This window comes from Drouetiella sp. (assembly GCF_059504425.1).
On record NZ_JCACIN010000047.1, the window covers coordinates 1 to 53,497 of the forward strand.

General features: G+C 49.7%; 45 protein-coding genes and 1 pseudogene. 29 read left to right on the plus strand and 17 right to left on the minus strand.

The genetic code is table 11. From position 1 onward, the window contains the following. Positions 1 to 76 precede the first annotated feature (76 nt). The 4 genes from AC5JMP_RS12150 (at position 77) to crtC (ending at position 3,427) form a co-directional block, all read left to right on the plus strand. On the plus strand, positions 77 to 787 hold the full coding sequence (locus AC5JMP_RS12150; protein WP_495851733.1) for a PTPA-CTERM sorting domain-containing protein: 711 nt from the start codon (positions 77 to 79) through the stop codon (positions 785 to 787). 280 nt (positions 788 to 1,067) lie between these two features. Continuing rightward, the gene (locus AC5JMP_RS12155; protein WP_495851734.1) at positions 1,068 to 1,718 is read left to right on the plus strand and encodes a PTPA-CTERM sorting domain-containing protein; all 651 of its coding nucleotides are present in this window, start codon (positions 1,068 to 1,070) and stop codon (positions 1,716 to 1,718) included. Between the two features lie 110 nt (positions 1,719 to 1,828). Further along, positions 1,829 to 2,428, plus strand: coding sequence for an HpsJ-like protein, cyanoexosortase C-associated (gene hpsJ-C, locus AC5JMP_RS12160; protein ID WP_495851735.1), 600 nt, complete (start codon positions 1,829 to 1,831; stop codon positions 2,426 to 2,428). A gap of 45 nt (positions 2,429 to 2,473) precedes the next feature. Further along, entirely contained in the window at positions 2,474 to 3,427 is a 954-nt protein-coding gene (crtC, locus tag AC5JMP_RS12165; protein ID WP_495851736.1) for a cyanoexosortase C, read from the plus strand. 82 nt (positions 3,428 to 3,509) lie between these two features. Here the strand turns inward: crtC and AC5JMP_RS12170 are convergent, their stop codons facing one another. The 4 genes from AC5JMP_RS12170 to AC5JMP_RS12185 all read right to left on the minus strand — a co-directional run bounded on the left by AC5JMP_RS12170 (position 3,510) and on the right by AC5JMP_RS12185 (position 8,603). Next, the gene (locus AC5JMP_RS12170) at positions 3,510 to 5,270 is read right to left on the minus strand and encodes a protein kinase domain-containing protein (RefSeq protein ID WP_495851737.1); all 1,761 of its coding nucleotides are present in this window, start codon (positions 5,268 to 5,270) and stop codon (positions 3,510 to 3,512) included. Positions 5,271 to 5,479: 209 nt separating this feature from the next. Next, positions 5,480 to 7,573 (minus strand): SPFH domain-containing protein, encoded by a 2,094-nt coding sequence (locus AC5JMP_RS12175; RefSeq protein ID WP_495851738.1) that lies wholly within the window; start codon positions 7,571 to 7,573, stop codon positions 5,480 to 5,482. A gap of 310 nt (positions 7,574 to 7,883) precedes the next feature. Beyond that, a complete protein-coding gene (locus AC5JMP_RS12180) occupies positions 7,884 to 8,417 on the minus strand; it encodes a tetratricopeptide repeat protein (RefSeq protein ID WP_495851739.1) in 534 nt (177 codons plus the stop codon). Positions 8,418 to 8,450: 33 nt separating this feature from the next. Next, positions 8,451 to 8,603: a hypothetical protein gene (locus tag AC5JMP_RS12185; RefSeq protein ID WP_495851740.1), complete on the minus strand. Its 153-nt coding sequence runs from the start codon at positions 8,601 to 8,603 to the stop codon at positions 8,451 to 8,453. A gap of 171 nt (positions 8,604 to 8,774) precedes the next feature. Here AC5JMP_RS12185 and serS point away from each other — a divergent pair, with 171 nt between their 5' ends. Next, positions 8,775 to 10,055 (plus strand): serine--tRNA ligase, encoded by a 1,281-nt coding sequence (serS, locus tag AC5JMP_RS12190; RefSeq protein WP_495851741.1) that lies wholly within the window; start codon positions 8,775 to 8,777, stop codon positions 10,053 to 10,055. A 94-nt stretch (positions 10,056 to 10,149) separates the two neighbouring features. Here the strand turns inward: serS and AC5JMP_RS12195 are convergent, their stop codons facing one another. Together AC5JMP_RS12195 and AC5JMP_RS12200 are read right to left on the minus strand one after the other, a co-directional pair. Continuing rightward, complete coding sequence (locus AC5JMP_RS12195) at positions 10,150 to 10,932, minus strand: PEP-CTERM sorting domain-containing protein (protein ID WP_495851742.1); 783 nt, start codon at positions 10,930 to 10,932, stop codon at positions 10,150 to 10,152. A gap of 338 nt (positions 10,933 to 11,270) precedes the next feature. Continuing rightward, positions 11,271 to 11,963 (minus strand): RNA polymerase sigma factor, encoded by a 693-nt coding sequence (locus AC5JMP_RS12200; protein ID WP_495851743.1) that lies wholly within the window; start codon positions 11,961 to 11,963, stop codon positions 11,271 to 11,273. Between the two features lie 157 nt (positions 11,964 to 12,120). Here AC5JMP_RS12200 and AC5JMP_RS12205 point away from each other — a divergent pair, with 157 nt between their 5' ends. The 8 genes from AC5JMP_RS12205 to AC5JMP_RS12240 all read left to right on the plus strand — a co-directional run bounded on the left by AC5JMP_RS12205 (position 12,121) and on the right by AC5JMP_RS12240 (position 22,726). Continuing rightward, complete coding sequence (locus AC5JMP_RS12205; protein ID WP_495851744.1) at positions 12,121 to 13,026, plus strand: lysozyme family protein; 906 nt, start codon at positions 12,121 to 12,123, stop codon at positions 13,024 to 13,026. A gap of 203 nt (positions 13,027 to 13,229) precedes the next feature. Next, positions 13,230 to 14,348, plus strand: coding sequence for an NADH-quinone oxidoreductase subunit NuoH (gene nuoH / locus AC5JMP_RS12210; RefSeq protein WP_495851745.1), 1,119 nt, complete (start codon positions 13,230 to 13,232; stop codon positions 14,346 to 14,348). A 44-nt stretch (positions 14,349 to 14,392) separates the two neighbouring features. Continuing rightward, positions 14,393 to 14,977 carry an NAD(P)H-quinone oxidoreductase subunit I gene (gene ndhI / locus AC5JMP_RS12215; RefSeq protein WP_495851776.1) on the plus strand — a complete coding sequence of 195 codons (585 nt, stop codon included), beginning with the start codon at positions 14,393 to 14,395 and terminating at the stop codon, positions 14,975 to 14,977. Positions 14,978 to 15,038: 61 nt separating this feature from the next. After that, positions 15,039 to 15,626 carry an NADH-quinone oxidoreductase subunit J gene (locus AC5JMP_RS12220; RefSeq protein ID WP_495851746.1) on the plus strand — a complete coding sequence of 196 codons (588 nt, stop codon included), beginning with the start codon at positions 15,039 to 15,041 and terminating at the stop codon, positions 15,624 to 15,626. 20 nt (positions 15,627 to 15,646) lie between these two features. Next, a complete protein-coding gene (gene nuoK / locus AC5JMP_RS12225; protein WP_495851747.1) occupies positions 15,647 to 15,952 on the plus strand; it encodes an NADH-quinone oxidoreductase subunit NuoK in 306 nt (101 codons plus the stop codon). A 379-nt stretch (positions 15,953 to 16,331) separates the two neighbouring features. Continuing rightward, positions 16,332 to 18,395 (plus strand): GAF domain-containing sensor histidine kinase, encoded by a 2,064-nt coding sequence (locus AC5JMP_RS12230; RefSeq protein ID WP_495851748.1) that lies wholly within the window; start codon positions 16,332 to 16,334, stop codon positions 18,393 to 18,395. Positions 18,396 to 18,414: 19 nt separating this feature from the next. Further along, the gene (locus tag AC5JMP_RS12235) at positions 18,415 to 22,266 is read left to right on the plus strand and encodes a PAS domain S-box protein (protein WP_495851749.1); all 3,852 of its coding nucleotides are present in this window, start codon (positions 18,415 to 18,417) and stop codon (positions 22,264 to 22,266) included. A gap of 82 nt (positions 22,267 to 22,348) precedes the next feature. Beyond that, a complete protein-coding gene (locus AC5JMP_RS12240) occupies positions 22,349 to 22,726 on the plus strand; it encodes a response regulator transcription factor (protein ID WP_495851750.1) in 378 nt (125 codons plus the stop codon). 6 nt (positions 22,727 to 22,732) lie between these two features. On the opposite strand, the gene AC5JMP_RS12245 is transcribed toward AC5JMP_RS12240, so the two are convergent. The 5 genes from AC5JMP_RS12245 to AC5JMP_RS12265 form a co-directional block, all read right to left on the minus strand. Further along, a complete protein-coding gene (locus AC5JMP_RS12245) occupies positions 22,733 to 24,967 on the minus strand; it encodes a glycosyltransferase (RefSeq protein WP_495851751.1) in 2,235 nt (744 codons plus the stop codon). Then, positions 24,964 to 26,325: a 2Fe-2S iron-sulfur cluster-binding protein gene (locus AC5JMP_RS12250; protein ID WP_495851752.1), complete on the minus strand. Its 1,362-nt coding sequence runs from the start codon at positions 26,323 to 26,325 to the stop codon at positions 24,964 to 24,966. Before AC5JMP_RS12250 ends, AC5JMP_RS12245 begins: the two co-directional genes overlap by 4 nt. Before the next feature lie 92 nt (positions 26,326 to 26,417). Further along, the gene (locus AC5JMP_RS12255; protein WP_495851753.1) at positions 26,418 to 27,113 is read right to left on the minus strand and encodes a DUF4079 domain-containing protein; all 696 of its coding nucleotides are present in this window, start codon (positions 27,111 to 27,113) and stop codon (positions 26,418 to 26,420) included. 184 nt (positions 27,114 to 27,297) lie between these two features. Then, on the minus strand, positions 27,298 to 27,657 hold the full coding sequence (locus AC5JMP_RS12260) for a hypothetical protein (RefSeq protein ID WP_495851777.1): 360 nt from the start codon (positions 27,655 to 27,657) through the stop codon (positions 27,298 to 27,300). A 248-nt stretch (positions 27,658 to 27,905) separates the two neighbouring features. Further along, on the minus strand, positions 27,906 to 28,496 hold the full coding sequence (locus AC5JMP_RS12265) for a Crp/Fnr family transcriptional regulator (protein ID WP_495851754.1): 591 nt from the start codon (positions 28,494 to 28,496) through the stop codon (positions 27,906 to 27,908). 181 nt (positions 28,497 to 28,677) lie between these two features. Here AC5JMP_RS12265 and AC5JMP_RS12270 point away from each other — a divergent pair, with 181 nt between their 5' ends. From AC5JMP_RS12270 to AC5JMP_RS12280, 3 genes are all read left to right on the plus strand, one after another. After that, positions 28,678 to 29,160, plus strand: coding sequence for a DUF2721 domain-containing protein (locus tag AC5JMP_RS12270; protein WP_495851755.1), 483 nt, complete (start codon positions 28,678 to 28,680; stop codon positions 29,158 to 29,160). Between the two features lie 149 nt (positions 29,161 to 29,309). After that, on the plus strand, positions 29,310 to 30,716 hold the full coding sequence (locus AC5JMP_RS12275) for an NB-ARC domain-containing protein (protein WP_495851756.1): 1,407 nt from the start codon (positions 29,310 to 29,312) through the stop codon (positions 30,714 to 30,716). Positions 30,717 to 30,938: 222 nt separating this feature from the next. After that, positions 30,939 to 31,328 carry a hypothetical protein gene (locus AC5JMP_RS12280; protein ID WP_495851757.1) on the plus strand — a complete coding sequence of 130 codons (390 nt, stop codon included), beginning with the start codon at positions 30,939 to 30,941 and terminating at the stop codon, positions 31,326 to 31,328. 57 nt (positions 31,329 to 31,385) lie between these two features. On the opposite strand, the gene AC5JMP_RS12285 is transcribed toward AC5JMP_RS12280, so the two are convergent. Both AC5JMP_RS12285 and AC5JMP_RS12290 read right to left on the minus strand, forming a co-directional pair. Further along, the gene (locus AC5JMP_RS12285; protein WP_495851758.1) at positions 31,386 to 31,577 is read right to left on the minus strand and encodes a hypothetical protein; all 192 of its coding nucleotides are present in this window, start codon (positions 31,575 to 31,577) and stop codon (positions 31,386 to 31,388) included. Between the two features lie 48 nt (positions 31,578 to 31,625). Then, positions 31,626 to 32,144, minus strand: a pseudogene (locus AC5JMP_RS12290) (IS256 family transposase); the annotation flags it as partial. A gap of 151 nt (positions 32,145 to 32,295) precedes the next feature. Between AC5JMP_RS12290 and AC5JMP_RS12295 the strand changes: the two are divergent. The 8 genes from AC5JMP_RS12295 (at position 32,296) to AC5JMP_RS12330 (ending at position 38,691) form a co-directional block, all read left to right on the plus strand. Further along, complete coding sequence (locus tag AC5JMP_RS12295; protein ID WP_495851759.1) at positions 32,296 to 32,499, plus strand: hypothetical protein; 204 nt, start codon at positions 32,296 to 32,298, stop codon at positions 32,497 to 32,499. Positions 32,500 to 32,561: 62 nt separating this feature from the next. Beyond that, entirely contained in the window at positions 32,562 to 33,335 is a 774-nt protein-coding gene (locus AC5JMP_RS12300) for an MOSC domain-containing protein (RefSeq protein ID WP_495851760.1), read from the plus strand. Between the two features lie 74 nt (positions 33,336 to 33,409). Beyond that, positions 33,410 to 33,799 (plus strand): RidA family protein, encoded by a 390-nt coding sequence (locus AC5JMP_RS12305; protein ID WP_495851761.1) that lies wholly within the window; start codon positions 33,410 to 33,412, stop codon positions 33,797 to 33,799. 188 nt (positions 33,800 to 33,987) lie between these two features. Beyond that, positions 33,988 to 34,764, plus strand: a complete 777-nt coding sequence (locus tag AC5JMP_RS12310; RefSeq protein WP_495851762.1) for a cysteine hydrolase family protein — start codon at positions 33,988 to 33,990, stop codon at positions 34,762 to 34,764. 19 nt (positions 34,765 to 34,783) lie between these two features. Continuing rightward, positions 34,784 to 35,236, plus strand: coding sequence for a cupin domain-containing protein (locus AC5JMP_RS12315; RefSeq protein ID WP_495851763.1), 453 nt, complete (start codon positions 34,784 to 34,786; stop codon positions 35,234 to 35,236). A 55-nt stretch (positions 35,237 to 35,291) separates the two neighbouring features. Then, the gene (locus AC5JMP_RS12320; protein ID WP_495851764.1) at positions 35,292 to 36,758 is read left to right on the plus strand and encodes an AAA family ATPase; all 1,467 of its coding nucleotides are present in this window, start codon (positions 35,292 to 35,294) and stop codon (positions 36,756 to 36,758) included. Positions 36,759 to 36,771: 13 nt separating this feature from the next. Further along, on the plus strand, positions 36,772 to 37,677 hold the full coding sequence (locus AC5JMP_RS12325) for a hypothetical protein (RefSeq protein WP_495851765.1): 906 nt from the start codon (positions 36,772 to 36,774) through the stop codon (positions 37,675 to 37,677). A 60-nt stretch (positions 37,678 to 37,737) separates the two neighbouring features. Then, on the plus strand, positions 37,738 to 38,691 hold the full coding sequence (locus AC5JMP_RS12330; protein WP_495851766.1) for a M20/M25/M40 family metallo-hydrolase: 954 nt from the start codon (positions 37,738 to 37,740) through the stop codon (positions 38,689 to 38,691). 179 nt (positions 38,692 to 38,870) lie between these two features. On the opposite strand, the gene AC5JMP_RS12335 is transcribed toward AC5JMP_RS12330, so the two are convergent. Continuing rightward, entirely contained in the window at positions 38,871 to 41,522 is a 2,652-nt protein-coding gene (locus AC5JMP_RS12335; protein WP_495851767.1) for a CHAT domain-containing protein, read from the minus strand. Between the two features lie 563 nt (positions 41,523 to 42,085). Here AC5JMP_RS12335 and psb34 point away from each other — a divergent pair. Continuing rightward, positions 42,086 to 42,256, plus strand: a complete 171-nt coding sequence (gene psb34, locus AC5JMP_RS12340) for a photosystem II assembly protein Psb34 (RefSeq protein WP_495851768.1) — start codon at positions 42,086 to 42,088, stop codon at positions 42,254 to 42,256. Positions 42,257 to 42,606: 350 nt separating this feature from the next. After that, positions 42,607 to 44,760, plus strand: coding sequence for a tetratricopeptide repeat protein (locus AC5JMP_RS12345; protein ID WP_495851769.1), 2,154 nt, complete (start codon positions 42,607 to 42,609; stop codon positions 44,758 to 44,760). 98 nt (positions 44,761 to 44,858) lie between these two features. Here the strand turns inward: AC5JMP_RS12345 and AC5JMP_RS12350 are convergent, their stop codons facing one another. After that, the gene (locus AC5JMP_RS12350; RefSeq protein ID WP_495851770.1) at positions 44,859 to 46,079 is read right to left on the minus strand and encodes a family 8 glycosyl hydrolase; all 1,221 of its coding nucleotides are present in this window, start codon (positions 46,077 to 46,079) and stop codon (positions 44,859 to 44,861) included. 464 nt (positions 46,080 to 46,543) lie between these two features. Between AC5JMP_RS12350 and AC5JMP_RS12355 the strand changes: the two genes are divergently transcribed. After that, positions 46,544 to 47,278: an EcsC family protein gene (locus AC5JMP_RS12355; RefSeq protein WP_495851771.1), complete on the plus strand. Its 735-nt coding sequence runs from the start codon at positions 46,544 to 46,546 to the stop codon at positions 47,276 to 47,278. Between the two features lie 55 nt (positions 47,279 to 47,333). Here AC5JMP_RS12355 and AC5JMP_RS12360 read toward each other — a convergent pair whose 3' ends face one another. Then, positions 47,334 to 47,858, minus strand: a complete 525-nt coding sequence (locus AC5JMP_RS12360) for a MarR family winged helix-turn-helix transcriptional regulator (RefSeq protein WP_495851772.1) — start codon at positions 47,856 to 47,858, stop codon at positions 47,334 to 47,336. 125 nt (positions 47,859 to 47,983) lie between these two features. Between AC5JMP_RS12360 and AC5JMP_RS12365 the strand changes: the two genes are divergently transcribed. Continuing rightward, positions 47,984 to 50,257, plus strand: coding sequence for a caspase family protein (locus AC5JMP_RS12365; RefSeq protein WP_495851773.1), 2,274 nt, complete (start codon positions 47,984 to 47,986; stop codon positions 50,255 to 50,257). Here AC5JMP_RS12365 and AC5JMP_RS12370 read toward each other — a convergent pair. Then, complete coding sequence (locus AC5JMP_RS12370) at positions 50,254 to 52,053, minus strand: putative bifunctional diguanylate cyclase/phosphodiesterase (RefSeq protein ID WP_495851774.1); 1,800 nt, start codon at positions 52,051 to 52,053, stop codon at positions 50,254 to 50,256. The two genes, AC5JMP_RS12365 and AC5JMP_RS12370, sit on opposite strands and share 4 nt — an antisense overlap. 512 nt (positions 52,054 to 52,565) lie before the next feature. On the opposite strand from AC5JMP_RS12370, the gene AC5JMP_RS12375 reads away from it, so the two are divergent. Next, on the plus strand, positions 52,566 to 53,252 hold the full coding sequence (locus AC5JMP_RS12375; RefSeq protein WP_495851775.1) for a hypothetical protein: 687 nt from the start codon (positions 52,566 to 52,568) through the stop codon (positions 53,250 to 53,252). Positions 53,253 to 53,497: the final 245 nt, after the last annotated feature.

Below are 53,497 nucleotides of genomic sequence, written 5' to 3' on the forward strand. Positions count from 1 at the left end.
CTAATGGTGAAGAGGCTTGCAGCATCTTCTTAAGATCTCAAATGGGTTCTATACATCAATCAAAATAACCAAACTCATGACAACCTCCACCTTAGTTCAACGGTTTGCGCTCACAACTAGTTTGCTAGGAGCGATCGGCATCGGCAGCCTGACTCTCACTGCACCTGCTCAAGCTGCCAGCATCACAAACTTTAGCGACTGGAACACTTTTGGAGATGTGCTGCCCACTCCTACTACCGCTGACCTCAGCACTGATGGGCTTCAAGATGATGATTTTCCTCTGCCCTCTGGCAGCTTCAACGTTTCAGGCACTCCTGCAGGTCCTGTAGGAACTGTGGGCGGATTAGAAGACTTCATTGGTGTACCGATCGGCTCCCTCGATCCAGACCCCGTTTTCCCCTTGGCATACGAAGGCTCTGCCATCAGGTACACAGTGGATGCAGCAGCAGGCGATAGCTTCAGCTTCAACTCGATCTTCAACACCAATGACACTGTATTTTCTGACTACGCCTTTTTCTCAGCCAATGGAGCCATAACCACTCTCAATACGGCTCCAGGAATAAACAGTCCTTTTCAATATGTCTTCGCCACTCCGGGCACCTACAATCTAGCCCTGGGAATCGTAGATGTAGGCGACTTTAACGGCAGTTCAACCGTATCGCTAAGCAATGCTCAGTACACCAGCACTGCCATTCCGACTCCAGCAGTATTGCCCGGTCTAATTGGCATGGGCATTGCTACATGGCGCAAGCGTAAAGCGGCGCAAGCTGAAAATAGCGCAAGCTAAGAAATCGATGATTTTTTGAGTTAACGATTACTACTTTTGAGTGAGGGATCACAGCTTTACAAGTAAGCAATTATTGTTTTTGAGTTAACAATTGCTGCTTTCGAGCTGCTGACTTAATCCTTCTTTCTCTGAAGGGGTATCTCCACTTCGTCATTTGCCAAAATGTTCCTGCGAAAAGGATTTGCGGCTCTGTGTGAAGTTGATATTCTCAAACCACTGCTAAACATGCATTTATCTCTGTTTACGACGATTCACCTTTAGAGATAGAGATTAGAATTTCATGTCACTGAAAAATCATGCCCTTTTAGGACTATTGACCACGGCAACGCTGACGGCTGCTTTCCCTGCCACAGCCGCTACGGTTGACTTCAGAAATCAGGGTAACTTGACAACGCCACAGTTCAGCCAAAATGGCCTTACTGTAACCGGATCAAACACCCTCAACATTACGAGTGGTGGTTTCTTTAGTGGCTTAGGGGTTGTAGGTAATACCAATCAAGCTATTGATCTAGGAGAATCTGCTCTTTTTCAGTTTTCGCCGGATGGTGCATCTAACGTGTCACTTTTTTCCTCTTTTATTTTTGTAAGTGGAGGTACCAGTAACGCGAGTTTTAATTTTGAGGGCTTTGCGCCTGGAGGGAATTCATTAGGAGTGGTTTCTCTATCACTCTCTGGTTTTTTTCCCGCGATTCAGCCTTCAGGTCTCGATGTTTCTGGGCTATTTAGCAACTCGACTCTTTCTGCATTCCGCTTTACCTCAGATGGAGCGCCTTCTCCAACTACCGGTGCAAACATTTCCCAACTCAGCTTTAACCCTATCGCGCCTCCTACCCCTATTCCTACTCCTGCCTTGCTTCCTGGACTCCTTGGTATGGGTATTGCTGCATGGCACAAGCGGCGTAAACAGAGAACCGAGTTCCTGAGCAATTAACTCTCTTGAGCAATTAACTCTAGAGATCTAAGAGGAGAGCATTTGTCTCTGCTCTTAAGAATAAGCACATCGATCAGGGTGTTTCACCCATTTAACCTAGAAAATTTCCTATGACTACCCTTCAGACCAATCAGCGCATCAGTTCTCCCAACCCCAAACCGCTTTGTCAAATCGTGGGGCTAGCCTGTTTAACAGGATTTGTTTTAGATATCTTAGTCATGACTTTTCCGCTTCAGTTGGGTAACCTGGCTTGGCGAGTAGGATTCCTTCAGCAATTGGGCGATCGCAGCATTATTCTGCTTTTTGGTATCGCGCTGTTGATATACGGCATCATTGACCTGACCGCTTGGCGCAAGCGTCTGGCTTTCTCCTGTCTGGTGTTGGGCGCGGCATTCATCTTGTCAGGCATTTGGGTGATTTGGGATAGTTTGGCATTGCAGAAGCAAACAGTAGCGGCAATCAGCGCTCAGCAACAGCAGATCCAAACCCAAATTAATCAAGCCAAAGTGAATCCTCAGCTAGCGGCTCAAATTACGCCAGAGAAGCTACAGCAAGCCACTCAAAATATCGAAAGTCAAGCTGAATCAGCCAAACAAAATGCCCAAACAGGAACCTTGAAAACCAGCTTTTCTGGTTCCGGCAATCTCTTGGTAGTAGGTCTGGCATTGATTGGTTTAGGACAATATGGGATTCGTCCATCCAGATCTTAAGGATGCGACGATCGCGCTCAAACATCACGTACAGATAATAACGGCATGAGCAAATCTATAGGGCAGGGATATCAGCACTGCCTCAGCCTTTTGCAACTCAGTTTCCGAACAAATCACAATCGCATTATCACCTGCGGGCTGGCGATCGGGCTGGTCTATCTTTCCCGTTGGGCAGGTTCTTTGCTAGCAACGTCCTTAGAAGGCTCTTCCACGCCAACTTTTAATATTGGGTTTCTCTGCGTAGGGCTAACCTTGCTCTGGCGCGATCGCCATGCTCTCAATTCGCTAAAAAGCTATGAGGAAGAACAATTTACAGGAGAGCTGCTGATTTTGGGAGGGGCAGGGGCGTTTGCGGTTTGCCAATCATCTTTTGAGATGCAGACTCTAACCTGGATGCTTATTCTCCTCAGCATGGTTTGGAGCACTTGGGGATTTGCGTTTTTCCATCGGTTCTGGTTGCCAACGGTGTTTGTGATGATTAGCCAATATCCAGACTATGCAATCATTAAAGACCATGTTTTAACGCTGAATCTATTAGGCAGCTCCATGGCTTGGATCAGCAGTTTAGTGTTTCAGGTTTTTGGGCAACCTGCCACCGCTCAAGATGCGCTCCTATCGTTATCGGTTCCTTTAGATCCTGCTAAATCTGTCTTGATCGATTCTGGATGCAATGGATTGAGCATGGCGTTGAAGGTTGCCGCCGCTGGGCTGATCGGGGGATTACTTTTGCAGCTTAGCTACTGGACTACGATTCGGCTGATGGCGATCGGCGTTGTGCTGGCGCTGCTGTTCAATGTTGTGCGGATCGTTCTGCTGGCGATCGCGGTGGTTTATTGGGGCAAGGACTGGTTTAATTTCTGGCATGGACCTTGGGGTGGGCAAATTTTTTCAGGAATTCTGTTTACGGTCTACTACTACAGTGTTCAAGGCTGGATTACTTCGCCTGCACCTCAAAAAAGCGAACCTCAAAAAACTGAACCTCAAAAAACTGAAGGGTAGAGTCTTGCCTCAAAAAGCAGGCTTCTAGCGTGAACGGTTACGCGGTTGGGTGGTGTACAGGTAATGATTTTTTGTGGATTACCTACGGCTGATGCCATCGATAAATCAATTTATCTCTTCCGCCGCTGAAAAGCTCATAGCCTATTGTCGATGTGAATGGGGAAATCGCGATCGCACGGACGGAATCGGTGTGTCCCTCTAACGTTGTCTGCAACGTGCCGCTTGCAGTATCCCAAAGTTTAATTGTTTTATCCCAACTGCCGCTGAGCAGCGTTCTTCCATCAGGGCTAAAGCTGAGCGTGGCGATCGCCCAAGAATGTCCTGTTAGGGTTTGAAGTAAGCGTCCGGTCTGGACTTCCCACAGCTTCACGGTGTTGTCTTCGCTGCCTGTCGCCACAATTTGGCTATCTGGGCTAAAGGCGACGGTCAGCACTGCCCAGGCATGACCGGAAAGAAGGGTGGGCTGGTCAGGCTTAAGCTTAGCCAATGACCATAGCCGCACTGTGCGATCGCAGCTTGCACTCGCAAGCCATTGTCCGTCTGGGCTGAAAGCTGCTGCCGTCACCTGAAGTCCGTGTTTCAAAACCTGCGTCAGTTCACCCGATCGCCAATCCCACAGGCGAATCGTTTTATCCCAGCTAGCGCTGGCGAGCATCTGTCCATTGGGGCTGAGGGCAAGCGATCGCACTGAGCCTGTATGCCCTGTGAATGTGGTGATTACTTCGCCCGATCGCCAGTCCCATAGCCGAATCTTTTTATCGTCTCCAGCGCTGATAAGTCTTGCGCCATCAAGGGTGAAGATCAGCGATCGCGTTCCTTTGTTTACCAGAGTGACTAGACGCTGGCGGGTCGCTATATCCCAAAGACAAAGGGTCTTATCGTCGGCACTGGCGAGAATGGGTTCAGCGTGATGAAGGGCGATCGCATTGACGGCACCCGGAGCCAGTAGGGCAGAGAGCGGGGCTTGAGACTTTGAAGCTTGCTTGAGCTTACGAGCAGTCTTTCTGATTCCCGACTCTTGAATCGCTTGGTCTGCGGTCTGAAACCTCAGATTCAAGGTATTCTGTATCAGTTTATCCAGCACTCTCGCTAAGCGCTCGCTCACGGGTCGGGCTAGGTATGATCGCCAGATCCAGCGATCGTTAAAGCTGTCATAGAGGTCAAAGGGCGAAACCTCCGTGAGTAGATGGATGCAGGTCACGCCTAGGCTATATAAGTCGCTGGCGTACACAGCTTTGCCTTGGGTCTGCTCAGGGGCGGCATATTCGGGACTGCCGATTAGGGTTTCTGCTTGAGCGACTCCAATGGCTAGTCCAAAATCCACTAGGGAAAGATGTTCTGGCGTTTGAATAATATTTTCGGGCTTGATGTCTTGGTGCACCTGACGCTGATGAATGAACTGAAGCAAGGGCAATAGCTCAGTCAAAAGCTGCCAGATTTGGGATTCGCTAAATGAGCCTTGTTGTTGCAAAACAGCCGCCAGATTATGACCTTCGATCCACTCTTGAATCAGATAAAGCTGGTTGGCTTGTTCAAATGCATCGATGAAGCTGGGAATTTGTGGATGTTCGCCTAGGGCTTTTAGCGACTGTACTTCTTGGTGGAAAAGTGCGATCGCTTCTTGAGTGAGGACAGCCTGGAGCAAGAATTGTTTGATGACGCATTTTGTGTTGCGATGCTGAGTGTCGATCGCTGAATAGGTTCGTACTGATGCGCTTTGTCCTAGGAGTTGCAGGGCGGAGTAGCGATCGTTTAACCGTAAGGAAGAACCGCAGGTGTAACAGGTTGGATTTGTTGCTGCGTTCTGGGGTGCTGGGCAGTTAGGGTTTGTGCAGTAGGTCATGGAGAAAAGCCAAACAGCCTTGGGGGTCTTCCCCAAACCCCCGGCAGGGGACGGGTGCGTCCCCCACACCCCCTCCACACGAGATGGGGGATGAGATGCAGAGGGCGCTATTCCTTTCAGGAACGCTACGCGAACGCATGGGTGAGTGTCAGGGGCGTTCTTGAATAGTTTTTTTGAAAGGTTGACACAGTTAATCTTTCAAAGAAAATCTAGTGGCGATCGGGATCTCCTGCACCATTAACGGGTTGAGGCTGGGCATCCACTAGAGGCACCCGCGGTTGTTTAGGATCGAAGGGCTGGTGTCCAGTCTGGTTCCAGAGGATGAGCGACAGTAAGCCGTCTACGAGTCCGCCGCCGCTGCCGTTAGCTCCGCCCACCATGACGTCAGGGATGAGGCGTACTTGGCGATCGCCGATAATCTGCATCACCTGCATGGCGGTGTAGTTGTGTTCACCCAAAGCCTCGACCCCGGCGCGGTAGGTTTCGGCTTTGGCGTTTCCGGTTTCGCGGATTGCCGAGGCTTCGCCGAGCGCCTTGAGGCGGATGGATTCGGCTTCGCCTGTAGCGTGCTTGATTTGGGCATTGGACTTTAGCTCGGCGATGGTGACGCTTTGCTCGGATTTGACTAGCTCTTGCTGAATGTCGGCAAGGGAGGTTTCGCGGACGAGCATCTGCCGCTGGGCTTGCGCCATCTGCTGCACTTCAAAGGTTTTGCGCTGCTCTTCTGCCATCTTGCGATCGATCTGGGTTTGCATCAGCTCGGCGGGGGGCTGAATGTCGCCTATCAGGGTGTCGATCGCCTGTACGTCGTAGCTGCGCAGGGCGGTTTTGATATAGTCTGCCGCTTCGGTCTGGCGTTCGCTGCGGGCGTTGAGGAAATCTAGCACGGTGTAGTCTTGGGCTGAGTTGCGGAAATAGTTGCCCACGCTGGGTTCTAGGACGTTATCCACGAGGTTTTGCATGGAGCCGACGCGAGAAATGACCTTGGGGGCATCGAGTGCGCCAACATGGATAATTTGCGAGACTTCTAGATCAAAGGCAAAGCCGTCATTCGATCGCACTCTCAACGCCTCCAGGTTGGCATCGTACTTGTGGCGCTCGGTGCGGCTCGACCAGTTCAGCACAATGTTGATTGTCGGCACCAGCTCGACTTTCATGACGCGGGTGTTGATCGGGTGTTTGCCGGGATAGAGCGGCTCTACCCACACGCCCTTGTTGCCCACTTTCACCAAGTTGCCGTGGGTAAAGGCGGCTCCGCTGACATCATCTTCAGAATCGCCCACAAAGGAGACGACAACTCCCACATAGCCGATTGGGATCTCGGTCATGGGCACCTGCTCAACGCGGACAAACCAAGGGTTGAGGTTCCAAGAGCCAGAGAGCAGAATTTGCTGCTGTAAGCCACGCTGTCCGCCCTGTTCAATGAATTTCTGCCCGCTCTGGAAATTGTCGTGATTGGCAATTAAATGTCCGGCAATTTCACCTGAGTCGATCGGCGCACCCGCTAGAGTCGTGACTACGCCTACCTTATCGGACTGAAGTGAGTAGACCGCCAGATCTTCTGGTTGCATATCGTGGCTGCTGGCGTTGGCTGCTGTGATCACCTTAAACAGAGCCGTATTGATCCGATAGGTGCCTGCTGTTAAAAACCCAATCTGCCGTCCCTTTTCGCCGCTATTGGTCAAGAATTCGCGGGCGTTCTGAAAGTTGTCACACTCTACGACTTTTCCTAAAATTCGTTCTAGGGGGATGGAGTCGCCGTCATTGGCAACAATTAAAGCAATTTCGCCTTGAGGCACGGCTACGACGGCTTCCTTTCGGACGCTGTACTGCCAGGGCCAATAGCCCCAGTGCCAGCCTGGAGCAAGCGTATCCGCCTGATAGCCCGCCTCACCGTTAAGCGCTACTAGCCTTCCTGGCGGCAGTTGCTTCCCGGCAAACGAGACTTTTTTGACTATGATCCCTACTTCTCGTTCACTAATTACGACTAGCCCAGCACAGGATGCAGCGATCGCCGCTCCCCCCAACACGCCTACTGGAATTAGCAGCCAAGAGAGACTCATCCCGCTCTCAGTAGTCCGGACTTGAAGACTCGGCACTTGAGAAAGAATCGGAGCAGATGGAGCAGATGCCGCTTGAGCAATCAGGCTAGAAGATCTGGGAGTCTCCTGAGCCAGAACAGGAACCGTCACTGTGGAGCCGATCGCCACCACAGCAAACGAAGTTGCTACCGATAAGGCAAACCGGGCAAATCGATCGGGAATTTGAGCAGAAGCGCGATCGCGGACTTGAGGAACTTTCATGGGTTTCGCCAGAATTGGTACGTTAATCCTGACGCTGGTACGCGGCGATTTGAGCTTAGCAGTGAGTTCTCTTGTAGAGGCGCTCGTAGCTTGCGCAGGTATTAGCTTACGCAAGTACAAATAGAAAACTCACCGAATTCAAACTCGCTTTGCCTGTAGCGTTGTGGATATAACCTAACATTTCCCTAGGAGGCGATCGAAATTCTTAATCTCGCCGTAACTGTTGTACCCAAGCTCTACTCAAAGGCAATTTTTATGGAAAAAGCATTACCTCTCACAATCCATTTGAGATTGCTGTAGAGAGACAAAATTATGGAGACAAAACTAGCCGCTTACGCAGCGACTCAACCCGTCGTCGAGCGGTTGCATTTCCGGGTTCAAGCCGAAGTGAGGCTTCGTAGGATTCTAACGCCTGAGCCGTGAGCTGCTTTTTCTCGTAGGCAAAACCAATGTTATTCAGCGCAGTCGGATAGTCAGGAATGCGCTCTAAAGCCTCTTTATATTGCTTAATAGCCAGGTCATACTGCTCTTGCGCTGCGTAGGCAAATCCCAGAGCGTTGTAGATGAAGGCAGCATTTTCACCAGCTTCTAAGTCTTTTGCCTTGAGCGCTTTTTGAAATTGAGCGATCGCCTGACTATACAAGCGCTTGTCTAGCAAAATTCCGCCCAGCTCATAGTATTCCTGAGCCGTACCTTTGCCCTGACTCAGCTTGTTCTGAAGCTTAGCTAGCTTCGTTTCAGTCCGACGGGTTTTGAGAACCTGTCGAAATAGAAACCAGCTTGCGCCTCCCAGCAAAATCACTAGGATACTGAGATAGATAGCGGGTAGTAAGCGATCGTCCATAGCCTTTATACGCAGAGCCAGTATTATGTCAAATCAAGAGCTTTGATTCTTCTTACAGCCTACATCAGAACCGAGCAGACCAACACTCGACAAAATCACCCGAACCGTTTGAGTGGTCAAATGGCTTTTGCCTGGGCGATCGCCTCTCAGCCGCTCTTTCAGACCCATAAAACCTCTATATGACATTACATAATTGAGTTAGGACGAGTTATTTTTTGAGAGCCGCGCTCTGCGCGGCTCTCAAAAAATAACTCATTAGATCTAAGCGCGTAGCGCTAGATTATCCATCGCCGATCGCCCCTATAAAAGTTATGCTGATCTAGCTGATCTACTTGGTAATGAGCCGAAGGAACCACCGTGATTGATCTCAAGCAGCTACGGGAAAACCCAGAGCAATTTCAAGCCCGTCTCAGTTTGCGATCGGGCAGTTACGACATTCAACCCGTTCTGGATCTCGATCGCCAACAGCGAGAGTTAGAGGGAGAGCGATCGCAGCTTCAGGCACGCAGTAATGAAATTGGCAAGCTGGTGGGTCAAAAGATGCAGTCTGGAGCCAAGCCGGACGATGCCGAGGTGAAAACGCTCCGCGACCAAGGCAATCAGATCAAGGCAGAGCTGGCAGAACTAGAGCCGCGTGAGAAAGACTTGAAAGAGCAGATTCAGGCAATCTTGCTGACCCTGCCCAATCTGCCGGGTGAAACGACACCCATCGGCAAAGACGAAGACGAGAATGTGGAGCTACATCGCTGGGGCGATGAGTATATTCCTACAAATCCAGATATTTTGCCTCACTGGGAGATTGGCGAGAAGCTGGGAATCTTGAACTTTGAGCGGGCAACAAAAATTGCTCAGAGTCGCTTTGTGGCTCTGATGGGGGCTGGCGCAGCTTTAGAGAGAGCCTTGATTCAGTTCATGCTGGCGCAGCACACGCAGGCGGGTTTTACTGAAGTGATTCCCCCTTTTCTGGCGAATAGTCAGTCAATGACGGCATCAGGGCAGTTGCCCAAGTTTGCCGAAGAGGCTTTTAAGTGCGATCGCGATGACCTCTGGCTCATTCCCACTTCAGAAGTGGCGATCAACAGCCTCTATCGAGATGAAATTCTCACGGCTGAAGAGCTGCCTCTGCACTACTGCGCCTACACGCCCTGCTTCCGGCGTGAGGCAGGCAGCTATGGCAGAGACACGCGTGGACTCATCCGGCTGCACCAGTTCAACAAAGTGGAAATGTTTAAGTTTGTTCATCCCGACACCTCTGAGCAAGAACATGAAAGTCTGCTAAAGCAAGCCGAGAGCATTCTGCAAGCCCTGAAGCTTCCCTATCGCGTGATTTCGCTTTGTACAGGCGATCTGGGATTTGCCGCAGTCAAAACCTACGATATCGAAGTTTGGCTGCCCTCGGCAGGTAAATACCGAGAAATTTCAAGCTGCTCTAACTGCATGGACTTCCAGGCGCGTCGTAGCAATATCCGCTTCAAAGAGACTGGCAAAAAAGGTACTCAGTTTGTTCACACCCTAAATGGCTCCGGGCTGGCGATCGGTCGCACCATGGCGGCAATTCTGGAAAACTATCAACAGCCCAACGGCACTATACAAGTTCCTGAAGTTTTGCAGCCTTATCTGGGTCGAGAGGTGCTTTAAAAAAAGAGGTGCTTTAAAAAACCAGAGAGAGCGGATATTATCCGCTCTCTCTGGTTTATGTCATAGGGACAGCGATCGTCTATCCAGCCTTCTTCTAGCCAACAGCTTCCTTTTGGCGACGACGTAGGCGAGTCAGACCTGCTGCCGCTATGCCCAGCAATCCTACCGTAATGGAGGGTTCAGGTACGGAGGTCAGGGCGTTGATGTTCTCCTCACCAATGTCAATAACCAAAACGGTGTCATTGAAATCGCGATCGGAGCTTTCATTCCACTTGCCTGTGGCAGCATCTTGTCCCCAAGCGCCTAGCGAACCATAGAGATCTTCAAAGCCCAAGACGAGATAGTTCTTGTAGGCTGATGCAAAGACATGCTGGAGTTTGTCAGCATTAGAAGCAGTGCTTGTGCCAAAGATGTTGGCGCTATCCCCCCGGTTTTTGCCATCTGCTCTCAGCCAAAAATCAAGCTGGGAGCCTCCCTTGACGGTTCCCAAGCTAACGCCATCGCCGTACTTCAACACATCATCTGAAGCGTCGTTGAAGACTAGACCTGTGCCCTGAGTTGCGCCCGTGGACTCATAGGCAATCTGGTTCCTGTAACCCGCTCCTTCGTTAATGAAATGAACCTTGACCTCATAATCGGACTTTAACTTCAGCTTGGTGGGATCGAGCAGGAACTGACCCACATTCACTTTTTCCATCCGCTCTGTTTGAACAAAAGCTTGAAACGGAGCATTGTTGAATCCGGTTTGAGCTTCGCTGAGAATGGGCGATTGGCTCCATGAGTTATTCCAGGAAAAGGCTGATGCGGGAGCTGCCTCGAACAGCACTCCGGTGAGAGCGGCAGCTGCAAATAGACCAGTCAGAAGTTTTGTATTCATTGGCGGGTTAAGCAACGAGAGTAGTAATCTTTACTACTTGTAACGGAATTATTGAGAAATGTCTTCGCTTGATTTACGGAGTAACCCATTTCCGCTGAAGTCATCTGCTCATAAGCGTTTCAATGAAGAAGCGCAAGATTTTCAGGATCTATTTCTTTAAGAATTTCTCAACGTTTATACATAGACCTATATTTTTAGGTGATTAAATATACGTAGATTAGAATAGAAGCTTAAGCAAAAAATATGAAACGTCTAGGAAAAATTATCTAATTTGATGTTTTCTCGATCGCTAGACCGAGGAGTTCTGATATTGAAGCGATCGAAAACTTTAATCTTTATTATTCATGCACGGTTAGCAGAGGATCAAGGCTGAAAAGATCGCTGTAGCTGTCTTCTTCAGAGCTTGCCTGACGAATTTGCCCCAGATAAATTTCACTAATGTCTTCAGGTAATGCTATTTCCAGCTCGTGATATGCCTCATCCAAGCGCCGCTTCACCTCCGCAGAAGTGACGATTTCGCCCTCGGCTTGTAGATATGCCGCGATGCGAGTTTCGCTCCAGTGGAAGGTTTGTGCCATCAGCACCATAAGTCGATGAATCGGAATCAGGCGATCGAGGGCTTGTTCAAGGTAGCACCAGAGCGGCGGCGATGCCTCTGAAAGCGTATAGTGAATCGACTCTACCGGAGGCAACTCCATCCGATTGATACAGACTGCGGTGATATTAATCAGCCAGCTTTGTAGCGTAAAGGGCTTGCCTTCGATCGCAGCAGGTTCGTGCAGATCGAGTCCGCCTAGCTCGTAATAAATGTGCCGCCAGGTCACGGCAAACAAGTAGTCAGCCTGAACGGGCGATCGCACCGAATGGCGAATCAGCGAATAGACAATCGGGCTGTAGCGACAAAAAATTGCGGTGAAGTATTTACCTGCGTCAGGATTTCGCTGAAACAACGTCAGCATTTCTTGATCGCTGTAGTGATTCAAAGCATTGATGAGCGGATGACTACATTCGGGGAAGCTAGGAATTTGCACGGTTCTCAGTCACTCAATCACAAGATAGGGGGCACAGGATGTGAGGCACGCAAGCACGGGTCGCCGTCAGGAGATCTGCAAGCCACTCATGATACTCACAAGCGCCAGATTTTTCACGTCTTTTCAATTAAGATTTTAGTGTGGTGCTGAGAGAATAATGGAGATACCTATGGGGGTAAAACGCGATCGATTCAGAGGTTTCTCGCTACCCGTAGTATTTTCGTTGAGCATGGGTTTGGCGATCGTTCTGATTACGCTGCTTCCGGTAAGCGCCCAAGCGCCGCCAGTGAAAAATTTGCCCGTCTCCCAACCCTTTCCGCTTCAAGACGTCTCTCAGAATCTTTCTCAACCAACTATTCCGCAAGTGGAATTAAGTCCTTTACCGCTGCTGCAACGGCTTCCCATACTCCAACCATCTTTCCTCAGTCAGTATCCTGATACTGCGCGACTGATGGCAGTCCGCGCCTTCTTGAGGGGGGCGATCCACTACGCAGAGGGAACCTATCCCAATCCTTTGGGTGCTAGTCCGTACAGGGTGATTCTGGGGCAAGAAACCTTTGATTCCTTTGACGATCATCCCCGCAAAATGGTGACATTGAACTGGGGAACCCCTTATGAGGTAACATCGGATGCGGCAGGTTCTTGTCAGTTTACTTCCGAAATTTGGGACAAGCTTCACCAAGACTATCCCCATGTTTGGCGATCGGATCTCCCGGCATTCCATCCGCAAAACCAGGACATTGGCTGCCTCATCCTGTGGACAGAGATGGGAGGTTACAAGGCTCTGATGGCAGGCACTTCCGTGAATGCTGAGGGAAAAGTCGCTGTGGATGTGGAGCAATTTACGACTTCTGTACAAACGAGCTGCACGATCTGGGCTTCGTTTCCTTGTGCTAACGGCGTAGGAGCCTACGATCAGGCTCAGGTTGGTTATCAGAAAGCTAAGGCAATCGAAGAAATGTGGCAAAACTTTCAGGTGGCGCTAGCGGATCAGCAGCAGCTCGTGGATTTTATGTCAGATGCGATCGCCCGCCCCCAGCCGACTTTTCAAATCGGGCGGTAGAACAAGAGGCTTTTCTATGGTGAGCCTTGAGTTTTCGTTCACGGGCAACACCACTCAAAAAACCAGTCAACGGTATACTAAGGCTGGAGGTCGAGTAACCTTCTAATAGCAGTACAGTTAAGCCTGACCCGTTAAACGCAATTTGTTAAGACCAAATTGCTAAGACCCAATTAATCCGCAAAAACCTGAGTGCAACGAAGAACATGAGTTCAGGAATTGATTTACAAGGAAGCTTTATCCAGCTCTTGACGGACTCCGGGCTGCCCATCGGGGTAGCCAAAACGGTCTGGATACCTTTGCCGATGCTGATTATTGTGGCTGCGGTCACAGTGCTGGCGCTGGTCTCAACTTGGCTAGAGCGAAAAGTCTCGGCGGCAGCTCAGCAGCGGATTGGGCCAGAGTACATGGGACCTTTTGGTCTGCTGGCTCCTGTGGCAGATGTGATTAAGCTGCTGTTTAAGGAAAACATGCTGCCTGCCAAGACTGACCCTTGGCTATTTGCGATCGCTCCCCTCATGGTGTTCATTCCCGTGTTTCTGTCCTACCTGATCGTGCCCTTCGGTCAGAACATGGTGATTACTGACCTGAATATCGGCATTTTTCTGTGGATTGCGCTCTCTAGCATTGCGCCTGTGGGTTTGCTGATGGCAGGCTATGCCTCCAACAACAAGTATTCTTTGCTGGGCGGACTGCGGGCTGCGGCTCAGTCTATCAGCTATGAGATTCCGCTGTCGCTGTCGGTGCTGGCGATCGTCATGATGTCTAATTCCCTCAGCACGATCGATATTGTCAATCAGCAGACAGGTTACGGCATCTTGAGCTGGAACATCTGGAGACAGCCGATCGGCTTCCTGATTTTCTGGATTGCGGCTCTGGCGGAGTGCGAACGGATGCCCTTCGATCTACCGGAAGCTGAGGAAGAGCTGGTTGCTGGCTACCAAACCGAGTACGGCGCGGTCAAGTTCATGCTGTTTTATGCGGGATCTTACGCCAACCTGGTGCTGTCGGCTTTGCTAGTGGCAGTGCTTTATCTGGGCGGCTGGGAATCCCCGATTCCGGTGAGCTGGTTAGCGAGTCTCATCGGCGTGAGTGAATCAACGCCTTGGCTACAGGTCATAGCTGCCAGTTTGGGGATTGTGATGACGCTGTTTAAGGCATACCTGATGATCTTTCTGGCGGTCTTGCTGCGCTGGACAGTGCCTCGCGTGCGGATCGACCAGCTTCTAGATTTGGGCTGGAAGTTTCTGCTGCCCGTGTCGCTCGTGAACCTACTGCTGACCGCTGCTCTAAAGCTCTCGTTTCCCGTTGCTTTTGGCGGATGACTCCTGGATTTCATACAACCTTCTAACCTGCGAGAAACCCCATGCTGAAGTTCCTAAAGCAAGTTGGTGACTACACCAAAGAAGCTGTGCAAGCGGCTAAGTATATCGGTCAGGGGTTGTCTGTCACCTTTGACCATATGCAGCGCCGTCCCATTACCGTTCAGTATCCCTATGAGAAGCTGATTCCTTCTGAGCGCTTTCGAGGGCGCATTCACTTTGAGTTTGATAAGTGCATTTCTTGCGAAGTCTGCGTTCGCGTTTGCCCGATTAACCTCCCTGTGGTGGATTGGGAATACAACAAGGAAACCAAGAAGAAGAAGCTGAACCACTACAGCATTGATTTTGGGGTCTGCATTTTCTGTGGCAACTGCGTAGAATACTGCCCGACAAACTGCCTGTCGATGACGGAAGAGTATGAGCTGGCAACCTACGATCGCCATGAGCTGAATTATGATAACGTGGCTCTGGGTCGTCTGCCCGTCAGCGTTATTCACTCTGACCCCATGGTAACTCCGCTGAAAGAGCTGGTCTACTTGCCCAAGGGCGTGCTTGACCCTCACGATCTGCCAGAAGGATCGCGGCGACCTGGCAAACTGCCCTCTGAGATTTTGGAAGAAACGTCAAAGTAGTCGAGTAGCCGACCAAGCCGATCAAAGTAATGTTTTGTCAAGAGTTGATGGAGAGTGAGCTGTGAATCTAGCGGATGGGGTTCAACTGGTTTCGTTTGGTATCTTGGCGCTGATGATGATTGGCGCAGCTCTGGGGGTTGTGCTGCTAGCTAATATTGTGTACTCAGCCTTTCTATTAGGGCTGGTGTTCATCAGCATGTCGGGGCTTTATATCCTTCTGAATGCTGGATTTGTGGCGGCGGCTCAGATCTTGATCTATGTCGGAGCCGTCAGTGTCCTTATCCTGTTTGGCATCATGCTGGTGAACAAGCGAGAGGATTATGTGCCTGTTCCCAATGCCTGGATCGGTACGGTAGCGACCGCTAGTGTCTGTACAGGACTGTTTGCGCTACTCAGCACCATGATATTGGCTACGCCTTGGGCAATTTCTAGCGCAGTGCCCGTTGGCGATGGCGCTGTTGTGGTGATCGGCAAGCATTTCTTCACCGATTTCTTGTTGCCGTTCGAGCTTGTTTCTGTGCTGCTGCTAATGGCGTTGGTAGGGGCGATCGTCCTAGCGCGACGCGACTTCTTCCCTGAGCAGACTGAGGCTGAGCAGCTCACCTTACCTGAGCGTCCTAGAGAACTGGTTTCTGGTAGTCAAAAGTAGGCTAGGCAAAAGTAGATTCTATGCAACTCCAATACTTTCTCATTCTTGCCGCAGCGCTATTTTGCATTGGCATTTTTGGTCTGGTCACGAGCCGTAACGCAATTCGGGTGCTGATGTCGATCGAGCTATTGCTAAACTCCGTCAATTTGAACCTGATGGCGTTCTCCAATTACCTCGATCCAGAAGACATTAAGGGTCAGGTGTTTGCGGTGTTTGTAATTTCGATCGCGGCGGCTGAAGCGGCGGTGGGTTTGGCGATCGTTCTCACCATTTACCGGAACCGCGACACGGTAGACATGGAGCAGTTTAATCTGCTGAAGTGGTAGTTGTATCTCTGATGAGTTGATGTAACGAAGCTGCCTGAAGAACCTGAAAAAAGCTTGTTTCCAGCTCAAAATAGTTTGAGCTGGAAACAAGCTTTTATCCGAGACACGTTTGACAGCTCCTAGACTCAGTAAATCGCAAGGTCATCTCATTTATTTAGAGCTGGATTTCAAAGGCGCAGTGCGCCTTTGAAATCCAGCTCTCTAGGGTTTTGGGGTATGCGGAGCGCACTCCAAAACCCTAATTTGCAATCTACTAAAACTGTCTGTTGAGATCAAAGGAATAAATTAGGGCATTCTAATCCCAGTTAGGAAATCGTGGTGTCAATGTCCTGGTGATGCCCGACCTTCCTAGCTGTCGTGTCAGTGACACCTATTTTCCATGTCTCCGATTAACCTTAAAAAATTCTATAGCAAGCCAGAAGTGCGATCGCTGCTTCAAGGATTGATAGGGGTTCTCGATATTGCGATCGCTATTGAGGAAATCAATGGGAAGACGTTAGTTAGTGTTGGGAAGCAAACTGTAAATCACCGATACCCGATCGAAGTATCGGAGCAAGTTATTGGCTGGGTATTGGGGGAGGAGAAAGCAGCTCTCGTTGCCACATTGCTATCTTTCCTGGCAAAGCAGGAATTTGAGAAGAAAGAACTCGCTAGAGAGCTGTTGGAGCGGTATCAGGAAATTGATTTATTTGAGGATATCTCAACTCAGCTCACAACCAGTTTAGATACTCAGCAAATTGCCCAACTTGTACTGCAAGAAATTCATCAGCTAATCGAGTCCTCTGCGGGCATCATCCTGCTGCTAAAACCCAATGCTCTCAATCCAGACGAAGCATCCTTTGAAATCATTGCTGAATTTGGACAATTTTTCGATCGCCCGCTTGAATTGGGTCAGGGAATTATCGGCGATGTTGTTCAATCGGGTCGAGCAGAGTTGGTCAATGATATTCAAATTGATCCGCGATCGCGAGGGCAAGAAAACATCAGAGCATTAATTTGTGCGCCGCTGCGAGCCAAGGAACGCATCCTGGGAGCGATCGCCATTGGTTCGCAGAATCCTGATGCCTATGCGGCTGAACACCTCAGGCTAGTCAGCATTTTTGCTTCTCAAACGGCAGTCGCCATCGAAAAGGCTTTGCTGTACGAGCAAAGCTGTCAGGCGGCAGTCCAGGCAAAAGCTCAAGCCGATCGGCTGCAACAGGCGGTTAAAGATTTACAGCTCGCGCAGACTCAGCTGATTCAGAGCGAGAAGATGTCTAGTTTGGGGCAGCTGATTGCTGGAGTCGCCCATGAAATTAATAACCCTGTCAACTTCATTTGTGGCAATGTCAAGTACGTTGCCCAGTACGCGACAGAGTTAATGCAGTTGCTTCAGGATTATCAAAAAAACTTTCCGGTTGCTCCTGCCGATCTGCAATCTCAAATAGACAATATTGACCTGGAATTTCTCATGCAGGATCTACCAAAACTGCTGAATTCCATGAAGCTGGGCACCGATCGCATTGTTGAAATTGTGCAATCGCTCAAGAACTTTTCCCGCCTTGATGAAGCGGAAATGAAAGCCGTTAATATTCACGAAGGCATTGATGTGACGCTGATGATTCTGCGTCACCAGCTCAAAGGAACTGCCTATTGTCCTGCGATCGAAATTGTTAAAGAATATGGGGAACTACCTCTAGTTGAATGCTATCCCGGTCAGTTGAATCAGGTGTTTATGAACATCTTGGTAAACGCTATTGATGCACTGGAAGAGAACATCAAGAGACGCGAGAACCAAACATCTACCGCTATTTCTCCACATCCCATACCCACCATTCAAATTCGTACCGAATCTCTCAATGATGAGTGGGTTGTCGTTCATATTACCGACAATGGTTCAGGAATGCCAGAAGCGGTAATTCGGCGTATTTATGACCCCTTTTTTACGACAAAAGAGATTGGCAAGGGCACCGGGTTGGGCATGGCAATCAGCTATCAGCTGGTTGTGGAAAAGCATCGAGGAATGCTCAAGTGTCGTTCGCAACCGGGCGAGGGAACTGAGTTCTGGATTCAGATCCCGGTGAAATGTCCGGTGAAGGGCGCAACTGCAAATCTGGCTGAAGGAAACACGGCTGAAGGAAACACGGCTGAAGGAAACACGGCTGAAGGGCAAAGCGATCCGATCGCCATTCCAAATGAAGAAGCACCACAGCACTTTGAGTCACCCGCTGCCCATGATCTCAGGGACTTTATTTCATCTACGGCTCCGCCGCTTCAATCCTCTGACCTGCTGTTTCGCCATATTCAGCTGATTCAGCGACTCTCGCAACACCATCCAGGGGTTGAGGATGCATCTCCTGCGCAGATTTACCAGATGTTTCAACACAATCCAATTTCGTTGAAGCTCTATACCACCTTATTGCTCCAGTTTTACTGTCCCAATCCTATTCATCCACTTAACTAACAAACTCTTAACTAGAACAATGACTCATCAAACTATTACTTTAGATGCCGCAATCTATCAAGCAACAACGCAAGAACTTGCGCTCCTGCGTCAGCGAGTGATGGAGTTGGAAGCTGCCTCTGCTGAGCCTTCTGCTGAATCATCCGCTGCCTTTCTAGAAGTGGAAAACTTCTTCAAGCTATCCTTGGATATGCTGTGCATTGTGACGATCGACGGCTATTTCAAGCTGCTCAATCCATCCTGGGAAGAAACTCTGGGATTTACCTTAGAAGAACTCTATGCCCATCCCTTTATCGAATTTGTCCATCTGGAAGACTGCGAAGCGACGATCGCGGTCGTCGAGCAATTAAAAGAACAGCCCACATTAGTTAACTTTGAGAATCGCTACCGCTGTAAGGATGGATCTTATAAATGGCTGACCTGGACTTCCGTATTTTTGGATGAGCGTCAGCTGATTTATGCCGTTGCCCGCGACATTACAGACTACAAGCGATCGCAAGCAGCCCTGTGCCAGAGCGAGCAATACAACCGTCAGCTCTTTGAAGCAAGCCCGGTTGGTCTCGTACTCTCTCGGATGGACGGGACAATAATTGATGCCAATCCTGCCCTAGCTGCGATCATGGGACGCACTGTCCCAGAGATGTTGCAATTGACTTGTTGGGAGATTACCCCCGAACAGTATGTCGCCGCCGAACAAGCCGTACTTGAGGAACTGGAACAAACCGGGCGCTACAAATCCTACGAAAAGGAATATATCCATAAAGACGGACATCGGGTTGCAGTCCGGCTGTCTGGGCTGCTGATCGAACAGGGTGGAGAATGTTTGATCTGGTCTAGTGTTGAAGATATCAGCGATCTCAAGCTGGCTCAACAGGAACGCCAGCAAACTGAACAAACCTTGCAACAGAGTGAAGAGCGGTATCGCTCTCTGGTCAAAACGACTTCGCAAATTGTCTGGGTGAGTACACCCGAAGGACACTGCTTTGACGTAGCAGACTGGATCGCTTACTCCGGACAAAGTGAAGCAGAGGCTAAGGGATTGGGTTGGCTAGATGCCCTTCATCCTGACGATCGCCTTCATGCTAGCGAAGTTTGGACGGCGGCTACGACAAGCCTCGCCCTCTATGAAGTTGAATACCGGATTCGAGCTAAGGATGGAACCTATCGTGACTTTTTTGTCTGCGGTGCTCCCGTTTTAGAACAGGATGGCAGCATTCGAGAATGGGTGGGTACCTGTACTGATATCACCGATCGCAAGCTGGCAGAACAGATCCTCCAACAAAGCGAAGAACGGTATCGGTTCCTGATTTCCGCAATGGCTCAAATCGTCTGGGATACAAAGGCAGAAGGTGAATTTGTTACAGAGCAACCGGGTTGGAGCCAATTCACCGGACAGAATTTTGAGCAGTTGAAAGGCTGGGGATGGTTAGATGCCATCCATCCTGACGATCGCGCCCATACCGCAGAAGTTTGGTTAGCCGCTTTTACTACGCGATCGCTCTATGCAGTAGAACACCGTCTCCGCCGCCACGATGGTCAATACCGCCACATGAGCGTACGGGCAGTGCCTGTGATCGAATCAGATGGCAGCACTCGCGAGTGGATTGGTGCCCATACCGACATTCACGATCGCAAGGTAGCAGAAGCCGAAAATCAGCGGCTATTAAATATGTTGAATCATTCCAGCGATGCGATTATTGTGCGGGATATGACCGACAAAATTTTGTACTGGAATCAGGGTGCAGAACGTCTCTACGGCTGGGTGCGAGAGGAAGTAAAAGATCAACCTATTCACTCCTTTCTCCATACCATCTTCCCGCAACCTGTCGAACAAATTCAGGCACAGTTGCTCCAACAGGGCACTTGGGAGGGTGAATTGCAGCATACCTCCCGCAACGAACGATCGCTCACAGTTCAGAGCCGCTGGACGTTGCAACGCGATTCTTCCGGTCAGCCTTGTGCTCTGCTGGAAATCAATACCGACATTACGGCTCGAAAACAAACCGAGATTGCCCTACGGCAGCTCAATCAAGAGCTAGAAGCCAGAGTCATCGATCGAACAGCAGCGCTACAAAATACCCTGGCGGAGGCACAGGGATTAAATGCCATTCTGGATAATCTAGCAGATGGATTGTTAGTGACAGATACTGAAGGGCAGATTACTCACTCCAATCCTGCCTTCTTAGCCATGTATGGGCTGATTGCCTCCAACTTAAAAGGACAATGCCGAGAGCTACCCGTATCTGGATTAGCAGAGCTTGTAGAAAAGACTCAATCCCATCCTCAAGAAGTATTTACGGCTGAAGTGGATTTGGCGAAAAACCGCATTGGTCAAGCAGTAGCCACGACCATTTTCAAAAAAGCGTCTGCTGAGCCATCATCCACCTGCTTCGGTTCTGCTCTGTTGATCCGCGATGTGACGGCAGAAAAAGAAATCGACAAGATGAAAACCGACTTTATTTCTACCGTTTCTCATGAGCTGCGAACCCCGCTCACGTCAGTGCTGGGGTTTGCCTCCATTATCAAAGAAAAGCTAGAAAACGATATTTTTCCCATTCTAACTACGGAAGACCGCAAGCTTCAAAAAACGATTAAACGAGTCAATGATAACCTCAATATCATCGTGTCGGAAGCAGAACGACTGACCTCTTTGATCAACGATGTGCTGGATATTGCCAAAATGGAAGCGGGTAAAGTGGAGTGGCAAATGCAGCCGCTTGATCCTGTGGAGTTAGTCGAGTGGGCAACCAACTCTACAGCATCTTTGTTTGAAACGAGTAGGTTGCAGATGGTTAACGAGATCGATGCCGAACTGCCGCAAATTATGGGCGATCGCAACCGTTTGCTGCAAGTCTTAATCAACCTCATTTCTAACGCGGTGAAATTTACAGAAGCGGGGACAGTCACCTGTCAGGTTAGACAAGAGAGCAGCGGCGTTTGTATCAGCATCAGCGATACAGGCGTTGGCATTGCCCCAGAAGACCAGCCCAAGGTGTTTGAGAAATTCCGGCAGGTGGGTGATACGCTGACCGACAAACCCAAAGGCACCGGATTGGGGTTACCGATCTGCAAACAAATTGTTGACCACCATGGCGGCAAAATCTGGGTTGAAAGTGAGACGGGCAAAGGCAGTAAGTTCTCGTTTGTCATTCCAACTTGTGCTGCCGATCATAAAACAACTGATAAACTCAATTTGGATGCGCTGGTTAAGCAGCTTAAAGAACATGTCACGACCACAACGACAACACTAGATGAAAGCCGAAAAACGATTTTGGTTGTTGATGACGATACCAACATTCGGGAACTGCTGCGTCAACAGCTAGAGAACGAAGGCTACAACGTCCGCGAGGCAAAAGACGGCATGGATGCGATTCAGCAGATCAAATCTGCCCGCCCCGATCTGATTCTTCTGGATGTCATGATGCCTCAAATTAACGGCTTCGACGTGGCGGCTGTACTCAAGCATGATCCTGAAACCGCAGATATCCCCATCATCATCTTATCGATCGTAGAGAACAAGGAACGCGGTTATCACATTGGTATCGATCGCTATCTCACCAAACCGATCGACACAGAGAAGCTGCTCAACGAAATTGGCTCACTGCTATCTCAAGGGACTTCCAGCAAAAAGGTGTTAGTGGTGGATCAGAATGCCTCCACCTTGAAAGTTTTGTCCGATGTATTGCAAACCCAAGGGTACAACGTCTTAGAAGCTTCTGATCCTCAAGAGTGCATTAACAAAGCCCTGACTGCCAAACCTGACATGATCATTATTGATTCTATTCTCTCGCAGGAAGCGGATTTAATGAAGACGCTGCGGTTTGAGAAGGGACTAGAAAATGTCTTCTTTGTCATGCTGTCCGATCGCTAATCTTTGGTTTTCTTGTCCTCAAGTTTGGCTTAAGGGCGGCTTATTTCATTCTCAAATCTGTAGCACTAAATTTGGAACCGTTATGTCACAGAAAATTTTGATTGTTGATGACGAACCCAATATTTTGATCCTGATGGAGCAAGCTTTAGAAGCCTTGGAAGACGAAGGAGTTGAGCTACTGACCGCCAGAAATGGCGAAGAAGCCCTCGCAACAATTCAAGCTGAAAACCCAAACCTTGTTTTTCTGGACGTGATGATGCCTAAGATGAGCGGTCTAGAAGTCTGCCACACCGTTAAACATGATTTAAAGCTGACAGATGTTTACATCGTGATGTTGACGGCTAAGGGACAAGAATTTGACAAGCAAAAGGGAATTGATGTCGGCGCTGATCTTTACCTGACTAAGCCTTTTCGTCCCAAAGAGGTGCTTGAAAAGGCAAAGCAAGTCTTGGGGTCTTGAGAAAAGCTAACTCTGAGTGACTGCGATCGCACTCAACTCCGGCTTGCGACCAAATACAATCCGGGGTTGCAGCAAAATTCTGAATAGCAGCCAAAGCGATCGAAATTCTCCAGGCGCACAGCGGCTTTTCCATTGCCCTGGACGGCAAAATAGCAGTTCCACCAGTTGCCGATGCTGGCTTAAGTCGAGCGCGTCAAACGTAATTTGCACAGCTCGGAATTCGCCCTGCCAGCTACAGTCCGTTATTTTCCCTGGAAGGATCAGGTTGTCCTCCATTAGGTTGACTTGAACAGATGGAGCGATCATCGAGATCTCTGAAAGGTGAGGCTGCGTCAGGACAATTTGCGCCCCGACTTCGGAAAGTAGAGTCGTTACGCCCCAAAAGTCTTGGTCGCCGACCCGTAGCTTCACAGTGCGTCGCAGCTTAAACCATTCGTGGGCGGACAAGCGAGGGACATCAATCAAAATTAGCAGCGAGACGCTCAGCATCAGCAGGTTGTAGAAGCTCCAAACCAGCCCTAAATCTAGCCCCTTTAGCCGCTCCGCAATCTCTTGGGGAATGTTGGGCTGACCCATGCCATTCATCGTATAGGTACCCAAGTTGAGCCACAGGCTAAGGGCTGAAGCGACAAACATTGCAATGAGGGGTAGAGCCAGCCGCCAGTTGAAGGTGAAGCGATCGCTCGTCCCGCCTTTAGGAGTGACATTAAACCCCTTGCTGAACGGATTCAACATCACCTGAACGACCGTGATTGCTAACGGAAAACACAATATCAAGGAGTAAATATCTGCCAGCAATGCCGAACGAGAGCGATCGTTTAGCCAGGATGTTGCCGTGATTTGCACGAGATAGTACGGCAGGAAATAATAGAGAGCATCGGCAGGCGTTGCGCGGATGGGAATGACCCCTAAAAACGCATAAGCTAGCGGAATCAGCAAGAACCCCAAACGGGAAATACTGGTGAACCAATGAAGTAATCCTTCCAGATGTGCCAGACGCTGAAGGGGACGCAAGCCACGAATGGTGAGGGGATTAGCCGTAATAAAAAAGGCTTGCAGCGTTCCCTGCGCCCAGCGGAGACGTTGCAGAGCCAAAGCCGCAACATTTTCAGCCGCTAGACCAGCACTCAGCTTTTCGTTCAAATACACCAAGCGATAGCCCTGGGCAGACAGGCGAATTCCAGTGAAGTAATCTTCGCTGAGGGATTCTGTGAAAAAGCCGCCGATTTCTGCAAGCGCCGATCGCCTCACCACAAAAGAGGTACCCGAACAAATCACCCCACCTGCGGCATCTCGAAAGGGTTGAATTTGCCGATAAAAGACTTCTTCTTCGGGCGTGAGGACATCTTCCAATCCCAGATTTCGGGCAACCGGATCGGCATTATAGAAAGTCTGTGGCGTCTGGACGAGCGCCACTTGAGAGTCTTGAAAAAAGCCGACAGTGCGGCTCAAGAAATTTTGGGTAGGGATAAAATCTGCGTCGAAGATAACCAGCAATTCACCCTGAGTCTGGGAAATCGCGTGATTGAGGTTCCCCGCTTTGGCGTGACGATTATCCGATCGCGTTATGTACTCACACCCTAACTCTGCTGCTAGCGCCTTAATTTCAGGGCGGCGAGTGTCGTCTAGCAGATAAATCGTTTTGCGGGGATAGTAGAGTGCCTGACAGCCGATCACCGTTCGCCGCAAAATAAATTCTGGCTCATTGTAGGTGGGGATGAAAACATCGACTGTGGGTATGAAAGAACCACTCAGGACATTGATAGAGGACTGATCGGCTTCAAGTCTTCGATCGCGCACCCGAAACAATAAAACAAGCTGAATCATACTGCTGATTAACAGCAATAGCTCCAGCAGAAATAGCCCCAGGCTAAAGACCCCATTTAGCGGTGTTGAAAGATTAAGCGTCGAGAGCGATCGCCAGATTAGATACCGCACCGTCAACACCAGCAAAATGCCGACAACTAGCGATCGCGACCAGGGCTGAGGGCGAGGTGAAATCTTCGTGATCAGGAATACGCCCAGCATTAGCGCCACAGCCCAAAACAGCAGGTAATGCACCAGTATCATGGGCACTTCAAGCCACATGGGCGGCTGTTCCTGCAAGGTATTGAGCTGCTGAAAAATCATGCTAATCGTGCCCTGCCCCATGAACCAGGCGGCAGCGATCGCCCCTGACAGCAGCACGGTGACGAACATAACCAGCGTTGCAATTCGGAAGCGGGACAGGGTTTCGCTCATAAATCAAGCACAATGGCAGTCTTAGGCTGGGCAATACAAATTAAAACGGAGCCTTCATCTGGAGTGCCAACAGGCGGTTGCACATAAGTGACTTCTCCAGATTCAAGGCGACACATACAGGTCAGGCAAATGCCCTGACGGCAGCTATAGGCGGGTTCCAGACCATTCGCTTCAGCACACTCTAGAATTGTGCCATCTTCAGGTTGCCAAGTCAGCGTTGTGCCAGACTGGGCAAAAACGATCTCGGCACTTTGCCCATCATCCTGCAATTGAGGGGGCATGAGCATAGAACCCGCTTTTTTCCCTCCCCCAAACACTTCGTAAAATATCCGATGCTCAGGAATGCCTAGCGCGTTGAACCCCTCTCGGAGTGACTGTAAGAAGGGAGCAGAGCCGCAGATATAGTACTCGACTGAATTGGGAGCATCCACCTCCCTAGAAACCACGTCATCAATGAGAGCCGCATCGACGTAGCCTGTGCTATGGTAACGTCCCAAATCCTCAGAGCGGGGACGGCTATATCTAAAATGCACATTGAGATTAGGATTCTGGCGAGCAGATTCCAGCACCTCATCGTGAAAAGCATGAAAAGCACCATCTCTTGCACCGTGGATAAACCAGAGGGGGCGATCGCTCTTCAGAAGACCACAGGCTTTGATCATGCTCATCATGGGCGTGATCCCTACACCGTTACTGATCAAAACAGCCGGAGAGGACTGCGCTAGATCTAGAAAAAACTTACCGCTGGGGGGCTTCGCCTGAATTACAGAACCTTCCTGCACCTGATCATGCATGAAATTTGAGGCTAGACCCGGCGGCACATCCACACTAGACATCGCCTCTCGCTTGATAGAGAGGCGATAGTATTGGCAGGAATTAGTTTTGTCCTTGGCATAATCTGAGAGTGAATAGGTACGAATCGTGGGTTTTTTCTGCCCCGGAATATCGAGCCTGATGGTCAGAAATTGCCCCGGTTGAAAGTCAGGAATTGCAGCCTGATCTTCTGGCTGAAGATAGAACGAGGTAATATCTTGGCTCTCTCTAACCTTGCGAACCACGACAAAGTTTCTCCAGTCTGTGTTTCTCCAGTCTGCCCAGGAATTGCCGCCTGTCTCGACGCTAGCCGTAGGTTTCTCAGCCGCGTTAGGACGAGCCACGGCTCCTAGCACCGCACCACAGCCCAGGCTAATCAACGAGGTTGTGAAAGCAAATTTTTGAGCAGCTTCGTCCTTAGGCTTAATAAAGCCCACCCCTATTCCCGACAGAATGGTGGCGATCGAAAACAGAGCAGCAGCGCCTGTCACCGCCCGAACAACTGGATTTTTGACGGTATTTCTGATAGTTCCGACTTCAACCATAGAATCTCTTTAAGCCGGGATGATGAATAGATCAGAGCAGTAGGGTTAAGTCAAAATCAGGAGGGCATTGCTTAATAACGGCTAATCGTGGCTCAAGGACATTTTTTGCCCACAAAGTCGCACTTATAGACGAATGGCTCTTGCCAGCTTAGGGGAATCTCCAGTAGATCTCGTGTTCCGGTCAATCCTTGCCCAATGAAAAGGAGTAAGGCAAATGAGTTGAGAATAATATGAGCCGTACGCCAGCGATTGCTTTTGTCTTGATAAATATCTCGAATAACTGCCAGGGAGAAAATCATCAGCAGCGCAGCCGCTATCCCATAATAGTAATGCGAAATATACCACTCATTGGTTCGACGAAAAATCTCTGGTTGACATCCCAGGAGAACCAGTCCCATACCTGTGAGAGTAGCAAATATTCCTCGCCAAATTTTCGGCTCAGCACGATACAGAAGAATAAGAGAGGCGATCGTCGCCGCAAAAATTAGCCCCACGAACCCAACTCGGAAAGGTTCTTTTACCCAAACCTGCTCTTCTATGATTTTGAGAAAAATTTCATGCCCTAATCCCAGTAAAGCAAGCGCCACCACTGATCCGCTGAGCCATCGCCCTAGCTTCACATGCTCTGGCCCAACTGCGGGTGAAACCTTACTTTTATTGCCAGATGACAGCTCCTGACGACGTTTGCGAACTCCCAAGGCTCGGCTTACAACGTTGCCAATGAGGGGATAGACGACAACAATTGCGATCGCTGGATGTAACAGCAATAAAATATCTTTGGTATCCATTTTGTTCCTCCGTGATGAGTGAACACGTAATAAATAGACAATTGTGTTGACTGAAAATCAAAAATCTGGAGGAACAACAACAAGTATCTTAAGCCAAGTGAATAGGGCTGATTGCCTGAGGTGTATTACCTAAGATTTTGTACTCGATGGAAGTCAGCACAAAATCTCAGGCAATTTGTCAAAACTATCTCACTTCATTGGCTGGGAATTGAGCCACTTTACCTTTAGCGACAGCGACCACTACATCAAAATGGGAACAGTAGGAAAAAGTAACATCATTAGTTTTGCTGTACAGATTGACAACCGTACCAGCGCCTCCGGGCTGAATCCCGATCGGGTCAAGCTCACCATAAAAGAAACGCCGAAGCTGATCACCACTACCCACTTGACCTTTACTCTTCGTGATCAAATCAATCTTTTGTTGAACAGTCATTTCTTGAGCTGATGCCTGAACCAAGGCAGGGTTGACCACCTTGAGAGGAGCATCCCAAACCGTCACAAGACCTGCCAGTGAAATACCTAAGAGTACAGAAGCCAACTTCATGATGGAAACCTTTTGATTGATTTTTGACTGATTTTTGACTAATGGTGAGAGCGTTTGAACCGTTAAGTACGAACTCGCTGGGAAGCAGATTATAGGCTCAGGCACATAATTTCTATGATTGAAATCAATTTGCAACCTTTCTTTATTGGATCGCTTACAGATTAGAGTTTTGGGATTAGGTTTGGTGGTGGCTGTGCCACCACCAAACCTAATTTGCAAAAGGTCTATTGAGGCTCTACAAACCAGACCTACAAGAACTGCACCATGCGCCTTTGTCGAGCAATCACCCCTTCTTCTTCTAGCTGGGTCAGGGCGCGAGATAAAGCCTCAGGCGTAAGGGCTAAATCTTCAGCAATGATTCTCATAGGCTGCTCAAGCTGCACCGATCGCTGGTCAGATGAAAGCTTTAGGTAGTGCAACACGCGATTGCGCGCAGAACGAATGCTGCGTAACTCTAACAAGATTTTGGCTTGATGTAGCCGCCATGCCAGCTGTTTCATCACCTCTTCTGCCAAATCAGGTCGCTCCCGTAAAGCCGCTAGGATGGGTTGCTTGGGCAGTAAGGCGACTCGTGAGGGGGCTTCGGCGATCGCCGTACAGTCATAGAAATTAATGAATAACGCTACCTCTGCAAAACTTTCCCCGGCTCGGATACGGTAGTGATTGACAGCCTGTCCATCTGAGGTATAGTGCAATAGCTTAAGTTGTCCTGTCTCTAGCCAAAACGTGGCTTGCGCCAAGTCTCCTTTGTAAAAGAGCGCCTGTCCGCTCTCTAATTTTCGGTATTCAACTAATGCCTGTAAATCTGCTGAGAGTTGGTCTGGTCTAAAGCTATTCATCCTTTGTGTAAGCTACCTCCATAATGATCATTGCACTTGTCAGTGGGTAGGAACTGTAACAGACTGTTCATCTGAGTTAAGAATGCATCTGATTCCTGAGTTTCAGATGAAAGCCAATCGATAGCCAAATGAGAAATTGATGGGTATCTCCGGAGAAAATCGCCATCCATGCCACAAAATTATGATGAACGCTGCGGATGTTGCTAAAACAATTCAATTAATTATCGCTCCAGTTGTCTTAATTACAGCCTGTGCGCTAATTCAAAATGCTGTGCTCAGTCGATATGCTTCAGTCGGGCAATATATGCGATCGCTGGCTCTTGAACGCTTGGGGCTGCTACGTTCCGGCGAAATGGACAGCTTTCGTCAAGAGCGCTTACAGGACATCGATCGACAGATCCCGCTGCTGACCCATCGCCATCGGCTACTGCAAAACGCGGCATTGACCATTTATAGCGCCATGGCAATTTTTTTAAGCAATATGTTTGCGATCGCCCTAGCGGTTTCCCTCAGTTCTTCTGGAGCAGCCACCTTGACGCTAGCGCTATTTCTGACGGGAACAGGAGTTCTGCTGACTGGAGTTATCTTAATTTCTCTAGAGATTCGCATCTCTCATCGGGCAATTTGTTATGAGGTGGGGCGAATTTCATCCCTAAAGCAATAGCCCACAAAACAATAGCCCATACCCTAAAATCTAACGCCACTATTGGCAGCGCATTTTCCAAAATCGGAAAGTAATTGACCCGTGACACTCATGATTTTCTAAGGATGTCCCATCATGATATCGGTAACGAATTGAAAGGTCTGCCATCTATGGCTTTACCCAAAACCCGACGCTATCGCGGCTTTGTCTTAACTGCTGTAGGTCTGCAAAAGCTACAGCAGCAAATTCAGCACTTGGAAACTCAAATCAAGGTGCGGCAAAGCCCTCGATCGATCGCTGAGCGCGTTCAGTTGGCTGATCCAGACGGAATTCATCCGATTACGGTGAGGAAAATCTTGAGCGGTCGAGAAGGGGTGGATAAACGATCGATCGATCGAATCTTTCGGGTCATGCAGATTCCGTTGGAGGAACTAGACTACGCCCATGCTGAGCTATGCCGCTCTAACTCTGAGAAAGTTTCAGGCCGTTTGGAGACAAAGCGGCAAAACTGCCCGGAGTGCGAAGATTCTGTTGAAAAAACTTGTTTTTACGGACGGACTGAAGAGCTGGCGGCGCTGACTCAGAGCGATCGTCAGGTACGGCTGCTGCTCGGCATGGGAGGTATGGGAAAAACCGCGATCGCAGACCAATTCGTTAGAAAAACGCGGGCTGAATTTGAGTTTGTAGTCTGGAGATCTTTGCGTCACGCGCCCACGCTTTCGGCAATTCTTAGGGATATGCTTCAAGATCTATTAGGGAATGTGAATAAATTGCCAATTACCGTCAGGGAGCTAACGGGATTACTGATCGAAACACTGCAACAGTACCGCTGCTTACTCGTGTTAGACCATGCAAATGCTGTTTTGACCAGTCGCCTGCCACCAGAGGGGAATCAAGATCAGCAAGAAAGCAACGAAGCCTACGAAGAGTTTTTACAGATTATGGCAGCCGTGCCGCACCGTAGCTGTTTGCTGTTGACCAGCCGAGAGCATCCCAAAGTCTTAGGGGTACTCACAGAAACCCAGGCACAGGTGCTTCAGCTTACAGGATTATCGACGACGGAGATTCAGCAGATTTTTCAGGAGCAGGGAGATTTTGCGGGTTCGCTGGAAGCATGGCGATCGCTGATCGATTACTATGGCGGCAATCCGCTGATGTTGAGACAAGTCGCGACTCGCATCCAAACTTATTTTGACGGCAATATCTCAGACTATCTCAAGGATCTAGGCACCCATAACCTGGTTTTTGGCGGCTTGCGCGATCTATTGAGTTCACAATTGAGTCGGCTTTCGGCATTGGAGCGATCGCTCATCAGTCATTTAGCCTTGCAGCCAGACTGGATTTCAGTTCAGCAACTCCGTCAGACTGCCCCCTCGTCTATCGGTCAGCCCTATTTGTTAGAGCTACTAGATTCGTTGATACACCGATCGCTCCTCGATCACCAGGGTGCCTGCTTTAAGCTTCAACCTGTTGTGGCTGCCTATGTGAACGGGTTGCTGGAGTATCAAGCTGATTACGTTTCTGAAAGTCAAACTCCTAAGGCGATCGAGTTTAAAGCAAAGCGGGAAGTTGCCTAATCTAATGCGACTCAAATTAACGATAGGGGTTTCTAACTGACGCGATGTTCAATCGTAATAATATTTCGATATAGCATTACGTAATTGAGTTAGGACGGGTTATTTTTTGAGAGTCGCGTGGAGCACGACTCTCAAAAAATAACTCGTTTGATCTGAGCGCGTAGCGCTATAGCTCATCACAAGGTTAAATTTGGTATCTTTTCCCTCAGTAATGAAAGCTAAATGAAAGAACACAAAACTTTGGATTTCTACTTTGAGTGGGGCTTATATCCTTTGCGTGATGAAGAACGAAATGCTTTAGAACGTAAGGAGATAAGAGATCTCGGTTTATCTGAGGAGCTTGTACAGAGAATTCATGACCTTGCAGTTTGGCACGATTCCCGGCTCAACCCTATCTATCAAATGCTTCCTTGTCTCTGGCAGCAACAGGTATGTGATGCCTTTAACCGTGAGGCTAATGCTGTCTTTGAGGCTGTAGTAACTGCACTTCCAACTGTCAGGATTAATAGATGTTTCTCGGACATTAAAGAAGACCCAGAGCTATATGAATACCTACTGCATCCAGTACAGTTTTATAAAAGAAAGGGCATTTCAGGGTACGACCAATTATAGTTTGGTAAGTTGCCGCATCCCAACCCTTTATTGCACCAGACTATGGAGTGCGATCGGCTAGGATTGAGAGGCTGCTGGCAGCTGATGAATGATCCAGAAAACCGCAAAGACATTATGCCTTGCCTCTCCAGGCAACAGTGAAGCGGGCATAAACTCCAAGACTTCTCTAGCAGCGCGTTTGATCTTCAGCTCAGAATTGTTGATGCAGAGCTGATAAAACTGCGCATCGGTAAGATGAACATATTTCAAATCTACTTTGACAGGGTTTGTAAAGTAGTTTGTGTCAAGAGAGGAATATTACATTGGGAACCTCCCTTCAAATTCGATCGCAAAGCGATTCAAAGCAGATTTCCAATCACGAATCGGCATCGTCCATTTTTTAGAGATATGGTCGATCGCCCAGTAGATGACCTTCATGGCCGATTCATCGGAGGGGAAAGAACGGTGATTTCTTAAGACCTTACGCAGAGTCATGTTCATGGACTCAATAGCATTAGTGGTGTAGATAGCTTTACGGATGTCAGGTGGGAAGGCAAAGAAGGGAATGATCCGATTCCAGTGATTGAACCAGGATTTGCTAATGGTGGGATACTGCTTGTCCCAGCGCTCGGCAAAATCAACAAGGGCTTGCTCTGCCTCGGTTTCAGTGGCAGCCGTATAAATGGCTTTGAGGTCAGAAGCGACGGCTTTACGGTCTTTGTAGGAAACGTAACTGAGGGAGTTTCGCACCATATGGACGATACAGAGTTGCACAGTCGTCTGAGGAAAGACCGCTTCAATGGCTTCTGGAAATCCTGTCAGTCCATCCACACAGGCACGACTGATAAAAGAAGCCACCGTGATCACCTGAGCCGCGGCACCGGGCGCACCAATTTTTTTGCGATCGCTCAAATAGGCTATTGGCGCGACAAACTGAATGTTGCCTTTGGGCGCATCGCTTGCCGACCAGATATCCACCGTGCCTTGGGTGACGACAACTCCGCGCACCCGCAATTTCCACAAGCCGGAAGTAATCGGAATAGGTCGAGCATCGGTGCTGCCGAGGGCGCGAATTCACAAGCAGTGGGGTATCGATCGCCTCTATTCTTCCAAAATCTCAACCAGCCCCGACTCAGAATTGACCGATGAGAATGAGTCCTCATTCAACATTCATTCAATCCTCATGACCTGAGGAGTCAAATTTTAAGGTAGATTAACTAGGTAGATTAGCCGCCATAGCGGCCTCACAGGATCATGCCGCATCTCGCTAAGATTCTTGTCTATCCTATCAAGTCGCTGGACGGCGTAGAGGTTCCCCAAATCAGCCTTCGGGAAGGCGGAGCATTAGCGCACGATCGCGAGTTTGCCCTGCTGGATGAAAAAGGCAGGATTGTCAACGCCAAGCGTAACGCTGAGATTCACAAAATTCGCACTGCCTTTGACCTTGAGGCTCGAATGATTACGCTCTGGCTAGAAGGCAGTTCTGCAATGCAGTCCTTTCATCTCGATGGCGATCGTCCTGCTCTAGAAAGCTGGTTTTCGGATTACTTTGGGTTTCCCATCACGCTGGTACAAAACCTTCACATGGGCTTTCCAGACGACACAGAATCCTCTGGCCCAACGATCGTCAGCGTAGCGAGTTTGGAGGCGATCGCCACCTGGTTTGGCATCAGCTTAGAGGAGTCTCGCCAGCGATTTCGCGCCAATTTAGAAATTGCCGATACATCCGCCTTCTGGGAAGACCAAATCTATGATGCGGCGGGCGAAGGCATTCCCTTTCAAATTGGCGATCTAGAGCTGAAAAGCAGCCATCCCTGCCAGCGCTGCATTGTGCCTACCCGCAACCCCTGGACGGGCGATCGCACTGCCGATTTTCAAGCCAAGTTCAATGCCCATCGAGAAGCTGCTTTACCCGATGGCGTACCGCGTTCCCAGTTCAACCATTTCTACAAGCTGACCCTGAACACCACAGTTTCCCCCTCAGAAGCAGGAAAAGTTTTGCGAGTAGGCGATCGGGTGAGAGCCTAGTGCTAATCAGAGAGATCCCAGAGTCTCTCTAAAATCCAAAACCTAAAATTTTCACCTCACCCCCGGAGCCGATTGTGTTCAAACGCTTTAACCTACCCAACGACATCCTTTCTCCTGTGTCGCCCTACTGTCATGCCGTACAAGCTGGAGATTTTTTGTTTGTTACCGGGCAGCTTGCACAAGATCCGGGCACCGGAAAGATTGTCTTGGGATCGATCGAGGAGCAAACCCATCGCGTCATGAAAAATTTGCAGATGGTGCTTGATCATGCTGGCTCAGGATTCGATCGCGTCACCATGGCGCGGATCTTCCTCACGGATATTCGTGATATCGAAACCGTAAATGAGATTTACGCCTCCTACTTTAAGCCCGATGAGTTGCCGGGACGCACAACCATCGGCGTAACGGGTTTGGCAGGCATGGGCGATATTGAAATAGATCTAATTGCCTACTGCGGCTCTTAGGAATGGGGCGAGTAAGCGTTAGCAGATGGGGTGGATGGGTGGATGAGGCTTTCCTATCCCCCATCCACCCATCCGCCCCAACCCATCAGTCAATAGCTATAAACAACTAAAACAATAAGTGCCTTGTAATACTGAACGCAAACTCGTTTCAGATTACGACTGTTCTGTCTCCCGTCTCCTAATTTTCTATGACTCGATCGCTCGGAGTCCCACCCAACGCTTGGACAGTCGATGCCCAAACGGCAGACATCACCCGTCCGCCCTTGCCGCCTCGCCCGATCGTCTTGCCCACAGACACCAAAACCCTGCGGCTAGACTTGGCAAAAGCGGCAGTGCTGGTGATCGATATGCAAAACGACTTTTGCCATCCGGACGGCTGGCTGGCGCACATTGGGGTAGATGTGACTCCGGCGAGAGAGGCGATCGCCCCGCTCAAGTTCCTCTTACCAGAGCTGCGTCAAGCACAAGTGCCGATCGTCTGGCTGAACTGGGGCAACCGACCCGATTTGCTCAACATCAGCGCTGGCTTGCGTCATGTCTACAACTCCACAGGTGAAGGCGTGGGGCTGGGAGATCGATTGCCCAACGGCGCACCCGTGCTGATGAAAGAGAGCTGGGCAGCGGCTGTAGTGGATGAGTTGATTCAAGAACCCCATGACGTTTACGTCGATAAATACCGCATGAGCGGCTTCTGGGATACGCCGCTAGATAGCATTCTGCGCAATCTGGGACGCACCACCCTATTTTTTGCCGGAGTCAATGCCGATCAGTGCGTCATGGCAACGCTACAAGACGCAAATTTTTTGGGCTACGACTGCATTTTGGTAGGCGATTGCACGGCAACCACTTCGCCAGACTATTGCCTCAAAGCCACACTCTACAACGTCAATCAGTGCTTTGGTTTTGTTACAGATTCTCACGCTATTGTAGGGGCAATAGATGCGAAGGCAATAGGCGATCGCTAGACCTTTAACGGAGATTCCGATGGACACGACCTGCGTCATTCCAGTAATCAAGACTCCCAAAGACTACCAGGCATACCGCATCAGCCCAAAAGACACTAATCGACTGGCAATCGTCTTTGATCCAGTGGTAGCTAATATGTCGCTGACTTACTGCGTCGAGATTTTTGATAAAGGCGGCAAAACGCCCCCCAACCGCCATCAGCTTGCCGTAGAAATGTTCTTTGTCCTTAAGGGCGAGGGCATCGCCAACTGCGACGGAAAAATTGTGCCTATCCAGGCAGGTGACAGCATTCTTGTCCCGCCCACAGGCACCCACGGCATTGAAAACACGGGCGACGGTCGCCTTTATGCTCTGTGCATCATGGTTCCTAACGAAGACTTTGCCGAGCTGATCCGCAGCGGCGTACCCGTCGAGCTAGATGCAGAAGATATGGCGGTCTTGAAGCGATCCGATGGATGGGTGAAAAGTTAGTTAATTCGCTAAAGTAGAAACGCGACTCAAATGCCGGAACGAGTTAATTCTGCTAATGCCCATCTCCCCCTCAGATGACTCCTCGAACCTAAAATTCCTAAAGTCGATCACCCCAGAGAGCAGCGAGGCGGAAGTAGAGCATAAAATTATTGTGCCTCTATTACAGTGGCTAGGATATGACAGTGAAGACTGGCGATCGCAGGTCAGTATAGGCAGTTCAAAGCTTGATTTTCTCATCTATCCTGAAGAATTTAAGCTCCACTGCCCTCCGTTTTTGGTAATTGAGGTTAAGGCACCGGGTAAGCCAATCAATCAAAACGGCTGGCAAATCAATCGGTATATGCGTAAAGTAGGCGCGATGCTGGGGCTGCTTACCAATGGCTCCAGCTTTCAGCTACTCTGTAGACATCAAGATCGGATTGTTGTTATTGCAAACTATTCAGTCCGTGAATTAGTTGAAAACGTTAAGCTATTTCACCATTTGCTTTGCAAAACAACCTGTCTAAAGGTATGCAATGTAATCTTAAATAATCAGCAGCGTATCAATCAGAAGTTTTTAATGCGGGTTGCCGAAGCCTTTGGCAGTCAAAGCATACCTGCTTTATTTGAAGAACAGCTAGAGCTAAGTCCTCAGCCTTTACAGAAGCAATTTAATCTGGTTCAAAGGAGAAGTAAATCAATGATTATCACAGTCTTCAATAATAAAGGTGGGGTTGGCAAGACAACTTTAACGATTAACCTTGCAGCATCATTGGCACAGCTCGGCAAGCGTGTTTTGCTAATTGATATTGATGCCCAAGCGAACTTATCGACTGGCTTAGGCATTGATCCATTAAACGACGTAGAACTTGCTAGAAAAAAAGACATTACGCATCTATTGATTGATCCTAGGGTTAAGTTAGAAGACGTAATCTACGCAAAGCGTTGGAGTCGCAATGATCTTCAGCTTGATGTGATTCCTTCTCACATTCGTCTGAGTCGAATGGAAAATGATTTGACCCAAATGGTAGATAGCGATCGCGTCCTAGCAAAAAAGCTAAGGAATCATGACTATGACTTCGTTTTCATCGATCCACCCCCTTCTTTCGGTAAAGTCAATCGGATTTCTCTGATGGCATCTAACGGCATTTTGGTTCCCACTCAGCTCTCATCCTATCCTATTCGCGCTCTAGAGTATGTTCTTGCTCAGGCTCAGGAGATCGGAGCCTATAAAGATGATCCACTGCCTATTTTGGGAGTTGCTATTAGTATGTATGATCAGCGATCGAATAGTTTTAATCTCTCCATGTTAGAGAAATTAAAAGACATTTTGGAGAAAACTGCTGGTGGCAGTCAGGTTAATATTTTTCCTGAACAAACTTGGATTCCTAGGCTCAATATTGTCTCGCAATGTCCAGAGAAAGGCTATCCCATCCAAGAGGCTGAGTTCGATGATCATCTAAGTTCTCAAGAGCGTGAAGCTGCTCAAAAAGCTCTGGAGAGATATGACAATCTTGCCTCCCATTTAGTTGGTAGTATTTAGCAGGAGCTATTATATGAGTCAGGAAATTCGGCGCGAACTAATTAGCAAAAATCTGGGAATCATTCCCATCAATCATGGGAAAGTTTATACTTTTCAAATTGCTCTTCCCGATCCTGGAAAGCAAGAAATTTCTCTGGAGCGATCGCAAGCTATTGAGAGTAGCCTTTTACAACATCAGAGCAATTTAGCCTCGCTGATCTTGCGCCGTACCGAAAGCTATGGCGATGATATTGAGTATGAGCTAGTTTATGGCGCTGAGTGGTTGCAAGTTGCACAAAAGCTCGATATTGAGATGCTGTGGGCTTGGGTTTTTGATATGACAGATGAGCAAGCTTTAGCCGCCAAGGCGGAATTGTCTCAATTGTTCAGTTCGTCAATCTCTGTGCCAGATAGTGGTGAACAGCATCCCGTTGACTCTGCTGATCTTGAACAGATGATCGATCGCAAGCTACAGTCAACTGCCAATTCAATTAAGCAAGTTCTAGCCGCATCTCTAGATAAATTCAAAGAAGCCTTTGATGATAAGCTCAAGACCCTTCACTATGGCTTAGATCGTCTAACTGACAGTTTTTCTGAAATACCGGAACTCTCAACCCAAATCAATCAATTACGAGAACAGATAGAGTCTGTTGGTTTGAAATCAACAGGTTCACGAGCAAAAGCTTTGACTTCCTTCAATGGAATTAAAACTAATCTTTTGACTGCTAGCGAACAAGAAATTACGAATCTTTTGAGTCAGGTAGTTACTCAACCGAAACAGATTGAAGCTGCTCTCAAAGCGATCGCTTACTGGAATCAGCCAGGAAAAACGCTAACTTGGGAAAATTTGGAGCGATCGACAAAATCAGGTACTGCACATAAAATTCCAGGATTTGCTCAAGGAACACTCGATCGCCTCAAACAAATTGGAGAAATTTGAGTACACGATCCTCTAGAAAGTTAAGCCTGTGAAAACACACCTGACTCAGAAAAGCCAGCGATGAAACCCCGATCGCTCCTCTTAATTCTCCTAGCTGCAATCCTCAGCATTCTTGTAGGGTGGCATCAGGTCAATCCGCGATCGCCTGCCGCAGCTGAATATCCGCAAGTTGCTCCACCTGCTGTCGATAGCCAAAAGCTGTGGGCAGATGTCGAAGCTCTGTCCTTCAAGCGATTTGAGGAAAGCGATCGGCAGAAAGCTCGCGATTACATCATGCAAGAATTGCAGAGCGCCGGATGGACACCGAAGCTCCAGGAGTTTCAAGCTCAGGGCTTGAGCGGCATTAATATTCTGGCAGAGCGATCGGGCACTAATCCGCAGTTGGGCGCAATTTTGCTGGGGGCACACTACGATACGATTGCGCTTTCTCCTGGAGCTGACGACAACGCCACAGGAGTAGCGGCGGTGCTGGCAGCAGCAAGGTTGTTAGGGCAAAACCCGACACCTCGATCGCTCCAGCTTGCCTTTTTCGACTTAGAGGAAGAGGGGCTGCTCGGCAGCCAAGCCTTTGTCGAAACGCTCCAGCCCGACCTGATTCAAGGAGCCATGATTATGGACATGATTGGCTACACCTGCCGTACAGCAGGATGCCAGACCTATCCGCCTTTGCCCATCAAGCCACCTGTAGACAAAGGGGAATTTTTAGCGGCGATTGGCGATCAGGGGCATCCCGACCTAACCCAAAGCTTGAGCCAAGCCGGGAGGGGAAATCTGCCTCAAGTTTTAACCCTCTCTATTCCCACCCTGAGCGGACTCGCGCCCGATCTGGTTCGCAGTGACCACACGCCCTTCTGGAAAAAAGGCATTGGCGCGGTCTTGCTGACCGATACCGCCAACTTTCGCAACCCCCACTACCACCAGCCTAGCGATAGATTAGAGACGATCGATCGAGACTTTTTCGTTGGCTCAGCGCAAATTGTGATCAATGCCGTCACCGATTTACTTCAAAAATGAAGCCTTAATAGAATCGATCGCAGATTAGGGTTTTGTGCTCCGTGCACCACAAAACTCTAAAAGCTGGATTTCAAAGGCGCAGTGCGCCTTTGAAATCCAGCTTTTAGGAAAAATTAGGAGGACTTTTCGATCTACTGAGCCTTGGTAGCGGTATTTAGGTAAGGACTACCAAAGCCTTCCTAGGAATCAATTTGCGACAGCTTTTCCCAATCCTGAATGGCAGCATTGTTCCATAGCCAATTTTGCCGCAGGGCTTGCGTCGTAAAGAGAGATGGATCGCTGGAAAGCACCGATCGATAGACTTTCGCCGCTTTAGCAGAAATCCTCACCTGACGATCGGCCGACTCTTGGGCAGAGATTTTCCGCATTGCTAGGGCAACCCCAGCATAGGCAATCTGCATCTGCGAATCGACCTCAGACTGCGCGGCACTGGACTGTCCGGTAGACGAGCCAGAGCTTTGCAGCAGAGCGATCGCCTCCTCCCAAGCCTGTTTTGCCTTAAAGGGATCGCCTTCGGCATAGTAGACAAAGCCGAGCGCCTGGTGATAGGGTGCCGAACTCGGCTGATCTTTGGCAGCATTTTCCCAGGCGGTACGCGCGTCCGCCAGCTTATATTTGGGGTTGTTTTGCTTGACGGATTGCCAAGCTAACCGACCCTGCAAAAACTGGATGTCTGGCTTTGCCTGATGCTCTGAGGGCACTGCCGCCAGTGCTGCCGTAGCCTCCGTCAAAGCATTGCGATTGAGCAGCACTTCGATCGCTTGCTGACCTTGGGCGAGCTGCTTCTTACCCAAGCTATTTAGAGCGATCGCCTTCACCTGCTCTGTAGAGCTGTCTTCCAGCTTTTGTCTCAAGCTCTGACTGCCTCCCGCACTATCTCCGGTGCTATCGGGTGTCTGGGCTGGAGGAGCAAGATTGAACGGCAGAGAATGAAAGGCTGAGTAGCCCAAAGCTGCGATCGCCGCCGCCCCGACCACACCCAAGACTGGTAACAATCCTCGCCGCAACGGAAAGCCAGCGGATCTCTGAATTGAAACTTGACCTACACCGCCGGAAACAGGGCTAATCTGCTCGGCTCCAGTTTGTCGGTCAATAGACTTATTAATAGAGAAAGTCTGTACTAATTCAGCAGAGCGCTCTGTACGGATAGGTTTAGTCACGGTCACTTCGCCCTGTCGCACGATCGCTGATTCTTCAGCGCGAGCGGTTGGGTTAGATTGCAAGGGTTGCAGAGGCACAAGATTGATCAGAGATGAAAGCGGCTGCTCTACGGGCTGCTCTATGAGCTGAGCATTGGAAGGACGAACGGCCTCTTCGCCAAAATTTTCGCCTTCTGCGCTCGTGATAGTCTCAAAGACTTGCAGCTCTGAAGCCTCTGAGGTCAGCTGACGAATCCAGTCCAGCGTTGCCGCTTCGTCGCCGCTGTTGTCATCAAAAGCAGTGAGGTCTTCCATCCAGTCGCTCAAGTCATCATCTGCCAAAACGGCATTAGCCACCATTTCTTCATCCGAAGGCGGCTGAGAGTCATCGATTAGAAAGCTGGCGGGCAGAGGAACGTTTTCGTCGATGGTTAACACCGGGAAACTGCCAAACCCTTGAGGCACCAAAACTAACCGATCGGCGGGATTGTCAAACGAGCGATCGCCCGGAGTTAAGTAGCCATCAAATCCGGGATGCAGATACAAAATCGGCAACGCCCAGTAGAGCTGATGCGATCCATAGGCTGAGATTAGCCCCTGACGCGCTCGACTGAGGCTGAGATCGATCGGGTAGCCCTGCCGCAAGTTGCGATAGAACAGCCAGGTCAGCGTCAACGCCACATTGTCAGGAATTTGTTCTGCCATTGCCAACACTGCAGGGATGCCCCGGCTGACCAGAGCTTCCGCCAAATTGCGTTCTCGCTCGTTGACGGGATCGGAGGTGGCGGTGTAGGAGCCTCGGCAGGAGTTGAACACCGCTAGACGAATGCCGTTATTTACCAGCAGACCTGCCAAATCGTCACCGCTGAGGATTTCCGTCAGCCCCGTGCGGCTATTGACTAAGTAGAGACTGCCCCCCGCACTGCTCAGGTCGCTATGACCCGCATAGTGCAGCACTTGATAATGACCCTGCTCTAGCGCCTGAGTCAACTGCTCACGTCCGGGCTGATCCAGCACCGTAAGCTGAATATCAGGGGTAGTTTCACCATCGGCGCGATCGCCTTGCACTAGCTCCTGCTGAAGCTGTCTAGCCTCTTGATGTAGCTGAAGTCGCTCTTGATCATCAGGAGCCGCAATCACCATGAGAATTCGCAAAGGCTGATCGGTAGCCAGCTCAAAGGGCAGGCGATCGTCTGATAGCCGTTGGCTAGGTTGATACCGCGAGAAAATAACGTGCGTTCCCGCCGCCAAAGGACGCGCCGCCATGCTCAAACCCTGCTGAAATTTCTCAGCAGGCAGATCGTTACCATACATGACCTCCCAAGGGAGGCGAGGAAGGCGAGTTCCCTTTAGCCCCAGGCGCAGACGCAGAGCTTCGCGGCGGTTTTGGGCAATGCCCTGCGCGGTCACCCAGCTATCACGCAAAGTACCTTGAAAGAGAGCGCCATAGAGGTGCTGACCCAGATTGACCAGGCTCAAGGAAGCCTGCGGATCGCGGGTTGCCGGATCGGCGGTCTGCAACAGTCCCAGTAGAGGATCGCTCATCAACTGGCGCGCTTGAGCCAGCCATTCCTCCACTTGCCAAGTAACCTGCTCTTCAGCAAGCGGCACACCTGGCTCTCGTTGCTCTGTACGTATTAAATATTCGTCATTCCCCACTGGGGTTACAGAAATGTGAAACTCCTGAGTCACTGGAACAGCGCTCCCCTAAGCTAGTTCTCGAAGGTCATGTTTAAAGTTCAGTCCTAGAGGCAAACCTTAACGTTAAAAGCTCTTCTGTTGAAGAGTTCTCTTGTTTAGAGTGTCTCCAGGATTTTCTAGCTTCCCTTCCCCCAAATTTTAGAGAAACGCTGAATCTTGCCCAAGTCAATCACTCGGTCTAAGTCAGCGCTCAATAGAGCCATTGCGCTGGGGAAGCTGGTTTCATAGACTGTATTCCCTCTAAAAAGTTCTGCTGCTGCTTATATTCTTTGAGCCTACTTTTTGAGAGGTTTACGCGACCTGCCTTTCAAAAAGTCGGTCAAAAAAGTGGAAGTCTACAAGTAGGCAACTTATTTGAAGCCTGAGCAAATTTTCCGGATCTCTGTTTTTAGCTAGAGAAAAGTGTGGAGGTAGATGCACCCTGACTTAAATCCCTTCAGCTCATTTCGGTGGGTTCAGGGATTTTTTATTAAGATTTGGTTATTTTATCTAAAAAAAACATTGAATTGGCTGATACAATTCTTACAAATCGTTTTTAAGTAAGGAATTAAAGTATGCCATACACCACTGAGGAAGGCGGTCGTCTTAACAACTTTGCTGTAGAGACCAAGCCATATGCGGCAGAACCTCCCACCTCAAAACAAAAGATTCAGTATATTGTTTTGGGTCTGGGTGCCCTCCTCCTAGTGGGTGGCATGATTGCTGTTGCTGTTGCCATTTCGTAGACAGCGAGATGGATAGGTCGTGAGGTCGCTCGTCTTGCCTCAGTTCGATCGCAACTTGAGCAAATCTAACAAAAGCCTCAGATCAATTTAAGAAAAATAATTACAAGATCTCTCGCAAATTAAAGTTTTGGGATTAGGTTTGGTCGGGGCTGTGCCCTAACCAAACCTAATTTGCAAGAGGTCTACAGAAGCCAGGTGGGTAATGCCCCTGGTTTTTCTGCCTCTAGGCTCGATTGGATTTTATGATTGGGAAAAAAGGTGAGTTTGCGATCTTGTCCTGACTTTAACAGAGACGGATAGAAAAGGGCTAAAGAGGGGCTTCATCTTCCATTCACCTTGGTAATATTCCTGTGACAGACATTTCTTTCCGGAAAATTTTAGGACTGAATCAGCAGTCATATCAACGGCTCAAAATTGCCTTGAGCCTGAATTTACGCCGTCAAGTTTTTGTTGCCGTTTGCGATGATTTGCTGCTCCGCGATCGCCTCTCTGCCCAACTTCAGACGGAGCTAGCAAAAGCCCCTCTGCCACAATTTGATCAGCCCAGTGCCGTAGAACTGCAAAATTTCCCTCGGCTGGTGAGTCTGCACCTGAGTCTGGATGATCCAAATCCGATCGTTCAAATTGCTCAGTGGATGGCTCAATCCCCTGCGCCCCGGAACGGATGGCAGCCAGGAACCATGCCAGCCTTCCAGATTTTAGGGACAGAAAAGCTGACTCGGCAACCCGCCGCCATGCAGCGGCTGTTTTTTACGCACCTTCAGAGCATTGAATATAATTTGCCGCTGCTAGAGTCGAGTATGATTCTGTGGCTGACCCAGCCTTGGTTTCGGGCGTTGCCGCAGTCTGCTCCAGAGTTTTGGCGCTGCCGCACGGGCGTGTTTGAGTTTATTGGCGATCCGACTCCGGTAATGGCGACGCTGCCTGAGCGGATAGGCGTACTGCCGTCTTTAGTGGCAAGCGCTCCTGCTGGCAGCACTGCCCCTGCAACAAAAGCCCCGCCCGCAGATCCCTCCCCAGCAGAACGGGCAGCAGAGGAAGCTACAGATGAAGCTCCAGAAGCGGCGATCGTTGAAAATCCCTGGGAACGTCTGGCTGATGATCTGGACTTAGAGCCTTTATTTGAGCCTCTCGCAGAACCCGCCGCATCTGCTGTGATAGATACTCTGAAAAGCGAGGATTTGCCGCTAGATCAGCTCACAAGCGCCGATGTAGAATCCGCTAATCTTGCAGTAACGCTTCCTGCCGGGCTGCAATCGGAAGACCCACAAAATCTGCCGTTGATTCAACAAATTGAATACCTGCATGAGCAACAGGCTCCAGCAGCGCAGCTAGCAGAGGCGTACTGTGCGTTAGGCAATCTTTACCGCGATCGGGTTGAGCAGGGCAACGGCACACCTGAAGATATGGCGATCGCCATTCAAATCTACGAGGAAGGGTTGCAGTATTTGCCGGAGCAAGAGCCGCTCTGGGTCGATATCCTCAACGATGTGGGCAACCTGTACTGGATGCTGTCGCGCACCATGGCTTCTAGTGAGGAAGCGCTACCCTATCTGCAACGCGGATTGCAAGCCTACCAGTTTGCCCTGACCAAAATTAGTCCAAATCAGCTTCAGACCTATCCTATGGTGCAAAATAACCTGGGAGCTGCCTATGCTGACCTGGCGCGGTATCAAGATCCTGCGGATAGTTTGAGGCGATCGGTTGAGGCTTATCTACAGGCTTTGCGCTACCGTACCCCTACAACCGACCCAATCCGCTATGCCTCGACGCAAAACAACCTGGGGACGACCTACTGGAATCTGGCGCAGCACCAACAGCCAGACGAGAATTTGAAACAGGCGATCGTTGCCTACTCTGAAGCACTGCGGTTCTATGACCCTGCCCAGGAGCCGTTTAATTACGCCATGATTCAGAATAATTTGGGCACAGCGTACTGGAATCTGGCGCAGTATGAGCGCCCCAGAGACTGGCTATCGCTGTCGTTGGCTGCCTATCGCATGGCTCTGAAGTACCGCACGATCGAGGCTGCACCCGCTGCCTTTGCCGCCACTCAAAACAATTTAGGCACTGCTTTTTGGCACATGGCAAACCAGATTGATGAAGTCGAGACGCGGCTGGGCTACTTGCAGGAGGCGATCGGGGCATACGAGGCTGCCCTCAAAGCTGTAGATTGGGTTGAGCGTCACGCGGGTGCGATGACGCTCAATTTCGATCATGTTGCGACTCAGAACAACTTGGGGCTGGCGCATTACCAAATTGCTACCGACACCCAAGCGCGACTTAACGCCGAGCAGCAGTCTATGCATTTGAGTGCAGCCCTCACTCATCATGTAATTGCCCTACAGTCTTGGGCACAGAAGCCGGAGCTGCGGCAGACTGCCATGAGTCGTATAGTCGAGACGCTTCGCGCTTTTTATAATCAGCTGGGGCTGACAGGACAAAATCGCGCTCTGTCCATGGTGCCGGGACAATTGCTGCCGGAGATTTTGCCGAAGCTGTGAGCGCTAGTGGTGAGTCAAGTAATGATGGGTGGATGAGTAGATGAGTAGATGAGAGTTCCCATCCACCCATCCACCCATCCACCCGTCCACCCAGACTACTAAAATTGGAACCATGTAGTGACGGCTTCAGGTGAAAACAACCCAAACCAGGCAAGATTTTGGCTGTAGTAGGCAGAGTCTCCATCCCAAAAACCCGCTTGGTAGGTGGGCAGTAGCTTTTGCTGCCTAATTTGTTCGGCCGTGGTTCGATCGATCTGACTAAAAGCAGCGTAGAGCATGGCGTACTGGGCTGTCGATTCGTAGCTGACGATCGCCCCTCCCTTCAGGTCAAGCTGAGCGGGGATTGCCTTTTGCGATCGCCATTTTGCCTGCAAGGGCTGGAGAGACTGCCGCAGGTATTCCTGGGCGCGCGGCTCGTTAAACCAGGCAGCATCTAGTGACACTCGCCACCAGACGCGATAGGCATCGTAGCCGTAGATGCTTTTGAGCTTTTCTTCCTGGCTCGATCGCAGGTCGCCTGTGGAGGTGTCTAGCACAATCCAGTCGCTGGGCAAGCCGATATCAGAAAGCTTTGCCGACTGGTTCAGCACGCGGTAGCTGCTATCTACTAAAGCCATCCAGTCGTGGCTGGGGTCGGCTTGGGCAAAGAGCCGAAAGGCGTAGGGGGCTAGGTAGGAAGGATTGAGGTAAACGCGATCGGGCTGAGGCTGGAAGAGGTCTTTGGCTCCTGGCAGGAAGTAGCGTTGCGATCGGCTCTCAAGGGTTGCTAGAGTCCACAGGTCTTGCAGTTTGCCACGGGCTAATTCCAGATAGTCGGGTCGGTTCCAGCGGCGCGATGCCAGGATCAGGGCTGTTGTGGCGTCCAGGTCGCCGTCGCTGGCAAAGTTGGTGTCGATCGCGCTCCAGTTGCCTTGGTCATTTTTGCCCCATTTCCAAAGCCAGAGGCGATCGCTACGGCTGCCGTCTGCTTTCTTGCGTTGCAGGTTGTTTTCACCCCAGGCTAGGACGCGCTCGAAGGTGTCCCGATCGTCCATGAGTACGGCTCGCAGCATGGCGTAGGCTTGTCCTTCGGAGGTGGAGCGATCGCCTGCTTCGCGGTCAATGACCCGTCCGTCGCTCTGAATAAATCGCTGTCGGTAGGCTTGCCAGCTCTGCTGGAGCAGTTCTGAGTTGGGGAGGGAGTTGGGGGCGGCGGTTTCAGTAGGCAGGAAGGGAGTTTGTGTGAGCGCATTGCAGTTGGAGAGGAGCAGGGCGATCGTCAGGAGCAAGCCGCATTGGCGGAAGCCTTTGAGGGTTGCGGAGGCAGAGGGGTAATTCATGGCAGTTCTATCGCTTTCTGATGCGGTTGCAGGGTTTGGTGCTTGCCAGCTTTGCTGGAGCAGTTCTGAGTTGTGTTGGCTGCGCTAGATTTTTGTTTCGATAGATGCCCGTTTCTCGATTCTAGTGGTTAATTTTGGGGCTGTTGTTTTGCGGCGGTTAATGGATTTGGAGAACCAACAGCCTTGGGGGTCTCCCCCAAACCCCCGGCAGGGGACGGCTGCGTCCCCCACACCCCCTCCAGACGAAAGGGTGGATGAGCGGTAGGGGTCGCTTCGCATCGGATGGGAGGAAAGGAGGCTAGTGAATGAAGCCCGAATTTTATCTCGGCGCAAACGCTGATTAGACTGTTCAATCCAAAATCTACCTAAAGTATTAGAGGCGTGGAATCTGGTCAGCATCCGATCGGTTGTTGCTACCTGTGGATAGACAACTTTAGGGCTGCATTTTTGTAGAGTGTTTGTAGATGAATATGGTGCTTTTTGGAGATCCTTATAAAGTAATGCCGATGCAAGATCCGGATGGTTCAAGACGTGATTCGATGAATGAGGCTTCGATGGGTGAGGCGATCGCCTCTGCGATGAAGGCGGCTCAGGCGGTGACAGATATGCTGCATCGTGCTGTTGAGCAGGGTACGGAAACTTTGGGGGCGGTTGTGACTCCGTTCGCAGAAAATCCGCTGATTCAGCAGGCGACTCGGCTGCCGGGGTTGAGCTGGCTGATGGCGGCGTTGGGTCAGGTGAATGTGGCGAAGGTTCAGCTCCAGGTAGATGAGCTTCGGCAGAAGTATCCGCTGGAAACGTCTGAACAGCTTGCTCAGAGAGTAATTGCTGAAGCGGCTTGGAAGGCGGCTGGAGTGGGGCTAGTGACTAATTTTGTGCCTCCGTTGGCATTTTTGCTGAGTGCGGTGGATGTGGGGGCAGTTGCGGCTCTCCAGGCAGAAATGGTCTACCGGATTGCGGCGATTTATGGGTTCTCGCTTCATGATCCGACTCGTCGTGGAGAAATGCTGACGCTTTGGGGAGTTTCGGCAGGAGGTTCGGGTGTTCTGAAGGCGGGGCTAAGCTTTGTAGAGCTTTTGCCTGGAATCGGCATGGCGGTTGGCATCACGAGCGATGCGGCGTTACTGTATGGCTTGGGAAATGTCGCCTTGAGGTTTTACGAGACGAAGCAAAGGTCTGGATCATCCTCGGATCATTGATTTTTGAGAGGTGTGCAGAGTGCGCACTTCTCAAAAATCAGTGCCCTATCCAAAGTTAAGGCTCTAGTAAAGCAGGGGTGCCGGTCTGCACTTTCTTCAGCAGACAAATTAGCGTCTGCTTTTCAGCGCAGGTTAAGTTTTCCATTAGCCCTTTGGTGCGTCCAAAGTGGTCGGGCAGCATTTCGGTAAGGCGCTCTCGTCCCACTTTAGTCAGCTCTACCCGCAGCATTCGCCGATCGCCCGGAATGGGTTTGCGCTTCAGCCAGCCATCTCGCTCTAATCCATCCAATAGACCCGTGACGGTAGCTCTTGTCACGCCTGCGCGATCGGCACATTCTGAGGGAGTCAGTCCAGACTGTTCGTCAGAAACTTGATCCCTGTGAAATAATTGCATCAGCAGCGTAAATTTGCCCATTGACAGTCCGTATCGTGCAAAGTGAACGCTAAGCGCTTCATAGACGTCTGCTGTCGCATTCAAAAATGCAATACAGGTCTCGATAGCCATAACATCCATTTCAGGAAAACGATCGGCGAGGTTTAAAAGCGTTTGACGATCGGCAGAGGGGCGAAGAGTGATCACGGGTGTCCAGACAAGCTATATATGAATTTTATTATTGCTCAGCTTAACTTAAATCCCCGAAAGGCAAGCTTTTTACACAATTAAACAAAAATTAGTTAAATAAAAATTGATGCCGAAATAGAATCATGGGACTGACGCGACGAACTTTTATTCAGCAAATGGGATGGGCGCTGACCACTCTAGGGGTGAGCGAAAGCCTGGTTCTATGGGCAGATCGCTACCAGCAAGCGATCGCCCAGCCAACCCGGCGCAAGTTGGCGTTGCTCATTGGCATTAACCAGTACGCTGAGCAAGTTTGTGATTATGCCGTTCCTAAAGGCAGCGTTCTCAACGGCTCTGTCACCGATGTTGCCCTTCAGCAGGAGCTGCTGATCCATCGGTTTGGCTTTCAGCCTAGCGATATCCTAACGCTGACTGACCAACAGGCAACTCGCCAATCTATTCTGGACGCGTTTCAAGCTCATCTGGTTCAGCAAGCTCGTCCAGGGGATGCTGTGGTGTTTCACTTTAGCGGATTGGGAAGCCGCATTAGATTAGAAGGTGCTTTCGAGCAAGCTGAGCCAAATGGCTCTAATCTTGAGTACAACAGCTTTGTGCCTGTAGACGGCTGGCTACCTACTCCTGAGAACCCTGTGATCCATGACATACCAGAAGAAACGCTGGGGTGGTTACTGCGATCGATCTCTACAGATCAAATCATCACTATTCTCGATACCAGCCACACATCCTTGGGCAGAACACTACAGGGAAACCTGCGTATTCGATCGCGCCCCAGCACCCCTAGCGGTCGGCTGGATGAATTGGAAGAAGTGCTTCAGGATCAGCTCAGCCGTGAAACAGGTATTTCTAAAGCAAAAATTCATGCCCAGTGGCGATCGGGGCAGGTTCCAGGACTGCTGCTGTCTGCTGCTCACGCTAATCAAATTGCCGCCGAAGCTCAGTGGAGTGGCTTTAGCGCGGGGCTACTCACCTACGCCCTTACCCAACAGCTTTGGTGGGCAACACCCGCAACAACGCTCTATTTTGTCCCTAACTCAATTGGCTTCACCAGGGTGAGGCTGGATCAAGCCTCCCAGTTGCTGTCATCCGGGATTGCCAAGGGCTTTGCGTCCTCACCTAACGCCGATGGCGTAATTCACGCCGTAGATGAAGAGGGTAAAGCGCAAGTCTGGCTGGCTGGTTTGCCCGCAGCAGTTTTAGAGAACTACGGGGCATCGGTGCTCGCAATCAGTTCTAGTGGCGTATCTCCTCAAAGCTCTACCCAATCTCTTCAAGACTTTACCCACCCTACCCTGCACCAGATTCGATCGCGAGAAGGGCTAATGTTCAAAACCCGTCTCATTTCAGAAGCCGATCGCCCCCTAGTAGGGCAATGGGTGCAGGAGCAGGTACGGATCTTACCGCGTAGCGTGGGGCTGACGGTGGCGATCGATGCCAGCCTAGAGCGGATCGAACGGGTCGATGCTACCAGCGCTTTTTCCGCCATTCCTAGAGTATCTTCGGTGATTGCTGGAGAACAGCCAGCCGATTTTTTGTTTGGCAAAAATCAGTCTGCTTACCCACTGACGGCATCTCTTGATCCATCTACTCCATCAGCTCAAAATGGCTATGGTTTGTTCTATCCAAGTCGGGATGCTATTTTGAGTACGCTAATTCAAGATGATGAAGCCGTAAAAACAGCGGTCAATCGCGTCACACCAGAGCTGAAAACCCTGCTGGCGACGAAATGGTTGCGCCTGACCGAAAACCAAGGTTCATCCAGGCTGGGTGTACGGGTAACGCTAGAACGAGTCGGTCTAGAGCCAATATCCTCATCACAAATCAAGCCCCAGCCCCTCAAGCCGCAAGCTTTGATGCACCGAGAAACAGTCCGATCAATCTGGACGGCTCCCGAAAGCGATCCGGCATTGGGCGATGCAAAATTAACGCTATCCGTTGGTAGCCAGATCCAATACCGCTTGGCTAACTACGGCGATCGCCCTGTTTACTTTGTGCTGTTGGGGTTAAATGCGGCAGGAAATGCGATCGCTTTTTATCCGGGTGAGGCAGATATGCTGGAACAAACGATCCTGGCTCCAGGCGAAAGCGTGACGGTTCCTCCTTCAGAACCGGGCTGGAAAATGCAGACGGCTGGGTTGGCAGAAATTCATGTTGTGTTTTGCAGCGCTCCCCTGACACAAACCTACCAAACCTTAGCCACGACTCGTCCCAAGACGGATACCCAGCGCGTCGTCCTGTTGACCAATCCCTTAGAGGTTGTGCAGGCTCTACTACAAGATTTACATCAAGCGAGTGCGCCATTGGTGTTGGCTCTGCCCAAGGTCGAAGTTCCGGCAGACACCTACGCACTTGACGTGAACACTTGGGCGACCCTCAGCTTTGTGCATCAGGTTGTCTAATTTGGGCTGAGAACCTGTAGCTGATCTTGAAGCATTGTGTTTCTGGGATCAAGGTTATTCTCTAGCGCATTGTCGTTTGCCATACTGCTTTGCACGGTCTTATCCTGCACAGTCTTATCTTGCAACATCTGAACGATCGCATCCGCAGGCACAGGGCGACTAAAGTAAAAACCCTGACCTTCATCACAGCCTCGCTGATGCAAGTAGTCTAGCTGCTCTTGAGTTTCTATCCCTTCAGCAGTGATGCTGAGCCGCAGACTTTTCGCTAGAGCAATGATGGCATTGGTCACGGCGGCACTATCAGGATTAGAGGTGACATCCTGCACGAAGGAGCGATCGATCTTCAGCATGTTGACCGGAAAGCGTTTCAGGTAATTTAGCGAAGAATAGCCTGTGCCAAAGTCATCTAGAGCCAGAGAGATTCCTAATGCTCGGAGTTGCTCTAAGGTTTTAACCGATCGCTGCATATCAACCATCAAGAAGCTTTCAGTCACTTCCAACTCCAGATAAGAGACATCTAGCTCAGTTTCCTCCAGAATCTGGCTGACAATTTTAACCAGATTAGGCTGCTCAAACTGTCGCGCCGATAGATTCACCGAGATGCGAATAGGGGAAAACCCGGCAAGCTGCCAAGCCCGATTTTGGGCGCAAGCCGTTCGCAAAACCCATTCGCCGATGGGCACAATCAAGCCATTGGCTTCGGCAATAGGAATAAAAGCGGCTGGGGAAACTAGCCCTAGAGCCGGGTGCTGCCAACGAACCAAAGCCTCCATTGCCGTCACCCGCCCACTATCTAAATCAATGAGAGGCTGGTAAAAAACCATCATTTCATTGCGCTCTAGCGCCCCATGCAGTGCGTTTTCTAGCGTCAAGTGTTCCTGCAATCGAACATTCATCTCAGGCAGATAAAATTGATATTGACTCCGCCCTCGCTGCTTAGCCTGATGTAGCGCTAGGTGAGCCTGCTGTAAAAGCTGATCTACCCCTTGCTGATCCTCTAGATCATTGATCACAATACCAATACTGATCGTAATATGAATCAAATCGCCTTCTATCAGAAAGGGTTTTGACAGGGTGCTGAGAAGGATTTGAGCTAGATTAATTATGCTCTCAAAGGAGGTGAGTTCAACGCGGGCGATCGCAAACTCATCTCCATTCAAATGTGCTAAAAAATCAGTTTCAGAAACACAGGCTGTCAACCGTTGGGCAACTCCTCTTAGCAGCAAATTTGACTTGTTGCGATCTAACGCATGACATATAGAAGTGAACTCGTCAATTCTCAATGAAAGAACGGCAACGAGTCGCTGACTATTCTGAGGCTGAGATAGAGTTTGATAGAGGCGATCGCAAAATAGATTCCGATTGGGCAATCCTGTGAGCGCATCATAGCTACTAATGTAGTGAATCAACTCATCTAATTGATGAAGCGTTTGAGATGTGTTTGCCATCAATGCGCCCACTTCATCAGTAAATTCGGTTGGCAGTTTCGGCAAGGCTTGGGTATTTAGATAGTCTTGTAGCGCTGTGGAAGTCAGAATCACGGGAGCAAGGAGGCAGCGCAGCGCATAAAGAGTCGCAGCTGTACCTATCAAAGTTGCCAACAGCGCGATACTCAGAACTCGCGCCGTTATTTCCCAAGAATAAGTATTGGAGAGGATGAAACTGAAGACTAGGGCAAGTAACGGTATGTGAGTTCCCAAAAAGGCTACTACCATGATCTTGGCAATATAGCTGCCTTTGAGAAACCTGAAACGAGCTAGTGAGGCATATAGATCAAGCTTGGGGTGAAGATTCATGGATTGAAAGCCATAGCGTCAAAAAATGGGTAGTCAAGATGTCGAGCCGCCAACCTTTTGACCGTCCAGCTAGATCCTCAAAAGATTGCCGGATGAATACATCCATTTCCCATAATCAGCTTTATCATCCGAATCTCTCATCGCAGAATTACTGACTTAATGGGTAAGATACGAATGAATTATTTCTTTTCAATTTTGTAGCGGTTCGATCGCCTGATGTCTCTTATAAACTTGCCTGTGAGTCAATGACAGAGCGATTACAGAGCGATCGCGCCAAATAAATTGAGTTCACAAAATTCAAATCTGGCTATAAAACGCACGCTATCTGCTGAAAGAAGCTGATAGTAAATGACCTCGTCTAGAGCCACTATGCGTAGATATGTTCAGCCAAGCTTCTCATTCAAAACTAATAGACTATAAAGGCGAACAACTAACTCAATAAATTTAGATATAGCTGTCCCCGTTCTAACCGCCTTGGCGATTGCTATACTGACAAGAAAAATAGGCAAGCTGTGAAAGACAAAAGCGCAAAAACTGTAGTTCGTAAAGCTAATCTGCTGCTCTATGCCTCAGCGCAGTTTATAGTTTTGACGATCGCCGCTATGTTCACCTATCCTGGCAGCGCCAAATTTGAGCCACAGAGCGATCGCTACTTATTTTTTCAAAACTTTTTCAGTGACCTAGGCGCAACAAAGACCTATTCTGGTTTGAGCAACACCACCTCAATGGTGATGTTTATCGTTGCTCTTTCCTCGGTTGGACTGGCGCTGTTGGTGTTTTCAACCACATGGAAGTCGATCGCGAATCGAGAGGGCGATCGCATTTTTGGGTATGCGGCTCAGGTCTTTGCTGTGTTGAGCGGTCTTTGCTTTATCGGCATTGCGGCAACGCCTTGGGACTTGATACTGTCTGCCCACAACAGCTTTGTGAAGGCGGCATTTAGCCTGCTGCTGGGGTTTATCGTATGTCTGAGTGCGCTACAGATGAGAAACCTTTGGCGAAAACAGTATCTTGTACTCAATTTGCTTTATCTGGTAATTCTGTCGATTTATATTGGTATTTTGTTCTACGGTCCGGATCTGACAACGCGAGAAGGACTTGAATTTCAGGTTGCAGCTCAGAAAATCATTGTCTATGTCTCTGTTTTGAATTTGGGCTTTCAGGCATTAGGAATCAGGCAGAGCGCTTCGTTAAGTTAACCTCGCAGCACTCTAGAGAAAGTAGCTTCGTTGGGCTATCCATATCGAAATTATTAAGTCAAATTCTTGAGTTCGCGTTCTGCTTCCTGCTTGACTCCCTTGTTATCAAAAATCTCCCCGTTGGATAGCTAGCGGAAGCCCAAATCACTCAATTCGATTTTTCTGGACACCCGATCGCCCTCCTCAACCCCCAGGGCTATTTCATTCTAGTTAAGTGCTTGATAGGGTAGTTATGTCATCTCTCC

Excerpts from the sequence above, each read along its gene's own strand:
- AC5JMP_RS12330 (WP_495851766.1), top strand. The coding sequence starts at position 37,738 with ATGAAACCCCGATCGCTCCTCTTAATTCTCCTAGCTGCAATCCTCAGC.
- hpsJ-C (WP_495851735.1), top strand. The coding sequence starts at position 1,829 with ATGACTACCCTTCAGACCAATCAGCGCATCAGTTCTCCCAACCCCAAA.
- AC5JMP_RS12310 (WP_495851762.1), top strand. The coding sequence starts at position 33,988 with ATGACTCGATCGCTCGGAGTCCCACCCAACGCTTGGACAGTCGATGCC.
- AC5JMP_RS12365 (WP_495851773.1), top strand. The coding sequence starts at position 47,984 with ATGGGACTGACGCGACGAACTTTTATTCAGCAAATGGGATGGGCGCTG.
- AC5JMP_RS12170 (WP_495851737.1), bottom strand. The coding sequence starts at position 5,270 with ATGACCTACTGCACAAACCCTAACTGCCCAGCACCCCAGAACGCAGCA.
- AC5JMP_RS12315 (WP_495851763.1), top strand. The coding sequence starts at position 34,784 with ATGGACACGACCTGCGTCATTCCAGTAATCAAGACTCCCAAAGACTAC.
- nuoK (WP_495851747.1), top strand. The coding sequence starts at position 15,647 with ATGCAACTCCAATACTTTCTCATTCTTGCCGCAGCGCTATTTTGCATT.
- psb34 (WP_495851768.1), top strand. The coding sequence starts at position 42,086 with ATGCCATACACCACTGAGGAAGGCGGTCGTCTTAACAACTTTGCTGTA.
- crtC (WP_495851736.1), top strand. The coding sequence starts at position 2,474 with ATGAGCAAATCTATAGGGCAGGGATATCAGCACTGCCTCAGCCTTTTG.
- AC5JMP_RS12320 (WP_495851764.1), top strand. The coding sequence starts at position 35,292 with ATGCCCATCTCCCCCTCAGATGACTCCTCGAACCTAAAATTCCTAAAG.
- AC5JMP_RS12240 (WP_495851750.1), top strand. The coding sequence starts at position 22,349 with ATGTCACAGAAAATTTTGATTGTTGATGACGAACCCAATATTTTGATC.
- AC5JMP_RS12300 (WP_495851760.1), top strand. The coding sequence starts at position 32,562 with ATGCCGCATCTCGCTAAGATTCTTGTCTATCCTATCAAGTCGCTGGAC.
- AC5JMP_RS12205 (WP_495851744.1), top strand. The coding sequence starts at position 12,121 with ATGGAGATACCTATGGGGGTAAAACGCGATCGATTCAGAGGTTTCTCG.
- AC5JMP_RS12230 (WP_495851748.1), top strand. The coding sequence starts at position 16,332 with ATGTCTCCGATTAACCTTAAAAAATTCTATAGCAAGCCAGAAGTGCGA.
- AC5JMP_RS12250 (WP_495851752.1), bottom strand. The coding sequence starts at position 26,325 with ATGGTTGAAGTCGGAACTATCAGAAATACCGTCAAAAATCCAGTTGTT.
- AC5JMP_RS12325 (WP_495851765.1), top strand. The coding sequence starts at position 36,772 with ATGAGTCAGGAAATTCGGCGCGAACTAATTAGCAAAAATCTGGGAATC.
- AC5JMP_RS12155 (WP_495851734.1), top strand. The coding sequence starts at position 1,068 with ATGTCACTGAAAAATCATGCCCTTTTAGGACTATTGACCACGGCAACG.
- AC5JMP_RS12275 (WP_495851756.1), top strand. The coding sequence starts at position 29,310 with ATGGCTTTACCCAAAACCCGACGCTATCGCGGCTTTGTCTTAACTGCT.
- AC5JMP_RS12350 (WP_495851770.1), bottom strand. The coding sequence starts at position 46,079 with ATGAATTACCCCTCTGCCTCCGCAACCCTCAAAGGCTTCCGCCAATGC.
- AC5JMP_RS12255 (WP_495851753.1), bottom strand. The coding sequence starts at position 27,113 with ATGGATACCAAAGATATTTTATTGCTGTTACATCCAGCGATCGCAATT.
- AC5JMP_RS12270 (WP_495851755.1), top strand. The coding sequence starts at position 28,678 with ATGATGAACGCTGCGGATGTTGCTAAAACAATTCAATTAATTATCGCT.
- AC5JMP_RS12260 (WP_495851777.1), bottom strand. The coding sequence starts at position 27,657 with ATGAAGTTGGCTTCTGTACTCTTAGGTATTTCACTGGCAGGTCTTGTG.
- AC5JMP_RS12180 (WP_495851739.1), bottom strand. The coding sequence starts at position 8,417 with ATGGACGATCGCTTACTACCCGCTATCTATCTCAGTATCCTAGTGATT.
- AC5JMP_RS12245 (WP_495851751.1), bottom strand. The coding sequence starts at position 24,967 with ATGAGCGAAACCCTGTCCCGCTTCCGAATTGCAACGCTGGTTATGTTC.
- AC5JMP_RS12150 (WP_495851733.1), top strand. The coding sequence starts at position 77 with ATGACAACCTCCACCTTAGTTCAACGGTTTGCGCTCACAACTAGTTTG.
- AC5JMP_RS12280 (WP_495851757.1), top strand. The coding sequence starts at position 30,939 with ATGAAAGAACACAAAACTTTGGATTTCTACTTTGAGTGGGGCTTATAT.
- AC5JMP_RS12175 (WP_495851738.1), bottom strand. The coding sequence starts at position 7,573 with ATGAAAGTTCCTCAAGTCCGCGATCGCGCTTCTGCTCAAATTCCCGAT.
- AC5JMP_RS12185 (WP_495851740.1), bottom strand. The coding sequence starts at position 8,603 with ATGTCATATAGAGGTTTTATGGGTCTGAAAGAGCGGCTGAGAGGCGAT.
- AC5JMP_RS12370 (WP_495851774.1), bottom strand. The coding sequence starts at position 52,053 with ATGAATCTTCACCCCAAGCTTGATCTATATGCCTCACTAGCTCGTTTC.
- AC5JMP_RS12235 (WP_495851749.1), top strand. The coding sequence starts at position 18,415 with ATGACTCATCAAACTATTACTTTAGATGCCGCAATCTATCAAGCAACA.
- AC5JMP_RS12265 (WP_495851754.1), bottom strand. The coding sequence starts at position 28,496 with ATGAATAGCTTTAGACCAGACCAACTCTCAGCAGATTTACAGGCATTA.
- nuoH (WP_495851745.1), top strand. The coding sequence starts at position 13,230 with ATGAGTTCAGGAATTGATTTACAAGGAAGCTTTATCCAGCTCTTGACG.
- AC5JMP_RS12195 (WP_495851742.1), bottom strand. The coding sequence starts at position 10,932 with ATGAATACAAAACTTCTGACTGGTCTATTTGCAGCTGCCGCTCTCACC.
- AC5JMP_RS12355 (WP_495851771.1), top strand. The coding sequence starts at position 46,544 with ATGAATATGGTGCTTTTTGGAGATCCTTATAAAGTAATGCCGATGCAA.